General features: G+C 41.5%; 42 protein-coding genes, 6 tRNA genes, 6 pseudogenes and 1 riboswitch (1 of these 55 running past the window's edge). Of the genes and pseudogenes, 13 read left to right on the top strand and 41 right to left on the bottom strand.

Translation table 11 applies throughout. The features are described from left to right. From JCM15074_RS00275 to JCM15074_RS00260, 4 genes and pseudogenes are all read left to right on the top strand, one after another. A protein-coding gene (locus JCM15074_RS00275; protein ID WP_025819285.1) for an efflux RND transporter periplasmic adaptor subunit crosses the window boundary here: on the top strand, positions 1-529 show its end. 650 nt of this gene lie to the left of the window's left edge; only the last 529 of its 1,179 coding nucleotides appear in the window; its start codon lies beyond the left edge, outside the window; it ends in the stop codon at positions 527-529. Further along, the gene (locus tag JCM15074_RS00270; RefSeq protein ID WP_025819284.1) at positions 529-3,666 is read left to right on the top strand and encodes an efflux RND transporter permease subunit; all 3,138 of its coding nucleotides are present in this window, start codon (positions 529-531) and stop codon (positions 3,664-3,666) included. The genes JCM15074_RS00275 and JCM15074_RS00270 overlap by 1 nt, the downstream gene beginning before the upstream one ends. A 156-nt stretch (positions 3,667-3,822) precedes the next feature. Continuing rightward, positions 3,823-4,430 (top strand): annotated as a pseudogene (locus JCM15074_RS20240) (TatD family nuclease-associated radical SAM protein). Positions 4,431-4,536: 106 nt separating this feature from the next. Then, positions 4,537-6,777: a PAS domain-containing protein gene (locus tag JCM15074_RS00260; protein WP_025819283.1), complete on the top strand. Its 2,241-nt coding sequence runs from the start codon at positions 4,537-4,539 to the stop codon at positions 6,775-6,777. On the opposite strand, the pseudogene JCM15074_RS20235 reads toward JCM15074_RS00260, so the two are convergent. The 8 genes and pseudogenes from JCM15074_RS20235 to tkt form a co-directional block, all read right to left on the bottom strand. Beyond that, positions 6,767-8,148: pseudogene (locus JCM15074_RS20235) on the bottom strand (hypothetical protein). The gene JCM15074_RS00260 and the pseudogene JCM15074_RS20235 sit on opposite strands and share 11 nt — an antisense overlap. A gap of 99 nt (positions 8,149-8,247) precedes the next feature. Further along, positions 8,248-8,787 carry a hypothetical protein gene (locus tag JCM15074_RS00250; protein ID WP_025819281.1) on the bottom strand — a complete coding sequence of 180 codons (540 nt, stop codon included), beginning with the start codon at positions 8,785-8,787 and terminating at the stop codon, positions 8,248-8,250. Continuing rightward, a complete protein-coding gene (locus tag JCM15074_RS00245; protein WP_025819280.1) occupies positions 8,780-9,511 on the bottom strand; it encodes a winged helix-turn-helix domain-containing protein in 732 nt (243 codons plus the stop codon). The genes JCM15074_RS00250 and JCM15074_RS00245 overlap by 8 nt, the downstream gene beginning before the upstream one ends. A 278-nt stretch (positions 9,512-9,789) precedes the next feature. Continuing rightward, positions 9,790-10,530: a DUF481 domain-containing protein gene (locus tag JCM15074_RS00240; RefSeq protein ID WP_025819279.1), complete on the bottom strand. Its 741-nt coding sequence runs from the start codon at positions 10,528-10,530 to the stop codon at positions 9,790-9,792. Positions 10,531-10,660: 130 nt separating this feature from the next. Further along, a pseudogene (gene fba, locus JCM15074_RS20230) lies at positions 10,661-11,724 on the bottom strand (class II fructose-bisphosphate aldolase). 117 nt (positions 11,725-11,841) lie between these two features. Next, positions 11,842-13,017, bottom strand: coding sequence for a phosphoglycerate kinase (locus tag JCM15074_RS00230; RefSeq protein ID WP_025819278.1), 1,176 nt, complete (start codon positions 13,015-13,017; stop codon positions 11,842-11,844). Between the two features lie 72 nt (positions 13,018-13,089). Next, a pseudogene (gene epd / locus JCM15074_RS20225) lies at positions 13,090-14,117 on the bottom strand (erythrose-4-phosphate dehydrogenase). 92 nt (positions 14,118-14,209) lie between these two features. Beyond that, positions 14,210-16,204, bottom strand: a complete 1,995-nt coding sequence (gene tkt, locus JCM15074_RS00220) for a transketolase (RefSeq protein WP_025819277.1) — start codon at positions 16,202-16,204, stop codon at positions 14,210-14,212. A gap of 533 nt (positions 16,205-16,737) precedes the next feature. Between tkt and metK the strand changes: the two genes are divergently transcribed. After that, on the top strand, positions 16,738-17,889 hold the full coding sequence (gene metK / locus JCM15074_RS00210; RefSeq protein ID WP_025819275.1) for a methionine adenosyltransferase: 1,152 nt from the start codon (positions 16,738-16,740) through the stop codon (positions 17,887-17,889). A 71-nt stretch (positions 17,890-17,960) separates the two neighbouring features. Here metK and JCM15074_RS00205 read toward each other — a convergent pair whose 3' ends face one another. The 4 genes from JCM15074_RS00205 to JCM15074_RS00190 all read right to left on the bottom strand — a co-directional run bounded on the left by JCM15074_RS00205 (position 17,961) and on the right by JCM15074_RS00190 (position 24,391). Then, entirely contained in the window at positions 17,961-23,042 is a 5,082-nt protein-coding gene (locus JCM15074_RS00205) for an Ig-like domain-containing protein (protein ID WP_267880161.1), read from the bottom strand. Further along, on the bottom strand, positions 23,024-23,377 hold the full coding sequence (locus tag JCM15074_RS00200) for a hypothetical protein (protein WP_025819273.1): 354 nt from the start codon (positions 23,375-23,377) through the stop codon (positions 23,024-23,026). The genes JCM15074_RS00205 and JCM15074_RS00200 overlap by 19 nt, the downstream gene beginning before the upstream one ends. A 139-nt stretch (positions 23,378-23,516) precedes the next feature. Beyond that, positions 23,517-23,864 carry a hypothetical protein gene (locus tag JCM15074_RS00195; protein WP_025819272.1) on the bottom strand — a complete coding sequence of 116 codons (348 nt, stop codon included), beginning with the start codon at positions 23,862-23,864 and terminating at the stop codon, positions 23,517-23,519. Then, on the bottom strand, positions 23,864-24,391 hold the full coding sequence (locus JCM15074_RS00190; protein ID WP_025819271.1) for a GNAT family N-acetyltransferase: 528 nt from the start codon (positions 24,389-24,391) through the stop codon (positions 23,864-23,866). The genes JCM15074_RS00195 and JCM15074_RS00190 overlap by 1 nt, the downstream gene beginning before the upstream one ends. A 136-nt stretch (positions 24,392-24,527) precedes the next feature. Here JCM15074_RS00190 and JCM15074_RS00185 point away from each other — a divergent pair, with 136 nt between their 5' ends. Further along, positions 24,528-24,938 (top strand): META domain-containing protein, encoded by a 411-nt coding sequence (locus JCM15074_RS00185; RefSeq protein ID WP_025819270.1) that lies wholly within the window; start codon positions 24,528-24,530, stop codon positions 24,936-24,938. A gap of 62 nt (positions 24,939-25,000) precedes the next feature. Here JCM15074_RS00185 and JCM15074_RS00180 read toward each other — a convergent pair whose 3' ends face one another. After that, the gene (locus tag JCM15074_RS00180) at positions 25,001-26,317 is read right to left on the bottom strand and encodes a dicarboxylate/amino acid:cation symporter (RefSeq protein ID WP_025819268.1); all 1,317 of its coding nucleotides are present in this window, start codon (positions 26,315-26,317) and stop codon (positions 25,001-25,003) included. A gap of 181 nt (positions 26,318-26,498) precedes the next feature. Between JCM15074_RS00180 and JCM15074_RS00175 the strand changes: the two genes are divergently transcribed. Further along, positions 26,499-26,942, top strand: coding sequence for a GNAT family N-acetyltransferase (locus tag JCM15074_RS00175; protein WP_025819267.1), 444 nt, complete (start codon positions 26,499-26,501; stop codon positions 26,940-26,942). A gap of 57 nt (positions 26,943-26,999) precedes the next feature. Here the strand turns inward: JCM15074_RS00175 and JCM15074_RS20220 are convergent. The 4 genes and pseudogenes from JCM15074_RS20220 to JCM15074_RS20215 all read right to left on the bottom strand — a co-directional run bounded on the left by JCM15074_RS20220 (position 27,000) and on the right by JCM15074_RS20215 (position 32,709). Then, positions 27,000-28,360, bottom strand: a pseudogene (locus tag JCM15074_RS20220) (L-serine ammonia-lyase). 67 nt (positions 28,361-28,427) lie between these two features. Further along, positions 28,428-29,711, bottom strand: a complete 1,284-nt coding sequence (locus JCM15074_RS00165) for an SLC5/6 family protein (RefSeq protein ID WP_025819266.1) — start codon at positions 29,709-29,711, stop codon at positions 28,428-28,430. Positions 29,712-30,154: 443 nt separating this feature from the next. Beyond that, entirely contained in the window at positions 30,155-30,817 is a 663-nt protein-coding gene (locus JCM15074_RS24145) for a hypothetical protein (RefSeq protein ID WP_148300699.1), read from the bottom strand. Between the two features lie 80 nt (positions 30,818-30,897). Further along, the gene (locus JCM15074_RS20215; RefSeq protein ID WP_148300698.1) at positions 30,898-32,709 is read right to left on the bottom strand and encodes a hypothetical protein; all 1,812 of its coding nucleotides are present in this window, start codon (positions 32,707-32,709) and stop codon (positions 30,898-30,900) included. A 646-nt stretch (positions 32,710-33,355) separates the two neighbouring features. Between JCM15074_RS20215 and JCM15074_RS00150 the strand changes: the two genes are divergently transcribed. Further along, complete coding sequence (locus tag JCM15074_RS00150; protein WP_025819265.1) at positions 33,356-34,828, top strand: sodium-dependent transporter; 1,473 nt, start codon at positions 33,356-33,358, stop codon at positions 34,826-34,828. A gap of 24 nt (positions 34,829-34,852) precedes the next feature. Continuing rightward, on the top strand, positions 34,853-34,957 hold the full coding sequence (locus tag JCM15074_RS24140; protein ID WP_148300697.1) for a MetS family NSS transporter small subunit: 105 nt from the start codon (positions 34,853-34,855) through the stop codon (positions 34,955-34,957). A gap of 33 nt (positions 34,958-34,990) precedes the next feature. Here the strand turns inward: JCM15074_RS24140 and JCM15074_RS00140 are convergent, their stop codons facing one another. The 17 genes and pseudogenes from JCM15074_RS00140 to hemA all read right to left on the bottom strand — a co-directional run bounded on the left by JCM15074_RS00140 (position 34,991) and on the right by hemA (position 51,206). Then, a complete protein-coding gene (locus JCM15074_RS00140) occupies positions 34,991-35,971 on the bottom strand; it encodes a nucleoside hydrolase (protein WP_025819264.1) in 981 nt (326 codons plus the stop codon). A gap of 129 nt (positions 35,972-36,100) precedes the next feature. Then, positions 36,101-37,645, bottom strand: a complete 1,545-nt coding sequence (locus JCM15074_RS00135; protein ID WP_025819262.1) for an AbgT family transporter — start codon at positions 37,643-37,645, stop codon at positions 36,101-36,103. 298 nt (positions 37,646-37,943) lie between these two features. Further along, positions 37,944-38,570 carry a thiamine phosphate synthase gene (gene thiE, locus JCM15074_RS00130; RefSeq protein WP_025819261.1) on the bottom strand — a complete coding sequence of 209 codons (627 nt, stop codon included), beginning with the start codon at positions 38,568-38,570 and terminating at the stop codon, positions 37,944-37,946. Beyond that, on the bottom strand, positions 38,563-39,384 hold the full coding sequence (gene thiM / locus JCM15074_RS00125; protein ID WP_025819260.1) for a hydroxyethylthiazole kinase: 822 nt from the start codon (positions 39,382-39,384) through the stop codon (positions 38,563-38,565). Before thiM ends, thiE begins: the two co-directional genes overlap by 8 nt. Continuing rightward, complete coding sequence (locus JCM15074_RS00120; protein WP_025819258.1) at positions 39,384-40,328, bottom strand: ABC transporter substrate-binding protein; 945 nt, start codon at positions 40,326-40,328, stop codon at positions 39,384-39,386. The genes thiM and JCM15074_RS00120 overlap by 1 nt, the downstream gene beginning before the upstream one ends. An 8-nt stretch (positions 40,329-40,336) precedes the next feature. Next, on the bottom strand, positions 40,337-41,107 hold the full coding sequence (locus JCM15074_RS00115; RefSeq protein ID WP_025819257.1) for an ABC transporter permease: 771 nt from the start codon (positions 41,105-41,107) through the stop codon (positions 40,337-40,339). After that, positions 41,100-41,855, bottom strand: a complete 756-nt coding sequence (locus tag JCM15074_RS00110; RefSeq protein ID WP_025819256.1) for an ABC transporter ATP-binding protein — start codon at positions 41,853-41,855, stop codon at positions 41,100-41,102. The genes JCM15074_RS00115 and JCM15074_RS00110 overlap by 8 nt, the downstream gene beginning before the upstream one ends. Then, positions 41,852-42,691 carry a bifunctional hydroxymethylpyrimidine kinase/phosphomethylpyrimidine kinase gene (gene thiD, locus JCM15074_RS00105; RefSeq protein WP_025819254.1) on the bottom strand — a complete coding sequence of 280 codons (840 nt, stop codon included), beginning with the start codon at positions 42,689-42,691 and terminating at the stop codon, positions 41,852-41,854. Before thiD ends, JCM15074_RS00110 begins: the two co-directional genes overlap by 4 nt. Before the next feature lie 69 nt (positions 42,692-42,760). After that, a riboswitch (TPP riboswitch) is annotated at positions 42,761-42,859 on the bottom strand. Between the two features lie 95 nt (positions 42,860-42,954). Then, positions 42,955-43,398 (bottom strand): superoxide dismutase family protein, encoded by a 444-nt coding sequence (locus JCM15074_RS00100; RefSeq protein WP_025819253.1) that lies wholly within the window; start codon positions 43,396-43,398, stop codon positions 42,955-42,957. A 161-nt stretch (positions 43,399-43,559) separates the two neighbouring features. Then, on the bottom strand, positions 43,560-44,198 hold the full coding sequence (gene pcp, locus JCM15074_RS00095; protein ID WP_025819251.1) for a pyroglutamyl-peptidase I: 639 nt from the start codon (positions 44,196-44,198) through the stop codon (positions 43,560-43,562). An 85-nt stretch (positions 44,199-44,283) separates the two neighbouring features. Further along, a complete protein-coding gene (kdsA, locus tag JCM15074_RS00090) occupies positions 44,284-45,129 on the bottom strand; it encodes a 3-deoxy-8-phosphooctulonate synthase (protein ID WP_025819250.1) in 846 nt (281 codons plus the stop codon). A 97-nt stretch (positions 45,130-45,226) separates the two neighbouring features. Further along, positions 45,227-46,477, bottom strand: a complete 1,251-nt coding sequence (locus tag JCM15074_RS00085) for a DUF819 family protein (RefSeq protein ID WP_025819249.1) — start codon at positions 46,475-46,477, stop codon at positions 45,227-45,229. A gap of 129 nt (positions 46,478-46,606) precedes the next feature. Continuing rightward, a pseudogene (locus tag JCM15074_RS20210) lies at positions 46,607-47,385 on the bottom strand (transglutaminase family protein). Positions 47,386-47,391: 6 nt separating this feature from the next. Further along, entirely contained in the window at positions 47,392-47,787 is a 396-nt protein-coding gene (locus tag JCM15074_RS00075; protein ID WP_025819248.1) for a SirB2 family protein, read from the bottom strand. A 212-nt stretch (positions 47,788-47,999) separates the two neighbouring features. Beyond that, positions 48,000-48,833 (bottom strand): peptide chain release factor N(5)-glutamine methyltransferase, encoded by an 834-nt coding sequence (prmC, locus tag JCM15074_RS00070; protein ID WP_051536781.1) that lies wholly within the window; start codon positions 48,831-48,833, stop codon positions 48,000-48,002. Positions 48,834-48,848: 15 nt separating this feature from the next. Then, a complete protein-coding gene (gene prfA / locus JCM15074_RS00065; protein ID WP_025819246.1) occupies positions 48,849-49,940 on the bottom strand; it encodes a peptide chain release factor 1 in 1,092 nt (363 codons plus the stop codon). Between the two features lie 15 nt (positions 49,941-49,955). Beyond that, positions 49,956-51,206 carry a glutamyl-tRNA reductase gene (gene hemA / locus JCM15074_RS00060; protein ID WP_025819245.1) on the bottom strand — a complete coding sequence of 417 codons (1,251 nt, stop codon included), beginning with the start codon at positions 51,204-51,206 and terminating at the stop codon, positions 49,956-49,958. 265 nt (positions 51,207-51,471) lie between these two features. Here hemA and lolB point away from each other — a divergent pair, with 265 nt between their 5' ends. From lolB to JCM15074_RS00040, 4 genes are all read left to right on the top strand, one after another. Continuing rightward, positions 51,472-52,071 carry a lipoprotein insertase outer membrane protein LolB gene (gene lolB / locus JCM15074_RS00055; protein WP_025819244.1) on the top strand — a complete coding sequence of 200 codons (600 nt, stop codon included), beginning with the start codon at positions 51,472-51,474 and terminating at the stop codon, positions 52,069-52,071. A gap of 13 nt (positions 52,072-52,084) precedes the next feature. Next, complete coding sequence (gene ispE, locus JCM15074_RS00050; RefSeq protein WP_037468754.1) at positions 52,085-52,948, top strand: 4-(cytidine 5'-diphospho)-2-C-methyl-D-erythritol kinase; 864 nt, start codon at positions 52,085-52,087, stop codon at positions 52,946-52,948. A gap of 8 nt (positions 52,949-52,956) precedes the next feature. Next, positions 52,957-53,031, top strand: a tRNA-Gln gene (locus JCM15074_RS00045). Positions 53,032-53,064: 33 nt separating this feature from the next. After that, positions 53,065-54,012, top strand: coding sequence for a ribose-phosphate pyrophosphokinase (locus JCM15074_RS00040; RefSeq protein WP_025819242.1), 948 nt, complete (start codon positions 53,065-53,067; stop codon positions 54,010-54,012). Positions 54,013-54,182: 170 nt separating this feature from the next. On the opposite strand, the gene JCM15074_RS00035 is transcribed toward JCM15074_RS00040, so the two are convergent. From JCM15074_RS00035 to JCM15074_RS00005, 7 genes are all read right to left on the bottom strand, one after another. After that, positions 54,183-56,000 (bottom strand): AMP-dependent synthetase/ligase, encoded by a 1,818-nt coding sequence (locus tag JCM15074_RS00035; RefSeq protein ID WP_025819241.1) that lies wholly within the window; start codon positions 55,998-56,000, stop codon positions 54,183-54,185. A gap of 347 nt (positions 56,001-56,347) precedes the next feature. Further along, positions 56,348-56,716: a hypothetical protein gene (locus JCM15074_RS00030; protein ID WP_025819240.1), complete on the bottom strand. Its 369-nt coding sequence runs from the start codon at positions 56,714-56,716 to the stop codon at positions 56,348-56,350. 258 nt (positions 56,717-56,974) lie between these two features. Next, a tRNA-Leu gene (locus JCM15074_RS00025) sits at positions 56,975-57,059 on the bottom strand. 85 nt (positions 57,060-57,144) lie between these two features. After that, a tRNA-Leu gene (locus tag JCM15074_RS00020) sits at positions 57,145-57,229 on the bottom strand. A gap of 78 nt (positions 57,230-57,307) precedes the next feature. After that, positions 57,308-57,382, bottom strand: a tRNA-Gln gene (locus tag JCM15074_RS00015). A gap of 20 nt (positions 57,383-57,402) precedes the next feature. Beyond that, positions 57,403-57,487: transfer RNA gene (locus tag JCM15074_RS00010), tRNA-Leu, on the bottom strand. An 82-nt stretch (positions 57,488-57,569) separates the two neighbouring features. Continuing rightward, a tRNA-Met gene (locus tag JCM15074_RS00005) sits at positions 57,570-57,646 on the bottom strand. Positions 57,647-57,671 lie beyond the last annotated feature (25 nt).

The following is a 57,671-nucleotide window of genomic DNA, read 5'->3' as shown; positions in this document are numbered from 1 at the left end:
TGAAGTGAGATTACCCCTTAATAACAACGAACTTGCTTATTTAGAGTCAATTGAAAACCCAAACACTGAGGTTGAATTAACTGCGCAATTAGCAGGCAAAGATATGACATGGCAAGCTAATATTGTACGTAGTGAAGGGATTATTGATGATACTAACCGTATGGTTTATTTGGTCGCTGAAATTAATGACCCGTACCAGTTAGTCACCAAAAAATCAGTGCTTCCGCTAAAATATGGTACTTTTGTTAACGCGAGTATTCATGGCCGAGAGTTTGAAAATATCGTCAAACTCCCCCGCCACCTCGTTAAAAATAACCAAGTGGCAATAGTCAAAAACAATGTCATTGAGATGCGTACGGTAAATGTTGTACGTAGCGATCAAAAACACGCCTATATCCAGCAAAGTATCCAACCTAATGAACAAATCTCGATCACCTTATTAAATAATATGAGCACCGGCCAAGAGGTCATTGTGGCAGGAGAGCAAACTAAGCCTAAAACAGCCATTGCCAATGCAGGAGCACAGTAATGGATACCAATAAAGGAATAATTGCTTGGTTTGCCCACAACAGCGTTGCAGCTAATTTATTAATGTTCATTTTATTAGCAGGTGGCTTGTTTAGCAGCTTCATCATCAATAAAGAGGTTTTTCCTCGCTTTGAATTAAATTACCTTCGTATTTCTGTAGGCTATCCAGGCGCTGCGCCCGAAGAGATTGAAGAAGGGATTAACATTAAAATTGAGGAGTCACTTAAAGATATTAGTGGCATTAAAAAGATCACCTCAGTCGCGCAGGAAGGTGTTGGCTCTGTCACCATTGAAGTTGATGATGACTATGAACCACAAGATGTACTTGATAAAGCCAAGCTAAGAATTGATGCTATTTCCACTTTCCCCGCTGATATTGAAAAGCCGGATATTTACCAAATTGAGCCTCAAACCAATGTACTTTGGGTTGCCGTTTATGGCGATATGACCGAAGCCCAAATGAAAGAATTTGCTAAAAAAATTCGAGATGGCATTACGGCGCTACCAAGCGTGTCCCGCGCCGAAGTTGTGGGGGTTCGAGATTATGAAATAGCAATTGAATTATCAGAAGATAAATTGCGAGAATATAAACTAACCTTTTCACAAGTGGCTAATGCCGTAAAAAACTCATCAATAAACTTACCCGGCGGTTCAATACGTGGGGACAATGGCGATATTTTATTACGCACCAATGGCCAAGCATACACGGGCGATGAATTTGCTAACATTGTCGTCGCTACAGCTACCGATGGCAGCCGAATCTTGCTATCACAAGTGGCCAATATTAAGGATGCTTTTGAAGAACGTTTAGAATATACCCGCTTCAACGGAAAACCCTCTGCACTGCTACAAATTATCAGTATTGATGACCAAAATGCATTAGCCATTTCAAAAGAAGTAAATCAATATGTTGATGACATAAGAAGTACGCTTCCAAGCTCCATAAAAGTCGATACTTGGGGAGATATGACCCACTACCTTGAGGGGCGTCTTAATATGATGCTATCCAATATGTTTTATGGGGCATTATTGGTATTCATCATTCTAGCGATCTTCTTAGAACTAAAATTAGCCTTCTGGGTCATGATGGGCTTACCCATCTGCTTCATGGGTACCATGATGCTGTTACCCGTTGATCCTATTTCAATGTCGATCAATATTATCAGTCTATTTGGCTTTATCTTGGTACTCGGGATAGTGGTTGATGATGCGATTGTGATTGGCGAAAGTGCCCATAGCGAAATCGAAAAACATGGTCACTCCATTGAAAATGTTATCCGCGGTGCTAAACGAGTAGCGATGCCAGCCACTTTTGGAGTACTGACTACTATTGCAGCATTTACACCAATGTTAATGGTCTCAGGTGTACAAGGAGTGATTTGGAAATCAATTGGTATGGTCGTGGTACTTTGTCTCATCTTTTCATTAATTGAATCAAAGCTGATCCTTCCTGCGCATTTAGCACATATGAAACCGACAAAACCGAGTGCTAATCCTAATATTTTTTCACGCCTTAAAATTGGGTTAAATAATAAACTACAATATTTTATTGATTACCAATATCGTGCTTTTCTTACAGGCTGTATCAAACAACGCTATACCGTCGTCGCCATCTTTATTGGCACCTTAATTTTAGCCATCGCACTGGTTGTGAGTGGTCAAGTACGTTGGGTATTCTTCCCTGATGTACCATCTGACTATGTTCAAATTGAACTTAGCATGGATGAAGGTAGTGCTGAAACCAACACCCTCAATACTGTTAAACAGATTGAACAGGCACTGTACGATATGAATGCGCAAATGGAAGATAAGTATGGCGCACCGGTAGTAAAACATAGCTTTATCAATATGGACTCTCGTACCTCGGCCTTTATTATGGCCGAGCTCACTAAGAGCGAAAATAGAGAAGTTGACGGTAAGGCAATTGCTGAAGCATGGCGCGATCAGTTACCTGAGCTAGTGGCGGTCAAAAAGTTAGAGATGGAAGCCAGTACCAATAGTAATAGCGGTGGTGATATTGGCTTTAGATTAACATCTGACGATCTAGATGCATTAGCATTAGCGTCTAATGAGTTAAAACAGCACCTAAAAACCTATGGTGGAGTCATTGATGTAACTGATAATTTCTCTTCAGGTAGTCAAGAAATTAAGCTACATATTCTGCCAGAAGCAGAGTCTCTTGGCCTCACCTTATCTGATTTAGCGATGCAAGTCCGCTATGGCTTTTATGGCTACGAAGCGCAACGTATTCTGCGAAATAAAGAAGAGATAAAAGTGATGGTTCGCTATCCATTGGAGCAACGCCGTACTATTGGTCATCTTGAGAACATGCTTATTCGTACCCCAAATGGTAACGCGTTACCTTTCTCAAGTGTGGCTACCATGGATATAGGTGACTCATTTGCTTCAATTACTCGTGTTGATGGACAGCGTTCAATTAACGTCAGTGCTGATATCAACAAAGAAGTGGCTGAGCCATCTAAAGTGACTAAAGAGATTGAACAGAATTTTCTACCTCAGTTACTACAGAAATACCCAACAGTATCGAGCGTACTAGATGGTGGCAGTGCAGAGGAAGCGGCAACGATGATTAGCTTAGCTCAGGGGTTCTTCTTCGCCCTATTCACTATTTACGCTTTGATGGCAGTGCCGCTAAAATCATACAGCCAACCGTTAATCATTATGTCTGTCATTCCGTTTGGTATCATTGGTGCAATTATTGGTCACTTAGTTTTAGGCTTATCCATGAGTATTCTCAGTCTATGTGGCATAGTCGCCTTAGCCGGGGTTGTGGTAAACGACTCCTTAGTATTAGTTGATTTTGTCAATAAAGCTCGCTTAGAAGGACAATCACTAAAAGAGGCTGCAATTAATTCCGGCTGTATGCGATTTAGAGCAATTATTTTAACCTCATTAACCACTTTTGTGGGCTTAGCCCCCATTATGTTAGAGAAAAGCCTACAGGCTCAGATTGTTATCCCGATGGCAACATCACTTGCTTTCGGTATTTTATTCTCAACTGTAGTGACCTTAATTCTAGTGCCTATTCTTTACATTATACTTAATGACCTCAAACAAATAGGCAGTAGATTCTTCAACTGGTGGTGGCGACCTGCTCATGATACAAAAACCATCTAATCATTATTATGACTAACTAAAACCGCCACTAATGGCGGTTTTAACCTTTTATACAAAGGCTAATTGTTAAGAAACTGGGGGATATGACCTGATTCACAGTATCAATCAGTCAGTGCGGTAGACTATGATTAATATTTCCTGTTTATATAATTAGCAATGACTCACACTACTGCCACCCTTGTTTATGATATTCGTCAAAGTCGCTACCTCAATATCACTGGCCGCTGTACTTTACAGTGTGTATTTTGCCCTAAACACAATGGCAGTAAGCAGATCCATCAATATCAATTAGCCTTAGATCACCAACCCAAAGCGGCAGAAATCATCCCGTTACTCGGTGACGTTAGCCAATTTGAACAGTATGTTTTTTGTGGATATGGTGAACCAACACTCAACTTAACCACCTTACTTGAGGTCGCCAAAGAAATTAAAAGCAGAGGTGGTCAAGTCAGAGTTAACACCGATGCTTAGGTAACTTGTTCCATCGCCGTAATATATTGCCAGAATTAGCACCCTACGTTGACAGTTTATCCATTTCACTTAATGCCGATACAGAAGCGGCATACTTACAACATTGCCGACCAAAACTAAAAGGCTCATACCAAGCCGTTAATGAATTTATTAAATTAGCACCACAATTTATCTCTCAAGTCTCAGTATCAGCCATTGATGGGTTAGAGGGCGTTAACATCGAGCGTTGTAAGTTAATTGTTAATCAAGCGAATGCTAACTTTAAACATCGGATATTAGGCGCGCTAGGCTAAGCTGCAAAACTTGCGAACTAGTCATCAAAAAAGATAACAATTTATATTTGAATTAAGGCTTACGTGTTAACATCCGCGTCGAAGTGGTCAACTTAATTTTATACATATGTTAAACCGTCAACGCATTATTCAAAAATCTCAGGCATTACTTATCACAGCGCAGGGACTGCATTGGTCAAAACAGCGACTCATTGCACTTGCAAGCCAATTAATTACACTTGTTTTTTGTATGTTTGTGCTGACGGCGGTATTAATTAATATTGGTGAACGTCAATTACAACGAGAATGGGCTAATAAGCGTTACAGTGAACTGCAAGTACTGGGTTCTGTGTTTACCAACACCTCAAGTACCTATCAGTACCGAACTAATTTATTTTCTGATGCCGAGATTATTAAGCAATTCATTGAAGAAAAAAGCGAACCATCATTAACAAAACTCAATCATACCTGGGCTAAAATAGTCTCTAATTTTAATGAGATAATCGGTATTTCACTTTTTTCACAAAATGGCGATTTTATTTTTAAAACAGGTTTTGCAATTGAGCAGCTAACTTTACCACCACACTTAATCAATAAAAAAATGAATAGTGTTGGTATAAGTCGCTATACCTCACCGATAGAACTATTCCCAATCGATGGCCGGCTTGAACCCGTTATGTATGATATCGCCGTCATTAAAAATAAGCAGGATCAATTTCAAGGGTATTTTGTTAATTATTTCTCTGTGAATAAAATCTTAGAAGATATCAACCCAGCATTACCGAACAAGGCATCAGCGGTTATGCTCTTCAATGCTGAGGGAGCCTTGTATGCAAATCGACTGAGTATCAATACTCAAGGTAAGCTACCACAGCAATTAGGTACAAATTTAAAACAAATTAATCCTCAATTATGGCGCAAAATGAAGCGCAGTAGTTATGGTCAAATGCATGGTCAACACGCGACCTATATTTATATAAAAATTAAACTGAATGAAGATAGTTTAAATTCAAGTGACTACTATCTTTTATCCTATGTGCCTAACTCGGTAATTAGTGACTACTTTTCATTCTGGCGCTACCTACTAATTGTGTTTTCTTTTATGGCAACACTGATGGGTATTGTTTTGCTATTGTTATGCCACTTATACCGACTACAGCAACGCTCTCGCGAAAAAAGTTTATACCTTGCTAATAACTTATTTGATCGTAATTTGCCCAGCCTATTACTGAATGAGGATTTTAGGGTTTTAAGCGCCAATAAAGCGGCTCTATCCTTGTTCAATACGAGTCTTGAGAGCTTACTTGAGCGTAAATTCCAGACAAGTTTACAATTAGATGATGCGATATATGCCGACATTATGTCGCAAATAAGTAATAACCATCATTGGCAAGGTCTAATAGATTTAAGCCTCTATGGTGGAAAAAAATTACAAGCGGACTTAAAACGGGCAGAGACCTATGTCGAGCAACCTTATTACATTCTGAGTCTCACTGATATTAGTGAACAGAGTGTGATTCAGTACCAAGCTTATTTAAGTGAGATTCTAAATGATTGTGCCGTTGCAACACTCATCATTCAGCCAGATGGTAAAATCATAAAAACAAACCCAAAGTTTGATGAACTATTAAATAGCGGCTCAAACACAATGATCAGTTCTATTCTTCAGTTAAATGATGATATTAGCAGTACGTGGCCAAGAATTTGTGAGCAGGTCATAATGAAAGGTACTTGGCAAGGGCAGCTATTTTCAAACTTACATACAAATAATAGTCTCTGCTTACATATGACCTTAAAAGCGATCAATAATAGTGAAAATGAAATCAGCTACATGATTGCTACGCTTGAAACGATTATTCAACAGCCAACATTATTTGATCGACATGCAGTCATACCGCACCGTACCTCTATTTTACTGAATGTTCGCGAACTAGAATATTATTTTGATTCATATAATCAAGTTCAAAAACAAAACTGTAGCTTAATGATAATAGATATATCTCCTGAAGGGATGCTGAGCCATATTAGTGATGTCGAACAACTTGAAAACCATCAATTAAAAGTTGAAATGCAAATTTTACGAGAGTTACCTAAGCACTATCAAATGTGCCACTACAAACTCGGCAAAATTATTTTATTGTTACCTGAAACCAATGGTAATCAAGCTTATCTATTTGCCAGCACTAACGTAGAACAGCTAAAAAATAATGGGTTAGGTGAAGGTATCCATATTGGTATAACGTCATACAATCATCAGCAAACTTTCACACAACTAATCGACAATGCAGAGGTAGCCTTAAAACGAGCACTGCACAGTAATAGTCTATCCATTGGTCAAGCTTTCACCCATAACTTTATTACGAAGTAAGCTCATCAGGTAATTCCGCTTCAGTAATATCGACAATACTGGAGCGGTTTAAGGTGATTTTATAACGCATATACTGCGGCGCTTGTTTATCATCTTGCACCAACAAAATTAAGTTAATTTGATAACGACGTTCAACCGAGTCATTACTCACCTTTCCATCTTGTTCTTTATAAATTTTGGCTTTGCCACGCTCCAAGTAGCGGGCAAATGGTGCCAAACTAAAGTTAACCTGCTCTTGTATCGTTGAATAACCACTTAAAAACTGTTGCGATGCCACCTTGGTATTTAAACCATAATGTAATACTTCAGTTTCAACATTATTCTCACGGTGACGTCGCTTTAATGCTCGCGCAACTCCCTTAGGGATATCTTGGCTGCGCATAAATTCCAACCATACCTGCTGCTTAGCGATAACGGCACCACTGGTCGTATCGCGCAATAAGCGGCTCCACCGGGGACGACCACGTTGCAGATAACGCCACATGGCATTGCGCACATCATCTTTAAATATTTCGCGAAATCCATATATCACGGCCAACGTCAAAATTAATGCGATAGTTAAGCCACTGAATACACCTTGAGCCTTTAAAATTAAGCTTGAGACCACAATCATCACTAGCGCAGTCGCTAAACCCGTTGAGAACTTTTTAAGGCCTGTACCTAAGGTTTTTAGCTCCTCTTTTAACACTACCCCTCGTTGAATTAGTCGCCTTAATAACAACATTTTATTGGCAATACGATTAGGATCTTGCAAAGTATTACTGGAGTTATAACTGCGCTCTTGACGATACTTATTTTCATTACGACACAGCAGCAGTAACTTTTCAGTCACCGCGGCATATTCACTAGAGCGAGGTGCATAGGCCAATAACTTAAGTAACTGTTGTTCACCAAACCATGACAGGTAATTATCAGCATTTTCAAAGTAAGATTGACGTTTAGGATCTTCAGGTTCACTGCGTCTAAAACGCTTAAATAAACTTTCAACATGAGCAGATAGTGCTTCAATTTGCGGATAAAAAGCATCTGCATCATCAATACGCGACAACTCTTTGCAATCAGTTTCAATGGCGACAATAAATTGATAGGCAAATAGGTTCAGGTAGAGACGATACTCATCAATAGTACGATTTTTCTGGCTGGTAAAACGGTTATGAACTAACGCAAGATGCAAACCATCAGAGTAATAGGAACGACGTCCCATAATACTACTGTGATAATACTCATCTTCATTGAGGGTGTTTGAAGTAATGCCCATCTCTTTAGGCAAAGAGAAGTAAAGATCAAGGCGACGATGCTGACCTTTTTTTAATTGTTATGCGTAAATTTTATTGATAGCGCTTCATCTTGTTTTAATTTTATATTAGACACAGTACCTCGATATCAACACCTTATACACCCAAACAAGCTGAATTGAGTTAGGTATAACAATACTACGACAACAAAATATTACAAAGCTCCTTTAAGGAGCTATTGACCACCAATCTTACATGCCCATATATTATTAGCACGCCTAAACTTTAACACCGCATAACCTTTATCGGAATCCATATCTAACACTTGAATTTGCTGTTCAACTTGCTCTGAATCTTCAAGCGCTGAGCGACCCGCTTCTAGAATAATTTGTAATTCAGGAGAGATGGGATCAATATTCTGACTAAGCTGCTCATCAATACCTGTGAACATCACATTATAAGTCATAGTTGATACTTCAAAATCTAATAAACGACCATTTACCACCACTAAACTAGGAGGGTTAATGTTGTCGTCATAGCTATAACTCATCTGCACATCACGCCCAAATGACTTCACTCGTAATGATAACTCTCGTAATTGTTGGGTAAAATTATTAGCCTCAATCACTTTAGCATTACAGGTGAAATCTAATTGCTCACGGCTATAGGTGGTATAATTCAACACCACACAGACAGCAAAAACGATACTAGCAACAATAGCTAATGGGTAAAAATTAAATGCTTTTCTCGGTCCCATAGGTAATCGACTACGCACAAATACCCGCCTCTTTTAACCATCTCATTGACATAAAATTAGGTTTTTGAGCCCGAGTAAAGACCTTAAGATTTTGCAACTCTACCTCACCTTCATTATCACGTTTAAGCACTATGTTAAACATCTGTGTATCCGCAGAAAGTGACGTTGAAATCGAATCCCAATTAACCGTGTCACATTGCTGTAGCAACCCTAAGAATCCATCTAATCGATTACTAAGTAGCTGCTTTTGTTGTTCGGTGCCATACACATTAAAGTCGATCACCTGTTTATTTTCAGTAATCACTTGTCGTTCAAATTTTGGGAGTACGCTGGCATGATTATCCAATTTTGAATATACAAAAATGACCATACCAAAAATAAGCGTCACCAATAATAGATAATGACGAACAGAGATACCACGATAAGGGTTATCAAATAATTTTCGTGGCATAGGTCTATTATGAAGAATATAACCTTGATCAGATACTAGTTCTAATAAGGTGCCATCATCACTCGCAATAAAGCGTGCAAGTTTTTGCATCATGACCGTTAATCTTGCTTCATTAACACCATGCCATTGCAATGAGTGGATTAAATGAGGGATAGACACAACCCGTCCCTGATGGGCAAACATAATTTCAACTAAGGCTAATTCTTGAGGTGCAAGATACCAAGTAAGTGCCTTTGATTGGTTAATTAGTTCTTTTCGGTCGATATCAAACCAGCAACCGCCAATTTGCATGTATTAATCTCATTTATAATTTCTGCTAAAGAGTATACAACTGCATGAAAAGAATCGAAGTGATGAAATGCTACTATTTAAACAAAAGCACCAAACCGTGAACTAAAGCACAGTCTTTATTTAACCAATAAGTGAGACAGCTCATACTTATTGCAGCACATGTAACTATAGCAACCAAATCAATTACATTTGATTATCTTAATCAATCTAAACTTAATACAGTAATACAAACAAAAAAAGCCACAATAATAATGTGGCTTTATATATTTTGAATAAAGTTAGAACGAATATAGTAACGTCATGTTACTTTCAGTATCCGTGCTCTTCTTATTATCAAGAGGCTCTTCGTTATAACGAACAATCACTGAAAACTTCATCGCTAATGCACCAATAATATTGGCAGTGATTGAAGTTTCAGAGCTAGCCAATAATTTATCGCCGTAATCAGCAATAAACTGTTGTTTGAATTTAGAGGTTTTTGAAATATCCCATTCAAATTTAGCAACACCATGCGCAACAACGCTATCTTCAGTGCGATAACCTTTTAATGCAGATTGCTCATCATCTAAACGTTGAGTGATATAACCTGGGCCAAATTCAACATCAAAGAAACTATCAGCGCCTTGGTATACACGATAACCATAACCTGCAGACATCGTTGCGGTATGATCGTAACCGGTAAAGGTATCAACAATGTAGCTACCATTCACAAATAGGTAGCTGCTTGGATCAAATCTATAGTTACCTTGTAGATTGGTACCATAACGCTTGGCCGTTACGCTACCAGTATCTTCACTGTACAAACCATTAAAATCATATTGGTTTTCCCAGTTACCTAATTCTTGTTTAAGGGTTAGACGCGCCTTAATTGAAGAGGTATCAGTGTTACCAGTTGTTAATGTTGCGCCAAGTTCCGCAGAACCGCCTAAGGTACTATCACCTTTAACAAAGTCAGCGCCTGCATACGCACAAAGAGGTGTTGCCATTAATAATGCTGATACAGCTAGCAATCTTTTCATGTTTGCTCGTCCCTATTCCCATAATATGATGAAATTCCGCAACAATAATAACATTGGTAACAGTAGCAAGTAAATTTGTATCAAAAAAAACTCGCCTAACGGCGAGTTTGTTAATTTATATTAGCGATAATTACTTAATCTGAGGATCTAGTTCGCCAGATTGATAAGCTTTATACATTGCTTGCAATGACTTAGCTTAATTTTTGACGCCATGCCCGCACAACCAAATGCCTCGTAACGAACCGTACAAATATCAGCCATCGCATCCATAGATGCTTTTAGGAATTTACGTGGATCAAACTCACTTGGGTGCTCAGCTAAGAACTTACGCACTGCGCCAGTTGATGCTAAACGTAGATCGGTATCGATATTAACTTTACGCACACCATGCTTAATACCTTCCACGATCTCCTCTAATGGCACGCCATAAGTTTCAGGGATCTCACCGCCATATTGGTTGATGATCTGTAGCCACTCTTGTGGCACTGAAGATGAACCGTGCATAACAAGGTGAGTATTTGGAATACGCGCATGGATCTCTTTAATGCGATCAATACGTAATACATCACCGGTAGGCTTACGGCTAAACTTATAAGCACCATGACTAGTACCGATTGCGATTGCTAATGCATCAACATGAGTATCAGCCACAAAACGAGCCGCTTCTTCAGGGCTAGTCAGCATTTGATCAAGGGTTAGAATGCCTGATGCACCAATACCGTCTTCTTCACCGGCTTCACCTGTTTCTAAACTACCTAAACAGCCGATTTCACCTTCAACTGACACACCACAAGCATGAGCAAAAGCCACAGTCTTACGGGTCACATCAACGTTATATTCATAAGATGCAGGAGTCTTACCATCATCCATTAATGAGCCGTCCATCATTACTGATGACATGCCTAACTGAATTGAACGCTGACACACATCAGGATGAGTACCGTGATCTTGGTGAATACATACTGGAATATCAGGATACTGCTCTAATGCAGCTGCCATTAGGTATTTTAAGAACTGTGGACGAGCATATTTACGAGCACCAGCAGATGCTTGCACAATCACTGGACTATCCGTTGCTTCAGCCGCTTGCATAATTGCACGCATTTGCTCAAGGTTATTAACGTTAAATGCTGGTACACCGTAGCCATGTTCTGCTGCATGGTCTAACAGTTGTCGTAGGGAAATAAGAGCCATTTGTTACTCCAGAAATAGGGTGAGGCCACTCACCTAGATCGCTATTGTTGGATGTCAAAACATCAATGTTTAAATCTAGTTAATTTTCCGGCGGCCATAAGCCGCCGGAATCAATAATTATTTACCGCGTGATTCTAACATAGCTACGGCTGGTAATTCTTTACCTTCTAAAAATTCTAAGAATGCGCCGCCGCCTGTTGAGATATAAGATACTTTATCAGCGATACCATATTTATCAACTGCAGCTAAGGTATCGCCACCGCCTGCGATCGAAAATGCTTTTGAATCAGCAATCGCCTTGGCAATACGCTCAGTACCCGCACCAAACTGATCAAATTCAAATACGCCTACAGGACCATTCCAAACTACAGTACCTGCATTTTCAATAATGTGTGCCAATGCTTCAGCACTGTCCGGACCGATATCAAAAATCATATCATCCGCACTAACCTGTTCAACTGACTTTAATGTTGCTGTAGCTGTTGGACTAAACTCACCAGCAACAACCACATCAGTCGGTACTGGAATATCACCACCGCGACGTTGAGCTTGTGCCACTAAGCGCTTAGCTTCATCAAGTAAATCGGCTTCATATAGTGATTTACCCACGTTGTGACCCGCTGCTGCAATGAAAGTATTGGCAATACCACCGCCAACCACTAACTGATCAACAATATGCGATAAACTCTCTAATACCGTTAATTTAGTTGATACTTTTGAGCCGCCAACAATGGCAACCAATGGGCGAGCAGGATTATCCATCGCTTTCGCTAATGCATCTAACTCAGCTGCAAGTAGTGGACCTGCACATGCGATAGGTGCATACATACCAACACCATGAGTTGAAGCTTGTGCACGATGCGCGGTACCAAAGGCATCCATCACATAAACATCACAAAGTGCGGCCATTTTCTTCGCGAGCGCTTCATCGTTCTTCTTTTCACCAGCATTGAAACGCACGTTTTCAAAGACGACAACTTCGCCAGCTTTAGCTTCCACACCATCAAGGTAATCAGTGGCTAAGCGTACTGGACAATCTAAAGCATTAGCTAAGTAATCAACTACAGGTTGCATTGAAAATTCAGCATCAAATTGACCTTCAGTTGGACGACCAAGATGCGACATCACCATTACTGCTGCACCTTTTTCAAGTGCCAACTTAATTGTTGGTAATGCAGCGCGTAAACGGGCATCACTAGTTACCACACCATTGGCAACAGGAACGTTAAGATCTTCACGAATAAGCACACGCTTACCTTGCAGATCTAAATCAAGCATTTTGATAATTGCCATCGAACATTTTCCTTAAATTAATAACAAACTTACCAAGATGAATGAAACCGGTTCACTCATCAAAAATTTTAATTAACGGTTATCTGCGCTAGTTTTGGTCTGATACATCACTAAACTGGTATCGAGCATGCGATTAGCAAAGCTCCATTCATTATCTGACCAGACTAATAATTTCACTAAATGACTATTACTGACTCGTGTTTGAGTACCATCGACAATTGATGAACGTGGATCATGGTTAAAATCACATGACACTAACGGCTGTTCGGTAAACCCTAAAATGCCGTGAAATCTGCCAGCTGCAGCTTGTTTGAGTACAGTATTGATCAAACTCAAATCGACTTTTGTTTGTAAAGTCACAGATAAGTCGATTGCAGTAACATTTAACGTAGGAACCCGAACAGAGATCGCTTCAAATTTATCATGTAGATGCGGCAAAATACGCTCGATACCGCGAGCTAGCTTAGTATCTACAGGAATAATTGAATGGCTAGCCGCACGCGTACGACGCAGATCATCATGGTAACCATCAATCACTTGCTGATCATTCATTGATGAATGAATGGTGGTAATCGCGCCACTAACAATCCCAAACTGCTCATCCAAGACTTGAATCACTGGCACAATACAGTTAGTAGTACATGAAGCATTAGAGACAACCGTCTCACTGCCGGTGAGTTGGTCATGGTTAACACCATAAACCACAGTAGCATCAACGTCACTTGAACTTGGGTGACTAATCAATACTTGCTTAGCCCCTGCTTGTATATGTTGTTCACATTCATCACGTTCATGCAAACTGCCAGTACATTCAAATACGATATCAATCGCTAACTCAGCCCAAGGCAACTGTGTTGCATCAGCTTGATGCAATAAGCTAATGGCATCGCATCAACCACTAATGATTCGCCATCAAGCGCTACCGGATATGCAAAACGACCATGGGTACTATCATATTGGGTTAAATGCGCTATCGCCTCAGGCTTCGCCAACTCATTAATGGCGACTAAGGTAATTTGTTCACGTAATGGCGTTTCATATATTGCGCGCAAAATATTGCGACCAATACGTCCGTAACCATTGATTGCCACTCGGATCATAACGCTTTTATTTCCTTACAAAAACGGCCTACCCTTACAGGTAAGCCGTTTTGATTAGTTTGCATTCATGTCGATAAACGGCACATCACAAATTAGTTTAATAACTCATTTGCAGCGGCAACAACATTAGCAACAGTAAAACCGAACATTTCAAATAACTGTTCTGCCGGTGCTGACTCACCAAAAGTCGTCATACCGATGATGCGACCATTTAAGCCAACATACTTATACCAGAAATCAGCAATACCAGCTTCAACTGCAACACGCGCAGTCACAGCAGCAGGCAATACAGACTCTTTATAAGCTGCATCTTGCTTATCAAACACATCAGTAGCAGGCATAGATACTACGCGTACGCGGCGACCAGCAGCAGCTAGCTCAGCTTGTGCTTTAACAGCAAGTTCAACTTCAGAACCTGTAGCAATAAGAATTAGCTCTGGAGTACCGTCACAATCTACTAGTACATAACCACCTTTAGCAGCATCTGCTAACTGCGCAGCAGTACGTGGCTGCTGGGCTAGGTTTTGACGAGAGAAGATTAATGATGTTGGACCATCTTGACGTTCAACGGCATATTTCCATGCAATTGCAGATTCAACTTGGTCACATGGACGCCATGTGCTCATGTTAGGTGTTAAACGTAATGATGCAATCTGCTCAACAGGTTGGTGAGTTGGGCCATCTTCACCTAGACCGATTGAGTCGTGGGTGTAAACAAAGATTGAACGCTGCTTCATTAATGCAGCCATACGTAATGCATTACGCGCATATTCCATAAACATCAGGAAAGTCGCGCCATAAGGCACAAAACCACCGTGTAATGCAACACCATTCATGATGGCAGACATACCGAACTCACGTACACCGTAATGCATGTAGTTACCAGATGCGTCATCATGAGTAATAGACTTTGAGCCAGAATACATGGTTAGGTTAGAAGGTGCTAAGTCAGCACTACCGCCTAAAAATTCTGGTAATAATGCACCAAATGCTTCTAGTGCATTTTGAGATGCTTTACGTGATGCAATGTTAGCTGGGTTGGCTTGTAATTGCTCAATGTAAGCTTGTGCATCTTGATTGAAGTTAGCTGGTAATTCACCCGCTACACGACGCTTTAATTCAGCGGCTAATTCAGGGTAAGCTGCCGCATAAGCTGCAAACTTCTGATCCCAAGCAGACTCAACCACTTGACCTTGTGCTTTAGCATCCCATTTAGCGTATACATCTGCAGGAATATCAAATGGTGCTTCTTTCCAGCCAAGGAATTCACGTGCTGCTGCAATTTCAGCATCACCAAGTGGTGCGCCGTGGCAGTCGTGTGAACCTGACTTATTAGGAGAACCAAAGCCAATAATTGTCTTACAGCAAATTAGGCTTGGGCGAGGGTCAGCTTTAGCTGCAACGATAGCAGCATTAATAGCATCGCTATCATGACCATCAACACCAGCAACGACATGCCAGCCGTACGCTTCAAAACGCTTAACGGTATCGTCAGTAAACCAGCCTTCAACATGACCGTCGATAGAGATGCCATTGTCATCCCAGAAACCAATTAACTTGCCTAGGCCTAATGTGCCAGCAAGTGAACAAGCCTCATGTGAGATACCTTCCATTAAACAACCGTCACCCATAAATGAGTAGGTGTAATGGTCTACAACGTCATGGCCGTCACGGTTAAATTGAGCGGCTAAGATTTTCTCTGCTAATGCCATACCCACAGCATTAGTAATACCTTGGCCTAGTGGACCAGTAGTGGTTTCAATGCCTGGAGCATAACCATATTCAGGGTGGCCTGGAGTACGAGAGTGAAGTTGACGGAATTGCTTAAGATCTTCAATGCCTAAATCATAACCTGCTAGGTGCAGCAGAGAATAATGTAACATTGAGCCATGACCATTAGATAGGACGAAACGGTCACGGTCAGCCCATTGTGGGTTCGCTGGGTTGTGCTTTAAGTGGTCACGCCACAACACTTCAGCAATATCAGCCATGCCCATCGGTGCGCCAGGGTGGCCTGAATTTGCTTTTTGAACCGCATCCATACTTAATACACGGATTGCGTTTGCGAGTACTTTACGGGAAGACATGCTCTCTCCTGCTTATTTTATAAGATTTAGCCTGCAATTGTGGGTTGCCATTTTCACCTACAATATGGCATTGACGCAAATTAAAATTATACAAATAGGCTATCGATATTAACGATAACTGATTTCATTCTCAAAATTGGAACACTTATCAATAACTTTAAAAAAGATCATTGCCATTACAATTAAGATCTTTTCTACATCAACCCACACTAAATCAATACCAATACGGCACATTCTGCCTAAATAAAGCGCAATCACTAACATTATCAAATAAAATTAATCGCCCTAAGTAAACAACTCCAGCCAATTTCGATTGATTTTTAATATTAGTAAATTCTTTATTTTTTCATTGTTTTACAAAAAGTTACATCTTAGCCGTGAATTTTGTATAAAAAAATTGCCTTAACTAGCTCACATAATCGGTGAATTTTTTTTCATCAGGGGTGATCATTAGTTCGATTTAATCTAGAATAGCCGTCTAGATGTAGATGCTTCTACACGTTTAAACGTTCATTGACGAGATTTTCCACATTATGGCAAAGCACTTGTTCACCTCTGAGTCGGTCTCAGAAGGTCATCCGGATAAAATCGCGGATCAAATTTCTGATGCTGTGTTAGATGCAATTTTAGCGCAGGATCCAAAAGCACGTGTTGCGTGCGAAACTTATGTAAAAACTGGCATGGTAATGGTAGGTGGTGAAGTTACTACCTCTGCTTGGGTTGATATCGAAGAATTAACTCGTAAAACCATCCGTGAAATTGGCTATATCCATTCAGATATGGGCTTTGATGCTAACTCTTGTGCAGTATTAAGCGCAATTGGTAAGCAGTCTCCAGACATCAACCAAGGTGTTGACCGTACTGACCCTAAAGAACAGGGTGCTGGCGACCAAGGCTTAATGTTTGGTTATGCAAGTAACGAAACTGACGTTTTAATGCCTGCGCCTATTACTTATGCTCACGCATTGGTGAAGCGTCAATCAGAAGTACGTAAAGAAGGTATCCTACCTTGGTTACGTCCTGATGCTAAATCACAGGTTACTTTTGCTTACGAAGACGGCAAAATCACTGGTATCGATGCAATCGTACTTTCAACTCAGCACAGCGAAGACATTAGCCATGCTGATCTAGTTGAAGGCGTGATGGAAACTATCATCAAGCCAGTACTACCGACTCAGTGGTTAAATAAAGATACTAAGTACTTTATTAACCCAACAGGCCGTTTTGTTATCGGTGGCCCAATGGGTGACTGTGGTCTAACGGGTCGTAAGATTATCGTTGACACATACGGTGGTATGGCTCGTCACGGTGGTGGTGCATTCTCTGGTAAGGATCCATCAAAAGTTGACCGTAGCGCAGCATACGCAGCACGTTATGTAGCAAAGAACATTGTTGCAGCAGGCCTTGCTGACCGCTGTGAAATCCAAGTTTCTTACGCAATTGGTGTAGCAGAGCCTACTTCAATCAGTGTAGAAACCTTCGGTACTGCCAAAGTGGCTGAAGAATTACTAGTCCGTCTAGTACGTGAACATTTCGACCTACGCCCTTACGGCTTAACTGAAATGCTAGATCTAGCTCGACCTATCTACCAAGCAACTGCAGCTTACGGCCACTTTGGTCGTAACGAGTTCCCTTGGGAAAAGACAGATCGCGCAGAAGCACTTCGCGCAGACGCTGGCCTATAATTCTAGGCAAGCTGATAAAAAAACCGCCATTAGGCGGTTTTTTTGTATTTATAACTGAATCTTCAATTGAGTTATTGGAAGTCCCCTAACGGGGCTTTTGCTTGGTTACCACCAGCATCTTGCTCGCCCCAAACTCGAATACTGCCATCCTCCGCAATTGCGGCAAAAGCCTTATCATTGCCAGTAATCACAGTAAACTTTTCCTCAACCGCAGGTGATTGAGTTAATGATGTGCTATGTCCCCACAGGCTAATCGTGCCATCAGTACGTTGCGCAGCAAACGCAGTATTAATTCCTTTTAACCAACTGTAACCATTATCGACGGGAGCCTCTACGCCACCTTGATAACTTGCCCCCCAAGCAAAAATAGAACCATCAGCACGTATGGCTGAAAATGCTAAACTACTTGCTCTAACATCTATAAACTCCGCTGCTGTCGGATTGGCTAAATATCCTAAATTAGGATCTTCATAACCCCAAGTGACTATCGAGCCGTCGGCTTTTAATGCTGCAAAAATATAGTCTGCGGCCACAATTTTAATATAACCATTGTCTGTTGGCGCGCCGACACCACCGCGTCCAGCATCGCCCCAAGCGGTAATGGTGCCATCATGTTTTAACGCTGCAAATGCTCCGCCAGTTCCTGCAATACTGATATAGCCAGCATCAATTGGCGCACCACTACCACCTGTATTTTGCCCGCCCCAAGCCACAATCGAACCATCAGTTCTTAATGCCGCAAAAGCATATTGAGTACTATAAATATGGGTAAAACCTGTACCGACAGGGGCGCCAAAGCCACCATGATTAGCTGATCCCCAAACCTTAATTTCACCATTAAATGTTAGTCCCGCAAAAGCGAGATCTGCAGCATATACATCGGCAAAACTATCGCTACCTGCATAGTATCCCCCATAAAGGTTATCTCCCCATGCCACAATAGAACCATCATCTCGCATTGCGGTGAATGCTCTCGCGTTAGCTATCATTCGAGTAAAACCAGATTGGTTTGCAATATTAACGGGTACCAATCCTCCCCGATCAGCATAACCCCATGCTTTAACACCGCCATTTTGAGTCAAAGCACCAAGCGCTTTGCCCCATTTATAACCACAGACACGATGTTCAGCACGACAGACATTCTGCCTTGCACTATCAATCACGGTAAAATGAATAGCCACAGTTATTTGGGGTTGGTTATTCAAGCTCGCATTGACAATAGCGCTACCTAGGCTAACCCCCGCAGCAATACCATTACTGACACTGACAATATCAGGCTGCTGGGCAACAAAAGTTAACTGGTTTGCATCTAGAACTTGCGTACTTCCATCTGAATATTGCGCTATCACTTTTATGTGATGCAAGCTACCAACACCTAATAAATATTGATTAGCATCGAGCGCAAGCGACTCTATCACCTTACTCGTTACAACTAATTCCGCTGTGGCCTTCTTACCCGCAACCGTTGCGGTAAATATCGTGTCCCCCGCAGCATGACTTGTTACTGACAAGGTCCCTGCCGCTATCACCGCCACACTAGGGTTTGATGAGTAAATATTGATATCACTCACTGCGATAACTGACGTTGAGTCATCACTGTATAACCCAAGGACTTGATAATCGACACTCTGTCCCAGTGCAATACTACTAACACGCGGCGTTAAACTGATTGATAAGAGTTCAGCACTAGTCACCGTCAATTCTGCGGTTATCGAATACCCTGCAACTGTTGCAGTGATATGAGTCGATCCGGTTGTTCCTCCAGATTGAGCAACTCCAGAATGCGCAGCAACAGTGGCGATTGCTGGCTGCGATGAACGCCATTGAACATCACTACTGGCCAATGGGCGACGTGAATTATCACTGTAATGCCCCATCACTTGATACGTCACCATATGACCCAGCGGCATACTATGCTGCATCGGCGTCATACTGATTGCAGTTAAGAGCGCATCAGTCACCGTCACCTCAAGATTAACTGTCTTACCACCAACCTTAACGGTAATATTACTGCTACCGATTTGATCCGCCTGAATCAGCCCCTGCGACCCATCAATGGAGACAATGCCACTGTTAGATGAAGATAAATTTGCATCACTAATCTCGATGATCCGCTCAACACCATCACTGTATTGACCATATATCACCACCTGCACGCTTTCCCCGAGTGCCAAAGACAATGGATTTGGGCTAATTCGTATCGACTCTAATATGGCTGATGATACGGTTAACTGCGACTCAGCAGAAAATGCGCCAAACTTGGCAACAATGTTAATTTGCCCTTCGCTATGGCCAGTTACAATGCCATCTGCAGTTTCTATCGTTGCAATCTCTGCTTGACCACTTTGCCATTGTATTTGTGAAGCCAAAAATGGACGCGTTACACCATCACTGTAGCGACCAATAACCTTATAATCTTGAGTTAACCCCACCGGAATACTCGCAGTTGCGGGGAGCAGAGCAATTGACTGCAACTGGGCCGATGACACAGTCAAGGCAGCACTGACCGACTTGTTGTCAATCGTTGCAATAACTTGTGTTTGCCCGACTTCGAGGCCTATAGCACGCCCAGTTTCCCCAATAACCGATGCGGTATTAGCATCTTCGACTCGCCACAACAACTCTTTAGCATTTAATTGCCGACTCTCTCCATTACTGTAATTTGCACTAACGGCAAAGACCTGCTCTTCTCCTTTAGGCACAATACTTGTTGCAGGGGTAATAGATAAACTATTAATAACTGCATCACTAATGGTTAATTCAGCGATGGTCTTAAGCCCTGCTTTCTCTACGATAATCTGAGTCACACCAACATCATTACCAAACGCAGTCGCATCAGTGGCGATAACGCTGGCAATATGTTGATCTTGGCTACGCCATGACAGTTGTTCCGGTAATAGTTGTCGCGATTCACCGTTAGAATAGCGGCCTGTAATTTGATAATTAACTTCGCTACCAATGGGCATTTGATATTTAGCGGGCTTGATATTTAATGAAACTAACTCCGCATCAGTGACATTCAATAAAGATGACACACTTAATCCTGCGAGCTTAGCACTAATCTGTGCTTGCCCTAACTGATAAGCCGTTACCATGCCTGTCGGCATTAATACAGTGGCAACATCACTGTTAGATGAATGCCAATTAAGTTCATCGCTCGCCAGTACACGCGTTAAACCATCACTATAAACGCCGGTGATCTGAAACTGAGTTTGACCACCTGCAGCAATAGAGAAATGCTCTGGATGTATGATTAAATTAACTAACTCAGCAGCGGTCACTTCTAATTGTGCAACAGTAGAATGCTGTCTAAAATTTGCTTTAATTTCGGTAACACCCACGCTATTTGCAATTGCATTACCATTACTCACTAATACTGAGGCAACTAATGGCTGAGTTGATTGCCATTGCACTTCATCAGGCGCAATGGTACGAGTGACACCATCGCTGTAGCTGGCAATCACATGATAATCAAGAGATTCACCTTTAGGTATGCGGTATTGCTCAGGCATCAGCTTTATTGCTGTCACGACTGCATCGGTAATCTGTAACTCTGCAGATGTTTGCAGCTCTCCAACCATTGCATTAATGATAACCACACCAGTTGAACTCCCGATCACATTACCAGTAGTGATATCAATATGGGCTATTTCAGGTGCTGATAATCCCCAATTAACATCTTTAGCATCAAGGACGTAACTATTACCATCACTGTACGTAGCAAGTACTGAATAATTTGCAGGCACCCCCACGGGTATCGCACTGTGTTGTGCTAATAACGTTATCCCGACCAATATCGGCGGCGTTACGACTAATTTAGCGCTTGCCGTTTGCCCGGCATAAATAGCAGATATAATGTCATCACCTTGCGATTTACCTGTCGCAAGGCCATAACGGTTCAAACTGGCTATATCATTTTTTACGAGTGACCAATGTACCTGTTCTATTAATGCTAATGTTGTACCATCAGTGTAAGTAGCAGCAGCATAATATGGGCTAGAAATTCCAACGGGGACAGATACTTGCTCAGGAGTGACTCGCATAGAAGTAAGCTCCGCAGCGGTAACCGTCAACTCAGCATTAGCAACCAAATCTCCTAACTTAGCCTGAATATTAACAACACCAATATCTTTAGCTGTTGCGACTCCAATTGCAGAAATAGCAACCAATTGTTGATTTAGCGTAGACCAATCAACAAATTCAGTTACATCGCGTGCGCTACCATCACTATAAGTCGCACGAGCCATATATTGCTGCTCCACACCTTTAGGCAGTGATTTAAGCGCAGGATAAATGGCTAAATCAAGTAACTCTTCTGCTTCAACCAATAATTCAGCAGTTACCCTCATACCTGCAAATTGCGCCGTTACCTGAACGTTGCCTTGAGTTAAGCCGACTGCCGTTCCTTGCTGATTAATGCTAGCAACATCATTGGTATTTAGTTGCCATACCACACCATCCATCACTGGCTCAGCACGACCATCACTGTACAGCGCATGTAACTGATAATGAGCTTGCGCTCCCTTAGGTATCGTCGTGATATCAGGACTAATGTTAAGATCAATTAAACTGGCTGAGGCAACTTGGATTGTTATTGAGGCGATAGCATAGCCACCTTGACCATCACTGATCTGATAACTAAATTGATCAACACCACGATAGTCTTTGGGTTGATAAACAATCTGACCATTACCATCTACTCGAGCACGGTTATTAACACCAAAAACCTGTACCAATGACAGTTCATCACCCTCTTTATCACTGATTAAGCCTAAATCAGTTAAATTAAGCACCAGTTGTTGTTGCAGGCTCGCATCAAAACTGGTTTGGTAATCTAAAGCGATAGGCGCTTGATTGGCACTTTGGCTATCAATACTGTTAACTAAAACATAGGCAAGGCTGTAACCACCATGACTGTCGCTGACCTGATATACAGCTTGTTCCACGCCAATAAAGCCCGCCGGAGAATAACTTATTTGATCATCAGTTAAGCTGAAGCGACTGGATGCCTGTACTAATTTGAAAGATAACGGATCTTGTTCATGATCACTGCTGATATCGGTAAGTGATGCTGTAATAGGGCTATCAGCATAAGTAGTCAATACTAAGTTAGTCGCAAGAGGCGCATGATTACCTAAACTGGGATCGCTAATAGCAACAAAAATAGGGCTGATGCCTGCTGTTGATTAACTGCAACGGTATAACGAAATTGTTCTACACCAACTTGTTCCGCCAAGTAATCAAATTGCTGCTGGGATTGATGAGTAATCGCCCCAAGTGCGGGGGATGATAATTCACTTATCTGCCAGCGATGACTTGCCTGCACTGCAGTACTGACGTCCATCGTGAACTGCTGTTGTTTATCCATTTCATACAACTGCGTAGACGCAGTAATCGATGCGTTTAAATCAATGAAACCATCACTGTTATCGTTACAGGCAGCAAGAAAAAGCCAAGCGGTAACGACTAAAAGACATATCCTTGTCATATTGACTAACCAAGTATTAATGAGATTATTAATATATTAGCCTGAACATATACTCTAGACGCCCCCCCAAAAGCATGCTTTTAATATATTTTAGGGTAGAAAAAAACCGCCATTAGGCGGTTTCAATTAAACAGAATCATTAATAACAATGATCAAAGTGTGCATATTGCGCTAATAAGAAAGGAATTTGGTCAGGCGCTATCACCGCAATATCTAATCTTGTAAGAGGCTGATACTGCGTTACTTGCTCAGTAGGAATCGCTTCAATAATCGCTTGATAAAAAGCACTGCCCCCACAATGACACCAAGTGTCGCGTTCTTGCCAATGCACTAAAATAGCTTGATTGTCCTGCTCACTGGCATTAGAAATAAAGACTTCACCATGCTGCTCTGATGCATTTAATAATGCGGCAAGTAACTTGGCATTATCTTTAGCAGGCATGGGAGAGATTGTTAAGCCATCTAATAATTGCTGCCATGAATTCATTACAGCTTTGCTCCTAATAAATAATAATCACGCCCATCAAAGCCGACATAATCTAATACCTGCATTTGCGCCTTATGGGTATGTGCTGCAAATGAGCGTTCATTATCTTCGGCAATAAAGGCAATCCAATATTGATATTGCTGCGCTGTTCGCTGCTTCGCGGCAGCGACTAATTGTTGAAAAACACCCTGTCCACGATAATCAGGATGCACCCAAATTGGACCATATTGACAACTGTTTCGTTCAGTCAAGCCAGTTAAATTACGCTGTGCTTGCTTTAGCATATGAACATAAATACGCTGTCCTTGATAGTGTTTCCAAGCGGCAATTGTGACATAACCAATAATATTTGAATCTTGTTCAGCAACCATCACAATCTGTTTCTCTATTAACTGAGTTAATTCAGATTGACTCATCACTTGCCCTTGTAGCTGACCTGTTTGTCTGACTAATTCGTCATTCACAAATTGACGCTCTAGCATGGCTAAGCTAGCTGCATCGGCTTGAGTTGCTAATCGAATATTCACGTTTTAAATCGCCCTACTTAAGAATGCTATTGGACGCACAGATTTTAAATAAGTCCATCTGACATCCTAGATATTACTTTTTATTATCAGCTAAACTTGTCAGAATAGATAAAATATTTTTTAGTGGAATTTTATTATGATCAAACAAGCTCTAGTGATTGGCGCACTTGCGCTAGGTCTTGCTGGCTGCCAATCTGCACCAGATAGCCAAGCACAAATCGAATTACAAGGTAACTGGCATGTTGAATCGGCAATGGGTAAGCCTGTTATCGATTACAGCCCGGCACAATTAAACTTTGAAGCAGACGGCAACTTAACGGGCAATAATAGCTGTAATAACTTCTTTGGCCAGTATTCAATTAACGGCGATCAAGTTAAATTAATGCCAGCAGGTAATACCATGAAAGCTTGTGTTGAAGCATTAATGGCGCAAGAGCAGCGTGTTATGCAAGCTATGCCTGAAGTGACTACAGCTAAAATGGTACAAGGTAAACTTGAGCTAAATAATGCTGCAGGTAAAACTGTATTAGTATTAAGCCGTATCTAATCACGGCTTAATTTCATAAAAAAACCGCCTAATGGCGGTTTTTTTTGTATCAAATGATGAGATTAACTTGGTGCTTGTTCATTATTACGAACTTGCTCAGCAAATACTTCACTTTGTTCCATATCCGCATTGTAATGCTCAATGTCTAACTCATTTTCAGACTTAGCAATAATCGTGGTTGCAACAAGGTCGCCCGATACGTTAACTACAGTACGCGCCATATCTAAAATACGGTCAATACCTGCAATTAATGCAACCCCTTCAAGCGGTAAGCCCACAGTCGTTAATACTAAGGTCAACATAACCAAGCCTGCACCAGGTACACCTGCAGTACCAATTGACGCTAAAGTAGCGGTCAAAATAATGGTTAAATAATCAACCCAAGATAAATCGATACCAAATGCTTGCGCCACAAATAATGCCGTCACGCCTTGATATAGCGCTGTACCATCCATATTAATAGTGGTGCCTAGCGGTAATACAAAGCTAGAGATTTTTTTGTTGATACCTAAATATTCGCTAGCACACTTCATACTTGCAGGTAGTGTACCGGCAGAACTTGACGTGGTAAAAGCAACGGCCATCGCATTACTAATACCTTTAAAGAATTGCAGTGGGTTCAGCTTACCAAACACACTAAGAATCAAACTATAGAAACCAACAATGTGTAAGAAGCAACCTAAGTAAACCGCCAGGATCACTTTAATCAGTGGTAATAGCATCTCAACGCCATATTCACCAGCCACCCATGCCATCAAACCAAACACACCGTATGGTGCAAGTTTCATCACCATATCAGTCAGTTTATACATAGCTTCAGCTAAACTTTCGAACACGCGAATAGCAGGCTTACCGTGATCACCAATTAGCACTAATGCCACACCTAGGAATACGGCAAACACAATCACTTGCAAGATCTGACCATTTGCTAGCGCGGCTACCGGATTGGTTGGCACAATATTAATCAAGGTTTCCATGATTGAAGGGGCTTTAGCGACTTCCGCAACCTTCATGGTATGTTCCAGCTCAAGTCCTGCGCCGGGCTGTAAAAAATGACCAACCACTAGACCAACACTGATAGCAACAGAGGTTGTAGCAAGATAGAAGAAGAAGGATTTAAAACCGATACGCCCCATTTTGGCTGTATCTTGCATCGAGGTCACACCCACAATTAGTGAGCAGAATACTAAAGGTACAATTAGCATCTTAATGGTATTAACAAACAGTGTACCAATTGGTTTTAAATAACTGGCTTTATCCCCTAACGCCAGACCAACAGAGATACCGAGAACCATACCGACTAAAATTTGTAACCACAGTGGAATTGACATCCAACGGGCCCATAACCGACCAAGTATCGACGACTTGTGTTTTGACATGATAACAACCTTGATTGATGCAGTGGTAACCAATTCCTTGGTGTAACTTCCCTGCCGCGTAGGCGAAGCGCGGAGTCTATCACATTTGCAACTCTATTTTAGAGATAGTGCATAAAAGCAACTTATTAATCTATAAAATACGATGTTATACTGCAGAAAAACCAAAAATAAGGCCCTTAAAATGAAGATCCGTTATGCAACTATGGATGATGCACAAAATATCATCGAATTTAACCGTGCGATGGCATTCGAAACAGAAGCATTATCACTTGACCTCAATGTCCTCAGTAAAGGTGTCACGACCTTACTTAATGAGCCCAACAAGGGGTGTTATTTGGTCGCAGATATCGACGGAGATATTGCAGGCTCATTAATGGTGACTTATGAATGGAGTGATTGGCGCGCTAAAAACTACTATTGGATTCAAAGTGTTTATATTCGTCCAGAGTTTCGTCGCCAAGGCATTTATAAAAAACTATACCAAGCCGTTAAGCAGTTAGCAGCAGATAACAATGGCGCGGCAAGCTTTCGCTTATATGTTGAAAAAGACAATGTCACGGCGCAGCAAACCTATCAAAGTTTAGGCATGAAACCGTGTGATTATTTGATGTTTGAAGAAAAATAATTGTAAAAATAAAAAAGGCCAATCAACTGATTGGCCTTTATCGTTATCGGTACTAATTTATAGATTGATAACGTTAATCGCTAAACCGCCTTGGCTGGTTTCACGATACTTAGGTAACATATCTTTACCTGTTTCATACATGGTTGCGATCACTTTATCTAAGCTTACTGTCGGCTCAGAATTACGACGCATCGCCATACGCGCAGAGTTAACCGCTTTCACAGAAGCAATCGCATTACGCTCGATACATGGCACTTGCACTTGGCCTGCTACAGGATCACAAGTTAAACCTAAGTTATGCTCCATACCGATTTCAGCCGCCATACACACTTGTGCAGGACTCGCGCCCATCAATTCAGCAAGGCCAGCTGCAGCCATAGAACAAGCTACACCCACTTCACCTTGGCAACCAACTTCTGCACCAGAAATAGAGGCATTACGCTTATAAAGGATACCCATTGCCGCTGATGCTAGATAGAAACGTGTATATTCTTTCTGACCTACGGTCTGAATAAACTTATCATAATAAGCTAATACTGCAGGAATAATACCTGCTGCACCGTTAGTTGGTGAAGTCACAACACGGCCACCCGCAGCATTCTCTTCACTTACCGCAAGGGCAAACATATTAACCCAATCGATAATAACCATAGGATCAGAAGATAAACGCTCACCTGTCACTAACTGACGGTATAGCGCAGCAGCACGACGTGGAACACGTAATGGGCCAGCTAATACACCTTCAGTGTGACAACCACGTTCAATACCTTCACGCATTACGCTCCAGATACGACCGAAACCGGTGTAGATATCTTCTTCTGAACGCAGTGCTTTTTCATTTTCAAGCATTAATGTACTGATGCTGATGCCTTTATCTTTACAAATAGCCAGCATCTCTTCGGCATTAGTAAATGGATAAGGCATAGTGACATCATTTTCAGCTTCTTGACCAAAGTGCTCTTCATCAACGATAAAGCCACCGCCAATAGAGTAATAAGTCTTGCTGTAAGATAATTCTTCACCGATCCAAGCATGGATCTTCATACCGTTTTCATGCAACGGTAGCGCCTCAGGATGGAAAATTAATGCACCTTGAGGAAAATCAACAGTATGACAATGTAAGCCTACTGGTAAACGTCCTGTCTGTTCAACACGACTAATAAACTCTGGAATCGCTTCAATATCGACAGTTTCAGGCTATTGCCACCTAATCCCATAATAATTGCGATATCAGTGTGGTGACCTTTACCTGTTAAAGATAATGAACCGTATACATCAACAGTGATCTTAGTGATATCACGTAATGTACCTTTAGTTCGTAGGTCGTCAATAAATTCCTTGGCCGCTTTCATTGGGCCTACAGTGTGTGAGCTAGAAGGGCCCACGCCAATTTTAAAAATATCAAATGCGCTAAACATGAACTACTTACCTCAGAAAAGAGGAAGCCAAGCCGGTTGGCTTGGCTCTTATCAAATCAAACAAATATTAACTTAGTAAACCGAATACAATGGCAGTCATAGACAGAAGACCAGCGATGATAACGAAGATGTTACTTACGCGACCACGGTATTGCTGTAGAGCTGGAACCTTGTACACAGCGTACATCGGCATTAGGTAAAGAATCGCAGCGATAATTGGACCGCCTAACGCTTCAATCATACCTAGAACACTTGGGTTGATAATTGCAACACCCCAGATGGTGAAGAACATGAAACCAAGGATAAACTTATTGATGCCTTTTTCAGTAACTTGCTTACCAGAGCTTTCAGCTTGCTTGATGATAATACCACGCATACCCTCAGTAGCACCCATGTAGTGACCAAAGAATGAAGATACAATCGCGATGAAAGCAATTAGTGGAGCAAAGTAAACAATGAAACCTGAATCATATGTGTTAGCTAAGTAAGACAGAATCGGTAGGTTCTGTGCTTTTGCTTCAGCTAACTGTGCTGGTGATAATGACAGTACGCATGAGAACACGAACAACATTACGAAACCAACCAACATTAGTGATGTGTTACGTAGAATCACATCAGCTTTACGAGATGCATTCTGACCATGTTCACGCTTCAATGATACAGCGAACTGTGAAATCGCAGGTGAATGGTTGAAAGCAAAAATCAATACTGGAATAGTTAACCAGATAGTACCAATGAAATCACCTGCACTAGGCATTTCCATTAATGCATCCATCTTCCAGTTAGGGATCATGTATAACGCCATGAACGCTAGAATCGCAACTAATGGGTAAACCAGGAACTGAGTCACCTTCAACATCAGTTTCTCACCAGCAACCATAACTGACATCATACCTAGAATTAATGCGCCAGATAGTAACCAACGTGGAATTGACTCCATACCTAATTGGTGTACTAAGAAGCTATCCACTACGTTAGTAATACTCACGCCGTAAATTAATACGATTGGGTAGATGGCAAAAAAGTACAGTACTGTAATTGCTTTACCTGCACCTTTACCAAAATGCTCTTCTACTACCTGAGTAATGTCACTGCCTTCAATCTTTGAAGAACAAACAAAACGTGATAAACCACGGTGTGCTAAATAGGTCATAGGACCAATGATTAGTGCCATAACAACTAGCGGCCAGAAGCCACCCATACCAGCATTAATCGGTAAGAATAAGATACCTGCACCTACCGCAGTACCAAATAGACTTAACATCCAAGTCGTATCTTGACTCGTCCATGGTAGTTTTACTGCCGTTTGTTTAGCAGTAGACTGAGTTGTATCTTGCGCTGCTTTTTGCATAATTTTTTATACCTTCTTAAAGGCCATTGCGATAATGAATTATTGTAGTTAAAAACTAATTTATGAGTTAAATATAACGTGTAATTTCAAAAAAGTAGTCATTCTAATTTCAGATTTAACTAATATTGAGATCCAGATCGCTATTCCCCGTAATATAATTTCATATCGGTAACTTTAAAAACATTTTTAATAACAACTAAGGAACAAGTTAAAAACCTAATTCACTTTTAGCTAATGTATTAGAGCGCATCACCAAAACCTTAATTGTGACCACCATCACACAAATAAACGCAATGTGATAACAACCAGCAAATACACACATTTTAACGATCGAGATCACATTTATATTTGTTATTTTTTATAACCAATATAAGCAAATTTATTAACCTGCCGATAAAAAAGCCGAACTAAGTATAGTTCGGCTTCGCTAGTCGTTTGATAATTTAAAGCTTGCTCGTTAGCTTAATTAGGGCTTTTTTTAGTAACGCGTTGATACGCTTCCTAAAAATAAGATAACCCAGCAATAATAACGCGCCAATTGCACCAGAAAGCATACCAATGACCTTAAACCAAGCCACAATCAAGTTATTTTCATTTAATAAGGCTTCATGTGCCTTCGCGTCCGCAAAGCTTAAATTGAATGTTTTAGCCACTTGACCTAGAACCGTCATCGCCATGGAACCATCTGGCATATTGCCCATTTTGGCGTGACAGGCAACGCAAGTGCCTTGTCGGTCCAATTTATCTAACTGATGTGCCGTTAGTGGTGAAGACTGTGCCCAATGCGAATCAACCGTCATAAGCTGGTTACCGTTAGCATCAAGCAAGGTTTCAAAGTTCCCCGTCATCTCAGGAATAGCAGGGATCTGCGGCGTTGCGTGACGACTTAACGGCTCGCCATTAATATTCTTAGCATCAGCATATTTAGCCTGCGCTTGATTATTATCGTATATACCACCATCACTCCCGAATCCAACTGCCTTTTTATTACCATGACAGTCAACACACTCGCGCGCTTGCTTAGAGGTTGTATGGGGATTTAATGGTGCAAGCTCCATCGCTTTAATACCATCTTCTCGCACTGCAATTTGGTTAGTTGCCACCATATTGCCATCTTTATCGATTACCGAGCCGACAGTCTGAATAACTCCTACTAATGGTGTTACTCGCCCTTCGGCGTTATTACCTAATACAGGTTGCTCCCAACGTGTATGGCTATAGTCATATAAGGTTGTTGCCCCAGGGACTTTTTCATAATCACGGTATAGTCAACTGAAGTGCCATCTGGATTAGTTTTAGCTGCTGATGCAATCCAATCAATCGAATCTTTTCTAAAGTCCGTTAAGTATTTATAACCATAATATTGAGCAGCCCATGTCGCATGGCATGAGTAACACTCAAGTTTTTCCATATGCGCATCAACCCCCACCATCGCTGGACGAGCCTTGGCAGGATTTGACCATGTATTATCTTGTTCAAGTTGCTTTAATACTGGTACAGCAAAATCACTACCAGAAGCCGAATGAACAATCACCTTATCACCAGACTTAACTACGTTACCTAATGGGTTACCACGAGCAGACATCAAATAGCCATCTTGCTTTGGATAAACCGTCGCAAACTCAGACGTTACCGCCATAGGCTTATCTGCTAATCCTCGAGGCTCATTACCTACTAATGCTTTAGCAAGTTCATCACCATAGCCAATCGGTAATTCCCAAGGGAATTTCTTCGGTGTACCGTGACAATCAGAACATTCAATCTCAACTGTCGCTAAGGTTGTTGTGCCAATATTACCGTTACCGTGCATCGAGTTAGTGGTATGACAATCTTGACATAATAAACCACCGATCTGCTTACCATCTTGGTCTACACGATGGTGGGCATCGTCTTGAATATACTTGTAGGTATAACCGCCATTGGTTTTTTGCGGCTGACCATTCTCATCAAACGGACCACGGTTATCAGAATGACCTAAAGCCATCATGCCTTGGTAAGCAAAACCAATACGACGACCTGCTGAGTGACAAGATGCACAAGTTGAGTTTTGAATACCTGAGACAACCTGACCATTAACCTCAAGCTTAGACTTACGAGTACCTTGCATGGTATGCACCATAGGCTTACCCGGCTTAGTCTTATCAATTGCTTTATCATCGCCTTCATAATAGCCTTCAGTGCTATATAACATATGACATGCAGAACATCCCATACCACGGAAGTGACCACGATCTTGTGAGCCTTTATTAGATAAATGACACTTATTACAGTTACGTAAAGTCGAGAAAGCCGTTAGCTCTGGTGAATCAGCAATTTGGTCAGCATCTACATTTGGAATAGCCTTTAAATGATCAGGGAATTGATCTGGGAATGTTTCAGCGAGTGCCACCATATACTTTTTATAAGTATCAGTACCAAAGCGAGGCACATTACCATCAGGATCATCTACAGCATGGTTACCGTACTTATGCTCGCGAGTATCTGTATCAATACCCCAGCTCCAAGTAATTGCTTTAATCTTGCCAGCATCAGTATTCATTATTGAACGATGCACGTTATAGGTATGATCTTGATGACACATACCACAAGTTTTTTCGTTCACCTGCAATGCACCAGGTACTGGTGTAAAGAAATCAAGTTTATTACCTGCTGGCGCGCCACTGTGAGCTTTTGCCACATCTTGTGTTTCTGTCGGTGTACCACCATGACATACCACACAGCCATTAGCATCACCGACAGCTAAGCCCTTCTTGTAAATGGCCTGCATCATGCCAGAATCATGAGCACGAATCGGTTCAATACCATCATGACAAACAAGACAGTTTTGTTGTGGCGCAGGAAACTCACCACCAGCATTACTGACCCCATGCGTTATCTGAGTTGCATGCTTTACCTCAGCTTGATTTTCATCTGCGGCATTGGCCACATTAATTAAGCTAGCTGCAATCACTCCCAAAATAACGCACCAAGACGTCAGTACTTTTTTTATAATATTCATTCAATTTCTCTAAATTAAGCAATTTTTAAGCAAGCCATTAACTTGCTAATGATTAATCCTTAGGCTGTTCCAAAATTAATTAATGAATAATTTTTATGGTGATATAGCGCCGCACTCACAAATAATTGTAAGTTGCAGATAATTCATAAAAACTTATTTCAAAAACTCTGATTAACTAACGACTAAATTAGTGGGGCGGTATATAACAATTGAGGATCGATAGAGCAAACCGATGAAACCAGTTTGTGACAGAGTTAACAAACACTTACCAATATGAGACATGTTACGCGCTAAAAATTTGGAGCAGCACTCACTTTGATTTGGCTAAGCATCATTATTAAAGCCATTTTTTACGATAATTATGTAAACATCAATATTGAACAATATATTTTAATAACAATAAATAAATTAACGTATCAATTATATCGCCTAAAAAAACATTAAATATAAATCGAATTTTATAATTAATTTAGAGACCCCTTCATTTTATTTTAATCATCACACCTACCGATTTGTTAAAAAAATATTACAAATAACTTGAATTTTAACCAAAAAGAAACGAGGTTATAAGTTATAACGGTCAATTGTTGTACTGTAAAAACAATCAAAATAAGCAGTAACAACCACACCAGTAAGAGGATAAATGATGCAAAGAGAGCAATGGAATTCAAGAGTCGGTTTTATTCTAGCCGCAGTAGGATCAGCCATTGGCCTTGGCAATATCTGGCGCTTCCCCTATATGGCTTATGAAAATGGCGGCGGCGCATTTTTTGTCCCCTACCTATTTGCCATGATTTCAGCGGGTATTCCAATCATGATCATGGAATTTGGTTTAGGGCATAAATTTCGCAGTGCAGCACCTAAAATGTTCAGTAAACTGAATGTCAAAATGGAATGGCTCGGCTGGTTGCAAGTGTTCTGCTCTGCAGCAATTGGCGTCTATTATGTCGCGATTATTGGTTGGGCAATCTCCTATTTAGCGATGTCATTCGATCAATCTTGGGGGACAGATACCAATAGCTACTTTTTCAAAGAGTTTTTAAAATTAGATGATCATAGCCCACTTAGTTTAGGTAACTTTCAATGGCATATTGCCATTCCAATGACCATTGCTTGGGCAATTACTTTTACCGCTATTTTTTCAGGCGTAAAAGCAGGTATTGAGCGTGCAGGTAAAATTATGATGCCATTGTTATTTATTATGGTTATTTTACTGATTGTACGAGTATTGATGTTACCAGGAGCAATTTCTGGTCTTAATTATCTTTTTGAACCTAATTTCAGCAAAATTCTCGACCCACAAGTCTGGTCAGCCGCTTATGGTCAAATCTTCTTTTCATTAAGCGTCGGCTTTGCCGTTATGATCTCCTACTCAAGCTACTTACCCGACAAATCAGACGTTAATAATAATGCCTTTATGACGGTATTAATTAATTGTGGCTTCTCTATTTTAGGCGGTATGCTGATTTTTGGAATCTTAGGTTATATGGCCACTGAACAAGCTAAACCTATTACCGAAGTGGTCAACTCAGGCGTAGGCTTAGCCTTTGTCACTCTACCCGCAGCCATTAATTTATTACCATTACCTTATATTTTAGGGCCATTGTTCTTTTTGGCTCTTGTAGTAGCAGGATTAAGCTCACATATCTCAATTATTGAAGCGGTAGTTTCAGGCATTATTGATAAGTTAAATGTTAACCGTAAAAAGGCCACCATTTGGGTCTGTGCTATTGGTTATATACTTTCAATGGCCTTTGCGACTAATGGCGGCCTATTACTACTCGATTTAGTCGATTACTTTGTCAATAACGTCGTGCTATTAGCTAGCTGTTTAATTGAGTTATTGATTATTGTATTCCTTGTCAAAGCAGCCACTATTCGTGAATACACCAATAGCATCAGCGATTTCAAAATCGGTATCTGGTTTGATATTTGTATTAAATTTATTAGCCCACTGTTACTTATTGCTATCTTCAGCACCAACTTAATTAATACCATTAATGAAGGTTATGGTGGTTATCCAACATTAGATCTATTTGTGATTGGCTGGGGCACGGTAGCATTAATGTTAATCGTCAGTATAACTATCAATGTGCGTAGTCTGAAAACTGCGAGCTAAAACTTAAATGAAAGGGAGCTTAATATGTCGACCAGTGCCATTGTTATGATGCTTATCGCCCTCACCTTAACTTGGGGCGGCGCTGCAATTTGTATTCGTATTGCGATGAAGAAAAAAGTGCAGAGCTAACCCAAGGCAAGCTCTGTCTCAACCGCTAATACCTTAGTTAGTCAGTTTGTTACTATAATTAACTAAGGTCTTTTTATATAAATCTAATAATGCGGGCGCATCAACCGCCACCGCAACTTGCTGCGCTGGCATATCAGACCATTCATCATGATGATGCTTTTTATCAGTAATTTTTTGCATCGTATGACCAATCGCGGGGCCATCACAGATCACGCGTACAGGGCCTTGACGTAAACCAAACAATTCAGGCGCAATCACATAAGCGACCGCAGATGGGTCATGAACATGACAACCGTCCATCCCATGCAGCTTACTGTAAAACTCTAAATAATAACGGCTGATATCCCAAATAAACTGGCCAACTTCACCAGCATCATCACGCAACTGATCAAGATACTGACCACTAAAGACACTTTGATGAGTCACATCTAAACCGACAATTACCACCGGCCAATTGGCCGTAAACACCAGATCTGCGGCATCAGGATCATCATGAATATTGGCCTCAGCAAAAGGCGATACATTACCAAAGTAACCTTGATAAGTGCCAAAGCCACCGCCCATCACTACCACCTCTTTAACCCACTCAGTAATCTGTGGCTCAACTTGCAATGCCAACGCTAAGTTAGTTAATGGTCCGACTGCAACTAAGGTAATCTCTCCCGGATTGGCTTTAACTTGATCGATAATATATTGATAAGCAGGACGAGCATCCAACTCTGTAGGTTCAACAAATGGCGCGGTTACATGACCAAAGCCTGACTCACCGTGAACAATCACTGTCGGTCCAACAGGTGGTCTAATTAATGGTTTAGCGGCGCCCATTGCCACATCACAGTTCATGCCGTACTTCTGCTTTAAGAACAGCATATTATTAGTGCCATGTTCAATGGTTGCATTACCATAAACAGTAGTAACACCAACTAGCTCAATAGCATCGCTTGCTTCAGCAAACATAATCGCCATCGCATCATCAATGCCAGGATCTGTATCAAAAATTATTTTAGTTGTCATATATAGGGTACATCTGTGAATAAGGTGATTTATTATTCCCTAATAAACCCCAAAAAGCTGTGAGCCATATTCAATCAAGATACAAAAACGCCGCTCAATTAGCGGCGTTTGATGATTGACTGTTAACGGTTACAGACCATAACTATAGCTAGCACCCAATCCCAGTGGTAAACCTAAGCCCCAGTAGACCAACAACCATGTTGACCAAATCGCAATTAAGCTAATACTGAATGGCAACATCATCGAGATTAGTGTACCAATGCCGATATTTTTCACATAGCGTTGACAGTAAACCACCACTAATGGGAAATAAGGCATTAATGGCGTTACAATGTTAGAGCTTGAATCACCAATACGGTAAGCCGCTTGTGATAAATCAGGGCTAATATTAAGCTGCATTAACATTGGCACTAATACTGGCCCAATCAAGGCCCACTTAGCAGATGATGAGCCAACAAAGAGGTTTACAAAAGCAACTAAGAACACCATACCTATCACGGTCACTTCAGCCGGTAGATTCATCGCTTTTAATAAGTCAGCCCCTTCAACCGCAATCAATGCACCTAAGTTTGACTGTGAAAATGCCGCCACAAACTGAGCACAGAAGAACGCCATTACAATATAGTGTGCCATGCCGCTCATCGATTTTGACATGGCAGCAACCACATCAGCCGTTTTAGTAAATGCCCCAGTTAAGTAGCCATAAACCAAACCCGGTAACAAGAAGAAGATAAAAATCAGTGGCACGATAGACTTCATTAACGGAGCGCTAAAGCTGGTCAGTGAACCATTCGCATCTCGTAATGTTGAACTTTCTGGCAAAGCTAATGCGAAGAAACCGACAATAGCCGCCATCATCACAATTGAAGCGATACGAAAAGCTTTTAGCTCTTTATCTGTCACTTCATTCATTGCTGGTACATCAACTTCATCATTATTAACACGATGAGTACGCTGTAATCTTGGCTCTAAAATTTTATCGGTTAAATACCAAATCACTAATACGATTGGGATACAAGATGATGCCGCAAAAAACCAGTTATTTAGAGGGTTTACTTGAATAGTTGGATCAACAATTTGCGCAGCTGATTGAGTAAAACTCTGCAGTAATGGATCGATGCCTGATGGAATAAAGTTGGCACAAAATCCGCCTGAAACACCAGCAAATGCGGCTGCAATACCTGCTAAAGGATGACGACCCACAGCAAAAAAGATCACTCCCGCTAATGGGATAACGACCACATAGCCAGCATCAGTTGCAGTATGAGAAATAATGCCCACCAGCACCACTGCTGGGGTTAAAAACTTAGCAGGTGTTACTTTTAACATCTGCTTTAATGCGGTGTTAATAAAGCCAGAATGCTCTGCAACCCCCACACCTAGCATAGCAACTAATACAACCCCTAACGGCGCGAAGCTCGTAAAAGTTGGCACCATATTCATTAAGAAATGGGTTAACGCCTCAGCACTCATTAAATTGCTGACGACAATAGGAGCTTGAGTACGAGGATCGATAGTTTCAAAACTAAAACCAGAGAGTAAAGCAGATAATGCCCAAACGATGAACATTAGCATCAAGAACAGCATTGCAGGATCGGGTAACTTATTACCGACACGCTCGATGCCATCGAGTGCCCGCCCTAAGAATCCCTGTTTCAATTGTTGATTGGCCATATAAAATTACCGTGTCATTATTTGTTTTATTGGTGGCAGCAACTTAGCAACTAAATCACTATCGAAATAGATGGTTATCGATAGGTATCAAAGGTTTCTAGTTGTTAATTTGCCGTTTAGCTTAATCCACCAATATATCAACTAATTTAAAGCGAGGTTATGATTTGTTGCTGAAAATGTGCTGGCAAACAGCATTTTTAATGGAAAGCTTGTCAAAATATCATTACAGGCAATAGTGTCATGTATAAATAAGGCGCAGTCAGCTACGCCTTTGATATCATTATGACATTGAAAATGTTTACAGCTTTAATAACTGACAAAATGCACGAGTGGCTAGAACAACATCTTCTTGCTGACAAATGGCAGATACAACGGCAATCCCCGCAATCCCCGTGGCCATCACCTGTTTGGTATTAGAGAGATCAATACCGCCAATAGCGACCAAAGGTAACTGTGACTCAGCCATAGCCGATAAAAGTCCCTTAAGCCCCCATTGGTGACAGATATCAGTTTTTGTCGTCGTGGCAAACACGCTACTAATTCCTAAATAATCCACAGGCAAAGATTGCGCTTGTTGAAGTTGTGCCATGCTCTCTACGGTTAAGCCGACAATTTTATCAGGTCCTAATAATTGCCGAGCAAATTCGGCAGGCATATCGGATTGCCCTAAATGTACACCATCGGCATCAACCGCTAATGCCACATCAACTCGATCATTAATGATTAATGGCACATTCGAGCCTGATAACACTTGTTTGACTAATTGTGCTCTATTGATAAATGCGCGCACATCACCATGTTTCTCTCGCACTTGCACCATAGTAACCCCAGCAGTAACAGCTTGTGATACCACATCCACAATAGTTGCATCATCTTGGCGATCATCAGTCACTAAATACAATCGATATTGTGTGGTATCAATCATGGTGCACCTGCAGCACTAATCGCGTGGCAATCGCATCTGCTCCCAATGAATATAATTGGTCGAGCAGATTAACTTGAAATGAGCCGGGTCCTTGAGATTGCAACATAGCAAGCTCCGCCGCAATAGCTAATGTACTGGTCGCCAATACACCAGCAGGCAGTTCGCTATTGATACTGGCAAAGGCAGCAATCATGGCAGATAAACTGCAACCCATGCCTGTCACTTTCGTCAGCATGGCGTCACCATTTTGTAGCTTAAATACCTGCTCGCCAACATGGTAATCAACAACCCCTGAAAGCAATACCTGACAACCATATTGTGCTCGCAGCCATTTACCACTCTCAAGCGCAGCTTCACTCGTCGTCAGCGCATCCAGCCCAATACTTGTTTGATTCGCTCCCACTAACGCCATAATTTCGGCAGCATTACCTCTTAATGTCACCTTATCGGTTAAAGGCCGCACCACATTCAATAACTGCTTTACACTGCCTAACCTAAATTGGCTCACATGGCAGCCAACAGGATCGATCACCACGGGTTTCTGATGCCGCACAGCGCAATGTGCCGCCAGCAACATACTTGCAAAAGTGTGTTCGTCTAGAGTACCAATATTGATGACTAACGCTTGAGCAAGCTCAACCAGCTCATTTAACTCTTGCTGACAATGAGCCATCAACGGACTTGCACCTATCGCCAACAAAACATTAGCAGATTGATTCATCACCACCATATTGGTGACATTTAACACTAATGGTTGTTGCTGGCGCACTGCCATTAATGCGCCCAAAACAGATGTTGCAAAATGATTATTCATTAATCCACCATCACATAAGAGTTAACTGGAGGTAGGCTTTTAATGACATGATTATCAAGCAAGAACTCGGCATAATTTTGGTAACGTTCCAGTGAAACAGCTGCAGGACGGCGCGCAAAACGGCCTAATGTGTCTTGCCATGCTTTTTTGTTCAATGGTGTATTGAGCGTTTGTGGGTCATAGCTGACAAATTGCTGCCAAGCTTGCTGAGGATGATTAATAATAAACAAGGTTGCTTGCGCTAAGGCATGGTTAAATTTATTAATCACTTGCTTATTAAGCTTATTTTTATTGGCAACAAAAATAAGCTCATCAAAGCTTGGCACCCCATGTTCTTCTGGATAAAACGCTTTCGCAGGAAATCCCTGTAGCGCTAATTGATTCAACTCAAAATTACGCTGACCGCCCCAAATAGCGTCAACCCGCCCCGAAGCCAATGACGCCGATAATGCCCAGCCCACATTAATCAATTGCACCGACTTAGGATCAACCCCAGCATTTTTCAGCATGGTATTGATACTGGCTTCTTCATTACCACTAATAGAAACGCCAATTTTCTTACCCGCCAAATCTTTCAGCGAATTAATGCCTGATTTATCCAGTACAATCATCGCATTCAGTGGCGTAGAGATTAAGCTTGCAGTACGCTCAACGGGTAATCCTTGAGCCGCGCCTTCAATTAAGATATTCGGATATGACACGGCAATATCAACTTTACCCGCGGCAACTAATTTTTCAGGCATTGAAGGCTCTGCTGGCTGCTGAATATCAACATCTAGCCCTGCTGCCTTAAATAACCCTTGTTGCTGCGCAATAATGATCGGCCCATGGTTAGGGTTAATAAACCAATCCAACATCAAGGTGACATTTTGATTAGCTAGCGCTTGTTGGCTAACTAGCGCTAATAGCATAAACAAACAGATATTTTTAGTTCGAATCAACATAGAGATACTCATACAGACTTAGCCCACGGAATAAAGTGGTTAAGTAATTTATCGGTAATAAAATAGAGCAGCACAGAAAACAGTGCTAATAAGAATAAAGCGGCAAACATTTGATCCACCTGCATACGCGCATTGGCTTGTAACATCAGATAGCCAAGCCCTTGGCTAGAGCCGACCCATTCACCTGATACCGCACCAATCGGCGCAATCACTACCGCAATACGGATACCCGAAGCAAGCGCAGGTAATGCAGCAGGCAAACGAATATGCCAAAGTTGCTGCCAACGGCTGGCACCCATGGTATGAGCTAAAGCCAAATAACCTTGTGGCGTTTGCCTTAAACCATCAAAGCAGCACGTGGTTACCGGAAAGAAGATAATAATAGCCGTCATCACCACTTTAGATGCCATGCCATAACCAAGCCACAGCATTAATAAAGGCGCAATTGCAAATACAGGAATGGCTTGACTGGCAAGTAATAGCGGCAGTAACCAACGTCTAACTGGCGCAAACAGCAACATCTGCAAAGCAAACATTAACCCCAGTAATAGACCGAGCACTAACCCCAAAACCATCTCAAGCAAGGTCACCTGACCATGATGCCAAAGCAAACCTGAACTACTTATTATTTGCTGCCATACCGCGAATGGACTCGGCAGAATAAATGCAGGCACCTTGAGTAATATCACCAACAGCTGCCATAAGCCGATAATGACCAGTAAACTAATGAAGCCTCGCACAAGGTTGGCTATTGGCTGAGTTGCAAAACGCTTAAACATGGCAGTTCTCCATGCTATCAAGGATCTGCTGCTGATAACGAGCCAGCTCGGCATCAATAATCCGTGGCACTTGGCTATGTGGTATCGGTAAGGCTTGCAATTGGCTCGCGTTATTTAATAAATAGAGCTTATCAGCCAAACGCAGTACCTCTTGTGGATCATGACTGATAAACAATACGGTTTTGCCCCGTAATAAGCGTGCGGCTAATGTCTGTAATTGATGGCGGCTCACGGCATCTAATGCCGAAAAAGGCTCATCCATCAATACCACGGGATGCTCTTGTAACAAGGTCCTCACTAATGCAACTCGCTGTCGCATTCCACCAGATAGCGTACTGGGCATACTCATCAAATTGTCAGCAAGCCCCACCTCAATTAATAACTGTTTAGCTTGGGTGATTAATCGTTGACGTTGCTTTGCTGAAAACTGACCAAAACGTAGCATTAAACAAGCATTATCAAGCACATTAAGCCAAGGCAATAACAGATCTTGCTGCGCCATATAAGCAACTCGTCCTTGCAATGGCAGTCCATCCGACGTCGCAACTTGTCCTTGCCAAAATTGTGGCTCAATTAGATCCGCTAATAACTTAACTAAGGTACTTTTGCCACAACCACTGCGTCCTAATAGGCAAGTAAATTGGCCAGCTTCAAGCATACAATTAAAGTTATCGAAAATTAGCTCATCATCGTTAAATGCTAGCCTTAACTGAGCAATATTAATGGCAGGTACAACTGACTGGCTCATCGACTCGCCTGCGTTAATGTCTGTTGATAAAAATGGTTAATTGGTCCATGGCCATGGCCAATATTTAATTGATCAGCATATTTAATGGCCTGCGCTAAATATTGTTTCGCTCGGCTCACCGCCTCAAGCATAGAATCACCTTGAGCAAGGTAACTGGCGATGGCTGCGGATAATGAGCAACCCGTGCCATGAGTATTGTGAGTCGGATATCGAGGGCCACTTAATTGATGGCATGAGTTGCCATCAGTTAATAGGTCAACACATTGATCACTATCTTGCAGATGACCGCCTTTGAGTAATAACCAAGCATTAGCATTAACACGCTGTAATAGCTGCTGTAATTGTGGCAATAGAGCGTGCATTTGCGCAGTCGATGTTGGCAATCTTGCACCAATTAATGCCGCAGCCTCAGGTAAGTTAGGGGTAATAATATCAACCAGCGGGAATAACACTTGTTGCATGCAAAGCAGTGCATCGTCTTGTAATAATTTATCGCCACTGGTGGCCACCATCACAGGATCTAACACAATATGTTTAGGTTGATAACGACGCAGGGCATCGGCAACGACCTTAATCACATGAGTGTCATTAAGCATGCCGATTTTAACGCTATCAATTGCTAAATCAGTAAATACCGCATCTAACTGCTGTTTTACAAAATCAGCATCGACAGCTAATACAGCTTGTACACCTAGGGTATTTTGCGCTGTTAGTGCGGTAATAACCGAACAAGCATAAGCGCCAGTGGCAGAAATCGTTTTGATATCGGCTTGAATACCTGCCCCACCGCCGCTATCTGAGCCAGCAATCGTTAAGGTAATGGGAGTGTTTATCATATGTTCTCCAAAATCAAAACGCAGGGGAAAACAAATGACAAGATCGGCAAATCGGAAGGATAAAAGATGCTGTCTAAATGCTTAGTTCCCTACGCTGGTATTAACCAGATCAGGTGCTACGGGTCCTGCATTTGCAGTCTCAGCCTAACGGCCCCCCGACTAAAGCAATCAAGCATCACCATAGATGCTTGAAATCTTGATTACTCTATCACTATTACACTATACAACCGGTATAAACGTAACAATTTGTGACAGGTATCAAATTAAATAACGCCACAGACTAATTGAGCGTCAGTCTTATTAGCTTGACCATCTTGTTGTGCAGTCATATCAATCACAAGCGCTTTACCTTGCAACTGTGACACAGTCAATTGCGGCACCATCACCATATTTTGACTGCCATCATGTTCAGTCACATAAATACCAGGTAATTGTTTATTGCCTTTAGCAGCTAACACTCGACTATCAGTGATCCCTTTTAGGCCACTGCAATTACCATCTTTTAATAAAGTTAATTGGTGTAAACCACCAGTCATCTTAGTCAATTGAGGATAAAAAATAGTGCCCGCTTGATCGGCTGCAACCACAAGACTACCTGCTGAATGACCATTCACTACATCCGTCATTGGTACTGTAATCTGCTCCGTCGCATATGCTTGACCCATTAAACCTAGTGCTAGAGCGCAAGATAATAGTGTTTTTTTCATATTAGTATTCCTTCAAGCTATGCGTGATAATGATTTTATCATGCAGTAATTTTAGTAGATGATAACCACGAATATAGGCAAAACTGCATAACAAATTGCAAATATGAAGCATTTTTCATGTAACGTTTATGATTAATCGCAACAGATATTGTCTTGATTATTTAACAAATATAGCCTGCACTCTGCAAAATATCATCATCTGTATCGATTGCCGTTTGCGCCGCAATAACCAAAGCTTGCACGATCAATGACAACGCCATACTTGGCTCATTACCTGATGTAGCCTGACTTGGCAGTGATGGTACATGGATAAATCCATGTTTAATTGCCCGCCCTTGGAGATAATGTTGCACCCCATAAAAAAGATGATTACAAACAAATGTTCCAGCACTGTTAGACACTTGTGCAGGGATCCCTGCTAAACGAATTTGATTAACAATTGCTTTTATCGGTAAGCTGGAAAAATAAGCTGCAGGACCATTTTCAACAACACTTTGATCGATAACTTGCTGACCTTCATTGTCTGCAATTCTAAAATCATCAATATTGATTGCCACTCGTTCAGGCGTTATCGCACTACGACCAGTCGCTTGCCCTAAGGTAATAACAACATCAGGCTGTTCATGCTCAATCGCCGCAATCACAGCCGCTACCGACTTATATCGCACCACTGGCACTTTGCAAGTGACAATCACGCCACCATTTAACGGGTAATCCTGTAACTGTTTTATCGCCTCTAGCGTTGGGTTGATACTATCTTCACCAAAAGGGTCAAATCCTGTAATCAGCACTTTTTTCATTATTATGTTCACTCAATTACTTCAGATACAAAAACGCCTCGGCAAAGCGAGGCGTCATTTCAGCAGTTACTGCCAATAAACCAACTTACTTAATGTGAATTGGCTCAAAAGATTTCACTAATTCATCAACCGCTTTCATCTGCGATAAGTAAGCTTCTAGTTGATGTAATGGCAATGCACATGGACCGTCACATTTAGCATTATCAGGGTCTGGATGCGCTTCAATAAATAGACCCGCTAAACCTAATGCCATACCGCTACGAGCAAGCTCAGTAGCTTGTGCACGACGACCACCAGCAGAGTCTTCACGTCCACCAGGACGTTGCAGCGCATGCGTTGCATCAAAAATCACTGGCACACCTGTTTGCTTCATTTCATCCATGCCTAGCATATCAACCACAAGGTTGTTATAACCAAAGCTGCTACCACGTTCACAAAGCATCACGTTATCGTTGCCCGCTTCGTGGAATTTCTTGATGATATGACGCATTTCATGTGGTGCTAAAAACTGAGGTTTTTTAACATTAATAATGGCACCCGTTGCAGCCATAGCGACCACAAGATCCGTTTGACGCGCAAGAAATGCGGGTAACTGGATCACATCAACGACTTCTGCCACAGGCGCACATTGGTATGGCTCATGAACGTCAGTAATCAAAGGTAAATTAAAAGTCTTCTTGATCTCTTCAAAAATCTTTAGCCCTTCTTCCATGCCAGGACCACGATAAGAGTGCACCGATGAGCGGTTAGCCTTATCAAATGACGCCTTAAAGACATATGGAATACCTAACTTTTGAGTCACTTCAGCATAGGTTTCTGCAATCTGCATAGCCAAATCACGTGATTCAAGCACATTCATACCGCCAAATAGCACAAATGGCTTATCGTTAGCGATTTCAATGTTACCTAACTGGATAATTTTTTGAGTCATCTCAACGTCTCTCTACCACGCAAGCGATCGCCTGCATTTATTAATCTGTCTATTTTGGCATAATTTACATGATTATGCGGTGATTATTATCGGGCAATTAAGTTACAGCAATGATTTGCATTAACTGACCACATAACCATGCCATATATGTGCCGAGCGCGTACCCCAACACGGCTAATAACACACCAACTGGAGCCAATGCAGGATGAAATGCAGCTGCCACAATCGGTGCTGAAGCGGCGCCGCCTACATTAGCCTGACTGCCAACCGCCATATAAAACAGCGGCGCTTTAATTAATTTAGCCACAATCAACATTAAGCTAGCATGCACTAGCATCCATATCATACCGATGACAAAGAAAACTGGCGCATCAAAAATTTTAGTCACGTCCATATGTAAACCAATGGTCGCTACCAAAATATATAAGAATGCGGAAGCGACTTTAGAGGCACCAGCAGCTTCTAAGTGACGAGCAGGGCTGAATGACAATGCTAAACCAATACTGGTCACAGTCACCACCAACCAGAAAAACTTAGAAGTTAAGCTATATTGAGCCGTCCACGGATAATGTTCCCCAAAAAATGGCCCTAAGAAATCAGCTGCCATATGGGCAAATCCGGTAATACCAAATCCCACCGCAACTATCAGCATTAAATCCGTTAAACTTGGAATACGGGCATTTTCAGCATGGTATTTTTCCACTTTATCTTTTAAGGTTTCAATGGCAGAGGTATCAGCCCCAGTATAGGTGTCGATTTGCTTCGCTCGTGAGGCTAAAAATAACAACACTGCCATCCAGATATTGGCCACAATCACATCAACCGTGACCATGATAGAAAAGATATTACCGCCGACGTTATAAACCTCTTTCATGGCCGCTTGGTTAGCTCCGCCGCCAATCCAACTGCCTGCAACGGTAGTCATGCCGCGCCATACTGCATCAGGGCCATTCCCCCCCATCGCACTCGGATCAATGGCGGATAACGCCAATAATGCAATTGGGCCTCCAATGACAATACCAACCGTGCCCGTTAAAAACATAATCACTGCTTTAGGGCCTAAATTCATAATCGCTTTTAAGTCGACGCTTAAAATCAATAACACTAAACAAGCTGGTAATAAGTAGCGTGAGGCGACAAAATAAAGTTGTGAACTATGGCCATCAATCACGCCAAAAGTATTGAGCAACGAGGGTAAAAAATAACAGAGTAATAATGCGGGGATAAATTTATAGAACTTTTGCCAGAACGGATTTTTGCTACTACTGGTATAAAATACGAGTCCCAGCATAATTGCCAAGACCCCTAAAGCAGTAGCATCATTGCTAATTAGCGCAGGGTTGCTCATAGGTAAACTCCATTTCCTTCAATTTAATACGGTTTATACCGCTTTTTATATTCGATACGACTTCCATTTAAATAATATTGGTCACTCGAAAGTGACCAATAATCAACACTAAACATACTTTGATAGATATTAATGCGTCGTTTGATGATGACTATTCAGCTCTTTAAGCTGCAGCTTGAGTAACTCAATCATAGGATCATGTGGGTTATGTTCAATAAAGAACTCCAAATCTGCACCGCAATATTAATACAACCTAATTGCTGGGCGATAAACGCTCGTTCACGTTTCACATGCACATCATCCTCATTCCACTGCAATAATAAATTACAGCATTCTAAGGCGACTTCAAATTTTTGTGATACCACGGCACCCGCTTTTAGCTCATGCAATAAACGGATAATCAACCGCTTTGGTTTCACAGGTTTTAAGTAACTCTGCTTAAAAGGGGCCGCATTACCTAATTCACCGCGAATAAACGCATGCATTTGATGCTTACTTAATAGCTCACCATTCAGCGGATTTATGTATTGTGGCTTACCCGTTAAGTGATGAACAATCACCGCACTACCCGGCAACAAAATAATATCCAACTTGAGATCGAGTTGTTTCGCTAACAAACACAATACGGTTGCGAGTGTCGTGCTATTACCTTGCTTACTGATCACGCAACAGCCTAAATCAGCCGCTTCCATCGAATAATAATTTTCACGTGCACAAAATGCTAAGTCTTGATAAAACCACTGTAATAATCGTGCTAATCGCTGTTGTTGATCAACCACATAATGGCTCAACACGGCTCCGGCCATTTCATACCAAGCCCATTTAGCTGCTTCATGATCAGCAAGGCTTAAATGAGCACTTAACTCAAACGCCGTTTCCGGTAATACAATTGCTTCAGTTTGACTCATTACCAATTAACCTAAAAATATGGTGTGTTTAACCATGGCAAGCTTAGCCGCAAGCACTAACCAGCCTAATGCACCAAAGAAAGCAAAGAATCTAAATAATTTATTTCTATCACGACGAAATGCCATCATGCCTAATAATACATAGGCAAAAACAGCACCAATCTTTTCTGTTAGCCATGGGTCAACAAATGGATATTGTTGAATTTGCACACATAGCAATAAACCAGAAAGTAATAGGAAAGTATCAATAATATGCGGCGCTATTTTGACAAGTTTAATATCGAGTAGTTTCGACTCCGCTAAACTTAAACCAAATCTAACGATAAAAAATAACACACTACAGGCAATCAAACCTAAGTGGGCATGCTTTATTACTGGGTATAGGCTATAAAAAGTGTCCATTTCAGTCCATCTATATATGTGACAAAGGCGCTAGTGTACCTGAACGCAAGGTTGTTCACCAAACATTCAACACAATTGCGCCTATTCACAAATCAGATTGCTGAAAAATACAACAATGACAAACTCATCACAAACTTATGTCGTTGCTTATGCCCAGTTACAGACAAAAAAATACGCCGATAACGGCGTATTTTTTAATAAGGTTGAATCGATTAAATCAATTGGCCTATAGTACAACGCTCATTACTGCCAAAGTCTCGCACGGTGGCGACGCCTTGATAACCTAGCTCAGTCATTTTCTTTCTCAGTGCAGGCCCTTGTTCAAAACCATGCTCCATCAATAAATAACCGTTAGGCAGTAAAAACTCACGTGCGGTCGCGGCAATATAATAAAGATCAGCAAAACCTTCATCAGCTGCGGTTAGCGCACTGTGCGGTTCAAAGCGTACATCGCCTTGATTCAAATGCACATCGGTTTCATCAATATAAGGAGGATTGGACACAATCAAATTAAATTGACGACCTGCCACTGCACTAAACCAATCACTTTCTAGCACTTCAACATGATCTAAATGCAAACGCTGCTTATTGGCACAGGCCAATTCAACCGCTTGCGGAATTTTATCCACCGCGGTTATCGACCAACTAGGCTTTTCTGACGCAATCGCTAATGCTATAGCGCCAGTACCGGTACCTAAATCCAATGCACAGATATCATCTGCCAAAGGTAAATTAAGCGCTGTTTCCACCAACATTTCAGTATCTGGACGTGGAATTAACGTGGTCGCATTGACTAAAAATGACAGTGACCAAAATTCACGCTCGCCAACAATATGCGCCACCGGTTTACCCGCTTCGCGCTGACTGACAAACTGCTTAAACATTTTTAGATGTTCGGGCGTCAGTATTTTTTCTGGCCAAGTGTAGAGATAACTACGATTTTTATTTAAGCAATGTAATAGCATCACTTCAGCATCTAAACTTGCAGATTCTGATATATCAGCTAAAACAGCAGAAGCCCATGAAAGGGCTTCTGAAATAGTCATTGATTGCGACAAAGTTTATCCTTGGTCATCCGACAATGCAGCAAGCATATCTGCTTGATGTTCTAGCATTAATGGTCCAAGTACGGCATCAAGATCACCTTCCATAAACTCAGCTAAGCGGTATAAGGTTAAGTTGATACGGTGCTCACTGACACGACCTTGTGGGAAGTTATAAGTACGAACACGCTCAGAACGATCACCACTGGCAACAAGACTACGACGTGTTGATTCTTCCGCACTACGACGCTTTTCATCTTCTACCGCTTGAATACGTGCAGATAATACACTCATCGCTTGCGCACGGTTTTTATGCTGTGAACGTTGATCCTGACACTCAACCACAATACCTGTTGGAATATGGGTAATACGTACCGCAGAGTCAGTTTTGTTAATGTGCTGACCACCCGCACCAGATGCGCGGAAAGTATCAGTTTTCAGATCGGCTGGATTAATAGAGATCGCTTCAGCTTCTGGCACTTCATGCAATACCACAACAGTACATGCAGAGGTATGTACGCGGCCTTGAGATTCAGTCTCTGGTACACGTTGTACACGGTGTCCACCAGACTCAAACTTTAGTTTACCGTATACACCATCACCACTAAATTTAGCGATGATCTCTTTAAAGCCACCATGTTCGCCTTCGTTTGAGCTCATGATCTCAACCTGCCAGCGGTTAGCTTCGGCATAACGGCTGTACATACGGAATAGATCGCCCGCAAAGATAGCAGCTTCATCTCCGCCAGCACCTGCGCGAATTTCCACGAATGCATTTTTGTCGTCGTTAGGATCTTTTGGCAACAATAAAATCTGCAGCTCATCATCAAGATGATCAAGCACTTTTTTGGCTTCCTTCATCTCTTCTTGAGCCATCTCTTTGATCTCAGGATCATCTTCCTCAAGCATCTCTTTTGCTGTATCTAAATCAGCTTGAGCCTGTTGATAATCTTTGAAGCCTTTTACCACGTCTTCAAGTTGGGCATACTCTTTTGAAAGCGCACGAAAACGTTCTTGATCTGAGATAACACTCGCATCACTCAATAACGCTAATACTTCTTCGTTACGTTCAAGCAAGCCTTCTAACTTGCGGATGACAGATTCCTTCATTATTACTCGTTAACCTTAATTCTTATCTAAACCGAGAGCGGCCCGTAACTGACCTATCGCATTAATATCGCCTTGGCGACTTGCAGCAGACAACGCTTGTGTAGGTGCATGAATTAAGCGATTAGTCAGTTTGTTGGCTAATTCTACCAAAACTTGCTCACAATTACCGCCTTGCGCTAATTTATGTAATGCTTTTTCAAGAAGTTCATCTTTTGCCGCTAAGCTCTGTTGACGATAATCTCGGATACTGTCAACAGAATCTAATGACCGAATCCAATCCATAAATAGATGTGATTGTTCTTCAGCGATAACTTCTGCTTGCTCGGCAGCTTCACGACGTGAAGCCATATTCTGTTCAATAATGCTGTGTAGATCATCAACCGTATATAAGAAGGCTTCATCTAAATCACCCACTTCAGCTTCAATATCTCGCGGCACTGCAATATCAACCAATAACATTGGTCGATGGCGGCGCTGCTTCAGCGCATTTTCCACCATGCCCTTACCAATAATAGGTAACGGACTGGCGGTAGAGGATATCACGATATCAGCGTTAGACAGAAAATCTGGGATATCTTCAAGCGTAATAGCTTTAGCATTAAACTCTGCGCACATTGCTTCAGCGCGAGATAGAGTACGGTTAGCTACTACCATTTCACTGACGCCATTATCTTTTAAATGACGTGCAACTAATTCAATTGTCTCACCCGCTCCCACCAGCAATACTTTGGTTTTTGCAAGTGAAGAGAAAATATGCTTTGCCATACTGACCGCTGCAAAGGCAACAGATACTGCAGCAGCACCAATTTCAGTCTCTGTACGCACTTTTTTAGCAACAGAGAAATTAGTTTGAAATAAGCGGTCTAAGGTAACTTTCACCGTGCCAGCTTCTTTAGCTTTAGCAAAGGCTTGTTTCACTTGACCTAAGATTTGTGGCTCACCCAATACTAATGAATCAAGACCGGCAGAGACTCGCATCAAGTGCTGCACTGCAACTTGGTCATGGTAGCAATATAAGCATGGTTCAACTTCGGCATGATCTAAATCATGATAATGCTCTAACCATGCAACGAGATCTTCTACCTTTCCGCTATTACAATATAACTCGGTGCGGTTACAGGTAGATACGATGACGGCCTCCCCGGTTTGGGTGCAGCTAGCCAAACTTCTCATGGCGTCATGAATTTTATCCGGCGCAAACGCAACTTTCTCACGTAAGTCTACCGTGGCTGTTTTGTGGTTAATACCGATTGCTACAAGGCTCATTTGACTCGTCTAGATTGATGGCATCTTAATTTAATGGTCGCTATTCTACTGAATTACACCCATTAAAAATAGAATATGCGTAACAAAACCGAATAAAGGTCGGGATTCGATACCAATATATTAAATAAAAGTGATAACTAACCCACTTTTTTAACAAAACAACTCTGTGTTAACGTTAATACACATAAAATTGATTCTGTTGATTGGTATTCTTTATAGGCCCTGTATCATAAGGACTCTTTGTAATTAGGTGTAGGTAATAATCGTGAGCAAAATCACAAAATATATTATCCCTTTGATGATTATATCAAGTATTGCGCTTTCTGGCTGCGTTAGTTTACCTCAAGCGCCAGCAGAAAAAATTACAGTGGCTCAAGCAAGCCAAGCTGATACGTGGGAACTCAAAGGCAAAATAGCCATCAAGACCCCTGATGACAATGTCAGTACCAACCTATATTGGTTGCACTCACCACAAAATAATCAACTAAAATTAATTACCATGCTTGGCACTACGGCGTTGTCACTCACCGATAATCAACAAGGTGCCAGTTTAGATGTTGATGGTCATACCTATCATAATAAAGATGCACAGCAATTACTTAATCAAGTCAGCGGTTGGGACATTCCTCTAACCGAGTTACCAATGTGGGTGACAGGACAAGCAACAGCTAACGACCATATCATTAGCCGTAATCAACAAGGTCAAATAAAACAATTACAAAGTGATGACCCACTACCTTGGCATATTGATTATCGCAGCTGGCAACAACAAAGTGGTGCAACCATTCCACGTCTAATGATCATTCGCCGTGGTCAGTTACAGATCAAAATTCAAGTTAATCAATGGCAAGCTTATGCCAACTAAGATAAGAAACACGATGAAACCAATAAATGATCAAAAATCATTAGCCTGGCCTGCGCCAGCTAAATTAAACCTATTTTTGCATATTAATAACCAACGTGCAGATGGTTATCATGAATTACAAACTCTGTTTCAATTTATCGATCATTGTGATTGGTTAGATTTCAAAGTGACTCATAATAGCAACTTAGTTTTACATTCCAATATGGCTGGTGTTGTTGCAGATAGCGATAACTTAATTCTGCGTGCCGCAAAATCTCTACAACAGTACACCCAATGTCAATTGGGTGCTGAAATTTGGCTCGATAAACAGCTGCCAATGGGAGGCGGAATTGGTGGTGGTTCATCGGATGCAGCAACCACATTAGTGGCATTAAACCACCTATGGCAAACGCAATTAAGCCAAGCAGAGTTAGCGAAAATTGGCTTATCTTTAGGCGCGGATGTACCAATCTTTATCAACGCACATGCGGCTTTTGCTGAAGGTGTAGGCGAAAAACTCATCGCAGTTGAGCCACAACAACTTTACTACCTAGTGATCGTGCCCGATGCACATGTTTCAACCGCTAAGATTTTTGCCGAACCCGAACTGCCTCGCAACACGCCAAAATTAGATTTACAAACATTAATGCAAAATCCTTGGCAAAATGATTGCCAAAAACTTGTTTGTAACTACTACCCTCAAGTTGCCAAAGCATTAGCGTGGCTGGTAGAATATGCGCCGTCCAGAATGACCGGAACAGGCGCTTGTGTGTTTGGGGAATTCGTGCAACAAAAAGACGCTCTTGCAGCGCTGGCGCAATTGCCGCCGGAGATGCAAGGTTTTGTTGCTCAAGGATTAAATATATCGCCCTTAGCAGTGCGCTTAGCGCAGGGCTAACATTCTTCTGGGGTATCGCCAAGCGGTAAGGCACCGGGTTTTGATCTCGGCATTCCAAGGTTCGAATCCTTGTACCCCAGCCATTAATTATAATGCAAAGCCTGAGGTTTCAAACAGTGCCCGACATCAAGCTCTTTGCTGGGAACGCTACACCCAGTCTCGCTAAAAAGATTGCCGACCGTCTATTCTGCAAGCTTGGAGACGCAGTAGTAGGTCGTTTCAGCGATGGTGAAATCAGTGTCCAAATCAACGAAAATGTACGTGGTGCGGATGTATTTATCATTCAATCTACTTGTGCACCGACTAACGACAACCTAATGGAACTGATCGTTATGGTTGATGCACTTCGTCGTGCATCTGCAGGCCGTATCACGGCTGTGATTCCATATTTCGGTTATGCCCGCCAAGATCGCCGCGTGCGTAGTGCTCGTGTACCTATTACCGCTAAAGTTGTTGCAGACTTCTTATCTAGCGTAGGTGTTGACCGAGTATTAACATGTGACCTTCACGCAGAACAGATCCAAGGTTTCTTCGATGTGCCTGTAGATAACGTATTTGGTAGCCCAGTGCTACTTGAAGATATGTTAGAAAAGAATCTCGATAACCCTGTTGTTGTTTCGCCTGATATTGGTGGCGTTGTTCGTGCGCGTGCAATTGCAAAATTACTTGATGACTCAGATCTTGCTATCATCGACAAGCGTCGCCCACAAGCGAACGTTGCTCAAGTAATGCATATCATTGGTGATGTTCAAGGCCGTGATTGTATTATCGTTGACGATATGATCGATACTGGTGGCACTTTATGTAAAGCCGCTGAGGCTCTTAAGCAGCATGGTGCAAACCGTGTATTCGCTTATGCTACTCACCCAGTATTCTCTGGTAATGCAGCACAGAATATTGCTGAATCAGTAATTGATGAAGTAATTGTGACTGACACAGTACCATTAAGTGCTGCACTTCAAGCTGAGCCTAAAGTAACTCAATTGACCATGTCAACTGTACTTGCTGAAGCCATCCGTCGTGTAAGCAACGAAGAGTCTATCTCTGCGATGTTCCAACACTAATTAGTTAATTACTGTTGTGACTGAAACGCACTCTTTAGGGTGCGTTTTTTTATGGCTGTAATTTATCAACTAACACTCAACAGTTGAATGTTTCGTTGATCACGATCCTATCGCTATAAAAAAGGGGAACATTCGTTCCCCTATAAAGTCAGTATACTTTCTAAATAGCGTTAGCGACGTTTCTTAGTCGTAATGCCATACATATTGTCAATCTCACAGGCAAATACCTGATTGATGACTTTACGACGCAACTTTAAGGTTGGGGTTATTTCACCATGATCCATGCTAAATGCACGCGGTAGAATGGTGAAAATTTTAACCTTTTCAAAATTAGCTAACGACTCTTGGTTTTTATCCAATGAAGCTTGGTAATAAGCACGAACCTTAGGATCGTGTACCAGCTTATTCAAATCGTGAGTATTAATACCTTGTTGTTTCGCCCATGGAATAAGCAGCTCAAAATTAGGTACCAATAGTGCTGTTACAAAATGGCGATCATCCGCAATAATGGCAACTTGCTCAAGCATAGGCTCAATCGCAATTAATCCCTCAACTCGTTGTGGTGAGATATATTTACCATTAGAGGTCTTCATTAACTCTTTAATACGATCGGTAATGTGCAAATGTCCACGCTTGTCGATAAAGCCTGCATCACCAGTGCGGTACCAACCATCAATAAAGGCAGCTTCTGTTTGCTCTGGTTGATTGTAATAACCACGCATCACATTATCACCTTTAACCAGCACCTCATCGTTATCGCCAATACGTACTTTTAAGCCAGGAAGCGGAACACCAACGGAAGCGAAATCGATATCATCTAAGCGATTACAGCTAACGGTTGCCGAGGTTTCAGTTGCGCCATAGCCAGATAGAACTGGAATACCGATATATTGGAAGAATTTATTAACTCTAGGCTCCATGCGAGCCCCACCACTTGCCATAAAGCGGAAGTTATCACCTAATACAGCACGTAGTTTTGATAATACTAGCTTGTCAGCTAAGTGATATAGACCACGCGAAATCCACGCACGTTTGCGGTTATGCTGCGCAGCATTAAATTGACGACGGCCTTGGCGCATAGCCCAAGCAAACATCATTTTCTTAAACATTGAGGCTTGTGCCACTTTATGAGTCACACCCATATACACTTTTTCATAAAAGCGCGGCACAGAACATAAATAGTTAGGTTTAATATCGGTTAAAGCGGTTTGGATCTTCTTTGGATCGGCAAGATAAGCATTACAGCCACCTTGAGAATATACATATAAGCTCCAACCACGCTCATAAATATGAGATAGCGGCAGAAAGCTCAGTGATAACTCACCGGGTTTAACCCCAACGGCCACATCATGTTCGTGGATAACGCTAGCCAAGTTTTTATGATCTAACATCACCCCTTTTGGCTCACCTGTCGTACCAGAGGTATAAATTAAGGTAAAGAGATCATCAATAGTGGCTTGTTTAACTCGCTGTTGTAACACTAACTGTAATTCAGGCTCAGATGCCGCCATTAAGTCACTGAATTTATGGCAAGTTAAACGCTTAGAATGCACCTCAATTTTGTCATGCATTAGCACAAGATCCGTCAGTGTTGGACAGATATCAGCCATTTGAATCGCTTTATCATATTGTTCTTGACCACCAATAAACAAAATCTTTACTGCGGCGTCATTAACAATATAAGCCGCTTGTTCAGCAGTGTTAGTTGGATAAATTGGTACCACAATGCCGCGAATCGTTAGTGTGGCAATATCAGTCAATGCCCACTCAAGACTATTTTGAGCAAAAATACCCACAGTCCCTTGAACGTCAACACCTAGGCGAATTAATGACTTAGCTAATACATCAACTTTATCACCTAACTGGAACCAATTAAGCGAATGCCACTTATGGCCTATTTGATAACGAGTTGCCTCGCGATCACCACGAGCTTTGACTTGTTGACGAAATAACGGGATAAAATGAGACTTTTGTAATGAGTGTGACACCGAGGTCCTCCAAAACTATAGCTTACACGTGTACGCTTAATAATGGCATTCTACTCCGCTTAAAGTTAAGCGTCAGCCATAACCACAAATAGCGTGATACAGATCACGTTTTTATTTTACTGGAGATATTATTAAAACTAATTGCTTTAATAAACAATAGATTAGTAATGTTTTATTTAAGACTTGCTATCTTGGATATTATGCCAACTCGGTAGTGATAACGCTATTTAATTACCAACAATTTTTAAGATATATACAACTGTAAATATTAGATAGCAAAAAGCCCTCTAAATGAGGCTTTTTTAAAAATAATCAATATTGCTTAGGCTATTACAGCACAATATTAATTACTCTTTATGGCCTGTTTTGTGGTGTAGGCGAGATGATTCTTTGTGATCATGCTCTTTTACTTTGTGATGTTTATGCTCGTCATGTTCATGACGGTCATCATGGGTTTGAACAGGGTGTTTATGACCGGTAGGGTTACCACCATGTTGAGTATGTGGATGACTTTTCTCATGATCGCGCATGTCATGATGATCTTTATCATGCTTATGTTCAGTGCTCTCATCATATTTGTTACCGTCATCATACTTACGTTCCATACGTTCATGTTCAAACTCAGCAGTATGTTGATGACCATGGTTGTGAGTTTTATGTTCGTGTAGTTCGTGAGCTGCTTTTTCAGCTTCAGTGCGGTGGGTATTATGACTCATAATTAAAACCTTAAAATTAAATACCTTTCGGTTGATGCATCTAGATTGCACTCAAGCAAGAACTCAAGTTGTGATCTAGATCAAGTTTAATTTATGGATTTAATTAATTAAAACTCACCAATATTTCATTATAAAAATAGCATTTTAGCGGAACTTCTAAGAAATAAAAGAAATAGACTAAATCTGAAAAGAAGCTTATTTATTTTAAAAAAGGCAATAAAAAAGCCCATCCGAAGATGAGCTTTTCTATTTAAATAATGGTACGGGAGGAGAGACTTGAACTCTCACACCTTGCGGCACCAGAACCTAAATCTGGCGTGTCTACCAATTTCACCACTCCCGCATCTTAGTGCCCAGTCTATACTCTGGCTTACAACCGTACGATGAATTCGATTGTAAGGATAGCTCAGCGTAATCGCTTTGCTAAATGGTACGGGAGGAGAGACTTGAACTCTCACACCTTGCGGCACCAGAACCTAAATCTGGCGTGTCTACCAATTTCACCACTCCCGCATCTAGTGTTCCAGGCTTTATACTGGCTCAGTTAATGCTGATGAAGCAGTTAACAAAGGTGAGTCAATGACTCTAAAATGGCTGGGGTACAAGGATTCGAACCTTGGAATGCTGAGATCAAAACCCAGTGCCTTACCGCTTGGCGATACCCCAATTAATCGTTTCTTATAAGATGGTACGGGAGGAGAGACTTGAACTCTCACACCTTGCGGCACCAGAACCTAAATCTGGCGTGTCTACCAATTTCACCACTCCCGCATCTTATATCTCCAGTAACTTAATACTGACCAGTCTTACTCTGGACTCAATATCGAATGATGAATTCAATATCAAGGAATTATGGTAGCAATGACGGGATTTGAACCTGTGACCCCAGCATTATGAGTGCTGTGCTCTAACCAACTGAGCTACATTGCCATCAACTTTTATCGTTTACACGACT

The organism is Shewanella marina JCM 15074 (assembly GCF_000614975.1).
GTDB lineage: Bacteria > Pseudomonadota > Gammaproteobacteria > Enterobacterales > Shewanellaceae > Shewanella > Shewanella marina.
Note: the sequence above shows the minus strand (reverse complement) of the source record. Positions and strands in the feature narration are given on the sequence as shown.

Coding starts and splice junctions, on each gene's coding strand:
- JCM15074_RS00245 (WP_025819280.1), bottom strand. CDS start 9,511: ATGCAAATTGGCGGTTGCTGGTTTGATATCGACCGAAAAGAACTAATT.
- JCM15074_RS00110 (WP_025819256.1), bottom strand. CDS start 41,855: ATGAGCCAGTCAGTTGTACCTGCCATTAATATTGCTCAGTTAAGGCTA.
- JCM15074_RS00185 (WP_025819270.1), top strand. CDS start 24,528: ATGATCAAACAAGCTCTAGTGATTGGCGCACTTGCGCTAGGTCTTGCT.
- JCM15074_RS00100 (WP_025819253.1), bottom strand. CDS start 43,398: ATGAAAAAAACACTATTATCTTGCGCTCTAGCACTAGGTTTAATGGGT.
- JCM15074_RS00085 (WP_025819249.1), bottom strand. CDS start 46,477: ATGAGCAACCCTGCGCTAATTAGCAATGATGCTACTGCTTTAGGGGTC.
- tkt (WP_025819277.1), bottom strand. CDS start 16,204: ATGTCTTCCCGTAAAGTACTCGCAAACGCAATCCGTGTATTAAGTATG.
- JCM15074_RS00195 (WP_025819272.1), bottom strand. CDS start 23,864: ATGAATTCATGGCAGCAATTATTAGATGGCTTAACAATCTCTCCCATG.
- thiM (WP_025819260.1), bottom strand. CDS start 39,384: ATGAATAATCATTTTGCAACATCTGTTTTGGGCGCATTAATGGCAGTG.
- JCM15074_RS00030 (WP_025819240.1), bottom strand. CDS start 56,716: ATGAGTCATAATACCCACCGCACTGAAGCTGAAAAAGCAGCTCACGAA.
- JCM15074_RS00120 (WP_025819258.1), bottom strand. CDS start 40,328: ATGTTGATTCGAACTAAAAATATCTGTTTGTTTATGCTATTAGCGCTA.
- JCM15074_RS00115 (WP_025819257.1), bottom strand. CDS start 41,107: ATGTTTAAGCGTTTTGCAACTCAGCCAATAGCCAACCTTGTGCGAGGC.
- prfA (WP_025819246.1), bottom strand. CDS start 49,940: ATGAAGGAATCTGTCATCCGCAAGTTAGAAGGCTTGCTTGAACGTAAC.
- JCM15074_RS00230 (WP_025819278.1), bottom strand. CDS start 13,017: ATGGCAATTATCAAAATGCTTGATTTAGATCTGCAAGGTAAGCGTGTG.
- JCM15074_RS00175 (WP_025819267.1), top strand. CDS start 26,499: ATGAAGATCCGTTATGCAACTATGGATGATGCACAAAATATCATCGAA.
- JCM15074_RS00135 (WP_025819262.1), bottom strand. CDS start 37,645: ATGGCCAATCAACAATTGAAACAGGGATTCTTAGGGCGGGCACTCGAT.
- thiE (WP_025819261.1), bottom strand. CDS start 38,570: ATGATTGATACCACACAATATCGATTGTATTTAGTGACTGATGATCGC.
- pcp (WP_025819251.1), bottom strand. CDS start 44,198: ATGAAAAAAGTGCTGATTACAGGATTTGACCCTTTTGGTGAAGATAGT.
- JCM15074_RS00165 (WP_025819266.1), bottom strand. CDS start 29,711: ATGCAAAAAGCAGCGCAAGATACAACTCAGTCTACTGCTAAACAAACG.
- prmC (WP_051536781.1), bottom strand. CDS start 48,833: ATGACTATTTCAGAAGCCCTTTCATGGGCTTCTGCTGTTTTAGCTGAT.
- JCM15074_RS00270 (WP_025819284.1), top strand. CDS start 529: ATGGATACCAATAAAGGAATAATTGCTTGGTTTGCCCACAACAGCGTT.
- metK (WP_025819275.1), top strand. CDS start 16,738: ATGGCAAAGCACTTGTTCACCTCTGAGTCGGTCTCAGAAGGTCATCCG.
- JCM15074_RS00075 (WP_025819248.1), bottom strand. CDS start 47,787: ATGGACACTTTTTATAGCCTATACCCAGTAATAAAGCATGCCCACTTA.
- JCM15074_RS00180 (WP_025819268.1), bottom strand. CDS start 26,317: ATGTCAAAACACAAGTCGTCGATACTTGGTCGGTTATGGGCCCGTTGG.
- JCM15074_RS20215 (WP_148300698.1), bottom strand. CDS start 32,709: ATGAATATTATAAAAAAAGTACTGACGTCTTGGTGCGTTATTTTGGGA.
- thiD (WP_025819254.1), bottom strand. CDS start 42,691: ATGATAAACACTCCCATTACCTTAACGATTGCTGGCTCAGATAGCGGC.
- JCM15074_RS00240 (WP_025819279.1), bottom strand. CDS start 10,530: ATGAAAAGATTGCTAGCTGTATCAGCATTATTAATGGCAACACCTCTT.
- ispE (WP_037468754.1), top strand. CDS start 52,085: ATGAAACCAATAAATGATCAAAAATCATTAGCCTGGCCTGCGCCAGCT.
- JCM15074_RS24140 (WP_148300697.1), top strand. CDS start 34,853: ATGTCGACCAGTGCCATTGTTATGATGCTTATCGCCCTCACCTTAACT.
- JCM15074_RS24145 (WP_148300699.1), bottom strand. CDS start 30,817: ATGGTGGCAACTAACCAAATTGCAGTGCGAGAAGATGGTATTAAAGCG.
- kdsA (WP_025819250.1), bottom strand. CDS start 45,129: ATGACTCAAAAAATTATCCAGTTAGGTAACATTGAAATCGCTAACGAT.
- hemA (WP_025819245.1), bottom strand. CDS start 51,206: ATGAGCCTTGTAGCAATCGGTATTAACCACAAAACAGCCACGGTAGAC.
- JCM15074_RS00150 (WP_025819265.1), top strand. CDS start 33,356: ATGCAAAGAGAGCAATGGAATTCAAGAGTCGGTTTTATTCTAGCCGCA.
- JCM15074_RS00140 (WP_025819264.1), bottom strand. CDS start 35,971: ATGACAACTAAAATAATTTTTGATACAGATCCTGGCATTGATGATGCG.
- JCM15074_RS00200 (WP_025819273.1), bottom strand. CDS start 23,377: ATGACAAGGATATGTCTTTTAGTCGTTACCGCTTGGCTTTTTCTTGCT.
- JCM15074_RS00260 (WP_025819283.1), top strand. CDS start 4,537: ATGTTAAACCGTCAACGCATTATTCAAAAATCTCAGGCATTACTTATC.